At 62.7% G+C, this 55,234-nt stretch carries 53 protein-coding genes (2 of these 53 running past the window's edge); 28 read left to right on the top strand and 25 right to left on the bottom strand.

Going from position 1 to position 55,234, the window contains the following annotated elements:
• Positions 1-951, bottom strand: partial view of a threonine--tRNA ligase gene (gene thrS / locus ACFIQF_RS13865; protein WP_393943708.1) — the beginning only. The gene continues 981 nt to the left of window position 1, outside the view; 951 of the gene's 1,932 nt are visible here — the first part of the coding sequence; it begins with the start codon at positions 949-951; the stop codon falls past the left edge of the window.
• A gap of 339 nt (positions 952-1,290) precedes the next feature.
• Here thrS and ACFIQF_RS13860 point away from each other — a divergent pair, with 339 nt between their 5' ends.
• The 4 genes from ACFIQF_RS13860 to ACFIQF_RS13845 all read left to right on the top strand — a co-directional run bounded on the left by ACFIQF_RS13860 (position 1,291) and on the right by ACFIQF_RS13845 (position 4,691).
• Positions 1,291-2,040, top strand: a complete 750-nt coding sequence (locus ACFIQF_RS13860; RefSeq protein ID WP_393943706.1) for a hypothetical protein — start codon at positions 1,291-1,293, stop codon at positions 2,038-2,040.
• A 112-nt stretch (positions 2,041-2,152) separates the two neighbouring features.
• Positions 2,153-2,590 (top strand): hypothetical protein, encoded by a 438-nt coding sequence (locus ACFIQF_RS13855; RefSeq protein WP_393943704.1) that lies wholly within the window; start codon positions 2,153-2,155, stop codon positions 2,588-2,590.
• Positions 2,591-2,666: 76 nt separating this feature from the next.
• Positions 2,667-3,818: an acetylornithine deacetylase gene (argE, locus tag ACFIQF_RS13850; RefSeq protein ID WP_393943702.1), complete on the top strand. Its 1,152-nt coding sequence runs from the start codon at positions 2,667-2,669 to the stop codon at positions 3,816-3,818.
• Between the two features lie 87 nt (positions 3,819-3,905).
• Complete coding sequence (locus ACFIQF_RS13845; protein ID WP_393943701.1) at positions 3,906-4,691, top strand: SOS response-associated peptidase; 786 nt, start codon at positions 3,906-3,908, stop codon at positions 4,689-4,691.
• Positions 4,692-4,957: 266 nt separating this feature from the next.
• Here the strand turns inward: ACFIQF_RS13845 and xerD are convergent, their stop codons facing one another.
• The 3 genes from xerD to ACFIQF_RS13830 all read right to left on the bottom strand — a co-directional run bounded on the left by xerD (position 4,958) and on the right by ACFIQF_RS13830 (position 8,885).
• Positions 4,958-5,890 carry a site-specific tyrosine recombinase XerD gene (gene xerD, locus ACFIQF_RS13840; protein WP_393943699.1) on the bottom strand — a complete coding sequence of 311 codons (933 nt, stop codon included), beginning with the start codon at positions 5,888-5,890 and terminating at the stop codon, positions 4,958-4,960.
• A gap of 799 nt (positions 5,891-6,689) precedes the next feature.
• Positions 6,690-7,670, bottom strand: a complete 981-nt coding sequence (locus tag ACFIQF_RS13835) for a tripartite tricarboxylate transporter substrate binding protein BugE (protein ID WP_393943697.1) — start codon at positions 7,668-7,670, stop codon at positions 6,690-6,692.
• Between the two features lie 246 nt (positions 7,671-7,916).
• Positions 7,917-8,885 carry a tripartite tricarboxylate transporter substrate binding protein BugE gene (locus ACFIQF_RS13830; protein WP_393943695.1) on the bottom strand — a complete coding sequence of 323 codons (969 nt, stop codon included), beginning with the start codon at positions 8,883-8,885 and terminating at the stop codon, positions 7,917-7,919.
• A gap of 290 nt (positions 8,886-9,175) precedes the next feature.
• On the opposite strand from ACFIQF_RS13830, the gene ACFIQF_RS13825 reads away from it, so the two are divergent.
• From ACFIQF_RS13825 to ACFIQF_RS13815, 3 genes are all read left to right on the top strand, one after another.
• Complete coding sequence (locus ACFIQF_RS13825; protein ID WP_393943693.1) at positions 9,176-10,105, top strand: AEC family transporter; 930 nt, start codon at positions 9,176-9,178, stop codon at positions 10,103-10,105.
• A gap of 292 nt (positions 10,106-10,397) precedes the next feature.
• Positions 10,398-11,741 carry a ferredoxin reductase family protein gene (locus ACFIQF_RS13820; protein ID WP_393943692.1) on the top strand — a complete coding sequence of 448 codons (1,344 nt, stop codon included), beginning with the start codon at positions 10,398-10,400 and terminating at the stop codon, positions 11,739-11,741.
• The gene (locus ACFIQF_RS13815) at positions 11,741-12,430 is read left to right on the top strand and encodes a GDSL-type esterase/lipase family protein (RefSeq protein WP_393943690.1); all 690 of its coding nucleotides are present in this window, start codon (positions 11,741-11,743) and stop codon (positions 12,428-12,430) included. Before ACFIQF_RS13820 ends, ACFIQF_RS13815 begins: the two co-directional genes overlap by 1 nt.
• Here ACFIQF_RS13815 and queG read toward each other — a convergent pair.
• Positions 12,427-13,524, bottom strand: coding sequence for a tRNA epoxyqueuosine(34) reductase QueG (gene queG / locus ACFIQF_RS13810; RefSeq protein WP_393943688.1), 1,098 nt, complete (start codon positions 13,522-13,524; stop codon positions 12,427-12,429). The genes ACFIQF_RS13815 and queG overlap by 4 nt on opposite strands.
• 32 nt (positions 13,525-13,556) lie before the next feature.
• Here queG and tsaE point away from each other — a divergent pair, with 32 nt between their 5' ends.
• The 5 genes from tsaE (at position 13,557) to ACFIQF_RS13785 (ending at position 20,089) form a co-directional block, all read left to right on the top strand.
• Positions 13,557-14,054 (top strand): tRNA (adenosine(37)-N6)-threonylcarbamoyltransferase complex ATPase subunit type 1 TsaE, encoded by a 498-nt coding sequence (tsaE, locus tag ACFIQF_RS13805; protein WP_393943686.1) that lies wholly within the window; start codon positions 13,557-13,559, stop codon positions 14,052-14,054.
• 59 nt (positions 14,055-14,113) lie between these two features.
• Entirely contained in the window at positions 14,114-15,694 is a 1,581-nt protein-coding gene (locus ACFIQF_RS13800; protein WP_393943836.1) for an N-acetylmuramoyl-L-alanine amidase, read from the top strand.
• A gap of 527 nt (positions 15,695-16,221) precedes the next feature.
• Entirely contained in the window at positions 16,222-17,229 is a 1,008-nt protein-coding gene (locus ACFIQF_RS13795) for a cytochrome-c peroxidase (protein WP_393943684.1), read from the top strand.
• Between the two features lie 24 nt (positions 17,230-17,253).
• Entirely contained in the window at positions 17,254-19,101 is a 1,848-nt protein-coding gene (locus ACFIQF_RS13790) for a DAHL domain-containing protein (protein WP_393943682.1), read from the top strand.
• Positions 19,102-19,141: 40 nt separating this feature from the next.
• On the top strand, positions 19,142-20,089 hold the full coding sequence (locus tag ACFIQF_RS13785; RefSeq protein WP_393943680.1) for a response regulator: 948 nt from the start codon (positions 19,142-19,144) through the stop codon (positions 20,087-20,089).
• Positions 20,090-20,164: 75 nt separating this feature from the next.
• Here ACFIQF_RS13785 and ACFIQF_RS13780 read toward each other — a convergent pair whose 3' ends face one another.
• Entirely contained in the window at positions 20,165-20,809 is a 645-nt protein-coding gene (locus ACFIQF_RS13780) for a VTT domain-containing protein (RefSeq protein ID WP_393943834.1), read from the bottom strand.
• A gap of 174 nt (positions 20,810-20,983) precedes the next feature.
• Between ACFIQF_RS13780 and mutL the strand changes: the two genes are divergently transcribed.
• Positions 20,984-23,044 (top strand): DNA mismatch repair endonuclease MutL, encoded by a 2,061-nt coding sequence (mutL, locus tag ACFIQF_RS13775; RefSeq protein WP_393943678.1) that lies wholly within the window; start codon positions 20,984-20,986, stop codon positions 23,042-23,044.
• Positions 23,045-23,124: 80 nt separating this feature from the next.
• On the opposite strand, the gene ACFIQF_RS13770 is transcribed toward mutL, so the two are convergent.
• The 4 genes from ACFIQF_RS13770 to ACFIQF_RS13755 all read right to left on the bottom strand — a co-directional run bounded on the left by ACFIQF_RS13770 (position 23,125) and on the right by ACFIQF_RS13755 (position 28,233).
• On the bottom strand, positions 23,125-24,687 hold the full coding sequence (locus ACFIQF_RS13770; protein ID WP_393943676.1) for a DHA2 family efflux MFS transporter permease subunit: 1,563 nt from the start codon (positions 24,685-24,687) through the stop codon (positions 23,125-23,127).
• Positions 24,688-24,718: 31 nt separating this feature from the next.
• On the bottom strand, positions 24,719-25,963 hold the full coding sequence (locus ACFIQF_RS13765; protein WP_393943674.1) for an HlyD family secretion protein: 1,245 nt from the start codon (positions 25,961-25,963) through the stop codon (positions 24,719-24,721).
• A gap of 94 nt (positions 25,964-26,057) precedes the next feature.
• Complete coding sequence (locus ACFIQF_RS13760; protein ID WP_393943672.1) at positions 26,058-27,587, bottom strand: efflux transporter outer membrane subunit; 1,530 nt, start codon at positions 27,585-27,587, stop codon at positions 26,058-26,060.
• Between the two features lie 67 nt (positions 27,588-27,654).
• On the bottom strand, positions 27,655-28,233 hold the full coding sequence (locus ACFIQF_RS13755) for a MarR family winged helix-turn-helix transcriptional regulator (protein WP_393943670.1): 579 nt from the start codon (positions 28,231-28,233) through the stop codon (positions 27,655-27,657).
• Positions 28,234-28,706: 473 nt separating this feature from the next.
• Here ACFIQF_RS13755 and gdhA point away from each other — a divergent pair, with 473 nt between their 5' ends.
• From gdhA to ACFIQF_RS13735, 4 genes are all read left to right on the top strand, one after another.
• On the top strand, positions 28,707-30,053 hold the full coding sequence (gene gdhA / locus ACFIQF_RS13750) for an NADP-specific glutamate dehydrogenase (RefSeq protein WP_393943668.1): 1,347 nt from the start codon (positions 28,707-28,709) through the stop codon (positions 30,051-30,053).
• A gap of 88 nt (positions 30,054-30,141) precedes the next feature.
• Positions 30,142-32,046, top strand: a complete 1,905-nt coding sequence (locus ACFIQF_RS13745; RefSeq protein WP_393943666.1) for a M48 family metallopeptidase — start codon at positions 30,142-30,144, stop codon at positions 32,044-32,046.
• Between the two features lie 142 nt (positions 32,047-32,188).
• Positions 32,189-33,214, top strand: coding sequence for a tRNA (adenosine(37)-N6)-dimethylallyltransferase MiaA (gene miaA, locus ACFIQF_RS13740; RefSeq protein ID WP_393943664.1), 1,026 nt, complete (start codon positions 32,189-32,191; stop codon positions 33,212-33,214).
• Between the two features lie 59 nt (positions 33,215-33,273).
• A complete protein-coding gene (locus tag ACFIQF_RS13735) occupies positions 33,274-33,585 on the top strand; it encodes a hypothetical protein (protein ID WP_393943662.1) in 312 nt (103 codons plus the stop codon).
• 141 nt (positions 33,586-33,726) lie between these two features.
• On the opposite strand, the gene ACFIQF_RS13730 is transcribed toward ACFIQF_RS13735, so the two are convergent.
• On the bottom strand, positions 33,727-34,014 hold the full coding sequence (locus ACFIQF_RS13730; protein WP_393943660.1) for a hypothetical protein: 288 nt from the start codon (positions 34,012-34,014) through the stop codon (positions 33,727-33,729).
• Positions 34,015-34,075: 61 nt separating this feature from the next.
• Here ACFIQF_RS13730 and ACFIQF_RS13725 point away from each other — a divergent pair, with 61 nt between their 5' ends.
• The 3 genes from ACFIQF_RS13725 to ACFIQF_RS13715 all read left to right on the top strand — a co-directional run bounded on the left by ACFIQF_RS13725 (position 34,076) and on the right by ACFIQF_RS13715 (position 36,180).
• On the top strand, positions 34,076-34,288 hold the full coding sequence (locus ACFIQF_RS13725) for a hypothetical protein (protein WP_393943658.1): 213 nt from the start codon (positions 34,076-34,078) through the stop codon (positions 34,286-34,288).
• A 72-nt stretch (positions 34,289-34,360) separates the two neighbouring features.
• Positions 34,361-35,008: a DsbA family oxidoreductase gene (locus ACFIQF_RS13720; protein ID WP_393943656.1), complete on the top strand. Its 648-nt coding sequence runs from the start codon at positions 34,361-34,363 to the stop codon at positions 35,006-35,008.
• An 89-nt stretch (positions 35,009-35,097) separates the two neighbouring features.
• Complete coding sequence (locus ACFIQF_RS13715; protein WP_393943654.1) at positions 35,098-36,180, top strand: PLP-dependent cysteine synthase family protein; 1,083 nt, start codon at positions 35,098-35,100, stop codon at positions 36,178-36,180.
• Between the two features lie 17 nt (positions 36,181-36,197).
• Here the strand turns inward: ACFIQF_RS13715 and ACFIQF_RS13710 are convergent, their stop codons facing one another.
• From ACFIQF_RS13710 to ACFIQF_RS13700, 3 genes are all read right to left on the bottom strand, one after another.
• Positions 36,198-36,998 (bottom strand): ornithine carbamoyltransferase, encoded by an 801-nt coding sequence (locus ACFIQF_RS13710; RefSeq protein WP_393943652.1) that lies wholly within the window; start codon positions 36,996-36,998, stop codon positions 36,198-36,200.
• Positions 36,999-37,265: 267 nt separating this feature from the next.
• On the bottom strand, positions 37,266-38,045 hold the full coding sequence (gene cysE / locus ACFIQF_RS13705; protein WP_393943651.1) for a serine O-acetyltransferase: 780 nt from the start codon (positions 38,043-38,045) through the stop codon (positions 37,266-37,268).
• A 40-nt stretch (positions 38,046-38,085) separates the two neighbouring features.
• Positions 38,086-38,889, bottom strand: coding sequence for an RNA methyltransferase (locus tag ACFIQF_RS13700; protein ID WP_393943649.1), 804 nt, complete (start codon positions 38,887-38,889; stop codon positions 38,086-38,088).
• Between the two features lie 160 nt (positions 38,890-39,049).
• On the opposite strand from ACFIQF_RS13700, the gene ACFIQF_RS13695 reads away from it, so the two are divergent.
• Positions 39,050-39,964 (top strand): inositol monophosphatase family protein, encoded by a 915-nt coding sequence (locus ACFIQF_RS13695; RefSeq protein WP_393943647.1) that lies wholly within the window; start codon positions 39,050-39,052, stop codon positions 39,962-39,964.
• Positions 39,965-40,072: 108 nt separating this feature from the next.
• Here the strand turns inward: ACFIQF_RS13695 and ACFIQF_RS13690 are convergent, their stop codons facing one another.
• The gene (locus ACFIQF_RS13690; RefSeq protein ID WP_393943645.1) at positions 40,073-40,471 is read right to left on the bottom strand and encodes an RcnB family protein; all 399 of its coding nucleotides are present in this window, start codon (positions 40,469-40,471) and stop codon (positions 40,073-40,075) included.
• A gap of 379 nt (positions 40,472-40,850) precedes the next feature.
• On the opposite strand from ACFIQF_RS13690, the gene mutS reads away from it, so the two are divergent.
• On the top strand, positions 40,851-43,508 hold the full coding sequence (mutS, locus tag ACFIQF_RS13685) for a DNA mismatch repair protein MutS (RefSeq protein WP_393943643.1): 2,658 nt from the start codon (positions 40,851-40,853) through the stop codon (positions 43,506-43,508).
• On the top strand, positions 43,505-44,329 hold the full coding sequence (locus ACFIQF_RS13680) for a proteasome-type protease (RefSeq protein WP_393943641.1): 825 nt from the start codon (positions 43,505-43,507) through the stop codon (positions 44,327-44,329). Before mutS ends, ACFIQF_RS13680 begins: the two co-directional genes overlap by 4 nt.
• A gap of 64 nt (positions 44,330-44,393) precedes the next feature.
• Here the strand turns inward: ACFIQF_RS13680 and ACFIQF_RS13675 are convergent, their stop codons facing one another.
• The 4 genes from ACFIQF_RS13675 to ACFIQF_RS13660 form a co-directional block, all read right to left on the bottom strand.
• On the bottom strand, positions 44,394-45,200 hold the full coding sequence (locus ACFIQF_RS13675; RefSeq protein WP_393943639.1) for an IclR family transcriptional regulator: 807 nt from the start codon (positions 45,198-45,200) through the stop codon (positions 44,394-44,396).
• A gap of 105 nt (positions 45,201-45,305) precedes the next feature.
• Positions 45,306-46,286 (bottom strand): tripartite tricarboxylate transporter substrate binding protein, encoded by a 981-nt coding sequence (locus tag ACFIQF_RS13670; RefSeq protein WP_393943637.1) that lies wholly within the window; start codon positions 46,284-46,286, stop codon positions 45,306-45,308.
• 257 nt (positions 46,287-46,543) lie between these two features.
• Positions 46,544-47,371, bottom strand: coding sequence for an undecaprenyl-diphosphate phosphatase (locus tag ACFIQF_RS13665; protein ID WP_393943635.1), 828 nt, complete (start codon positions 47,369-47,371; stop codon positions 46,544-46,546).
• A 162-nt stretch (positions 47,372-47,533) separates the two neighbouring features.
• Positions 47,534-48,151: an ABC transporter ATP-binding protein gene (locus ACFIQF_RS13660; RefSeq protein ID WP_393943633.1), complete on the bottom strand. Its 618-nt coding sequence runs from the start codon at positions 48,149-48,151 to the stop codon at positions 47,534-47,536.
• A gap of 95 nt (positions 48,152-48,246) precedes the next feature.
• On the opposite strand from ACFIQF_RS13660, the gene ACFIQF_RS13655 reads away from it, so the two are divergent.
• From ACFIQF_RS13655 to ACFIQF_RS13640, 4 genes are all read left to right on the top strand, one after another.
• Entirely contained in the window at positions 48,247-48,612 is a 366-nt protein-coding gene (locus ACFIQF_RS13655) for a hypothetical protein (protein ID WP_393943631.1), read from the top strand.
• A gap of 123 nt (positions 48,613-48,735) precedes the next feature.
• Entirely contained in the window at positions 48,736-49,056 is a 321-nt protein-coding gene (locus tag ACFIQF_RS13650; RefSeq protein ID WP_393943629.1) for a transcriptional regulator, read from the top strand.
• The gene (locus ACFIQF_RS13645) at positions 49,040-49,336 is read left to right on the top strand and encodes a BrnA antitoxin family protein (protein WP_393943627.1); all 297 of its coding nucleotides are present in this window, start codon (positions 49,040-49,042) and stop codon (positions 49,334-49,336) included. Before ACFIQF_RS13650 ends, ACFIQF_RS13645 begins: the two co-directional genes overlap by 17 nt.
• Positions 49,337-49,345: 9 nt before the next feature.
• Positions 49,346-49,831 (top strand): low molecular weight protein-tyrosine-phosphatase, encoded by a 486-nt coding sequence (locus ACFIQF_RS13640; protein ID WP_393943625.1) that lies wholly within the window; start codon positions 49,346-49,348, stop codon positions 49,829-49,831.
• Positions 49,832-49,892: 61 nt separating this feature from the next.
• Here the strand turns inward: ACFIQF_RS13640 and ACFIQF_RS13635 are convergent, their stop codons facing one another.
• From ACFIQF_RS13635 to ACFIQF_RS13620, 4 genes are all read right to left on the bottom strand, one after another.
• A complete protein-coding gene (locus tag ACFIQF_RS13635) occupies positions 49,893-50,378 on the bottom strand; it encodes a GlcG/HbpS family heme-binding protein (RefSeq protein WP_393943623.1) in 486 nt (161 codons plus the stop codon).
• 88 nt (positions 50,379-50,466) lie between these two features.
• Positions 50,467-51,093 carry a response regulator transcription factor gene (locus ACFIQF_RS13630; protein ID WP_393943621.1) on the bottom strand — a complete coding sequence of 209 codons (627 nt, stop codon included), beginning with the start codon at positions 51,091-51,093 and terminating at the stop codon, positions 50,467-50,469.
• Between the two features lie 21 nt (positions 51,094-51,114).
• Positions 51,115-52,638 (bottom strand): sensor histidine kinase, encoded by a 1,524-nt coding sequence (locus tag ACFIQF_RS13625; RefSeq protein ID WP_393943619.1) that lies wholly within the window; start codon positions 52,636-52,638, stop codon positions 51,115-51,117.
• Between the two features lie 82 nt (positions 52,639-52,720).
• Positions 52,721-53,833 carry a BMP family ABC transporter substrate-binding protein gene (locus tag ACFIQF_RS13620; RefSeq protein WP_393943617.1) on the bottom strand — a complete coding sequence of 371 codons (1,113 nt, stop codon included), beginning with the start codon at positions 53,831-53,833 and terminating at the stop codon, positions 52,721-52,723.
• A gap of 231 nt (positions 53,834-54,064) precedes the next feature.
• Between ACFIQF_RS13620 and ACFIQF_RS13615 the strand changes: the two genes are divergently transcribed.
• Positions 54,065-54,532, top strand: a complete 468-nt coding sequence (locus ACFIQF_RS13615) for an HIT family protein (protein ID WP_393943615.1) — start codon at positions 54,065-54,067, stop codon at positions 54,530-54,532.
• Between the two features lie 51 nt (positions 54,533-54,583).
• On the opposite strand, the gene ACFIQF_RS13610 is transcribed toward ACFIQF_RS13615, so the two are convergent.
• Together ACFIQF_RS13610 and ACFIQF_RS13605 are read right to left on the bottom strand one after the other, a co-directional pair.
• Positions 54,584-55,120: a P-loop NTPase family protein gene (locus ACFIQF_RS13610; RefSeq protein WP_393943613.1), complete on the bottom strand. Its 537-nt coding sequence runs from the start codon at positions 55,118-55,120 to the stop codon at positions 54,584-54,586.
• A protein-coding gene (locus tag ACFIQF_RS13605) for an adenosine deaminase (RefSeq protein WP_393943611.1) crosses the window boundary here: on the bottom strand, positions 55,120-55,234 show its 3' portion. Its footprint extends 932 nt past the window's final position; only the last 115 of its 1,047 coding nucleotides appear in the window; its start codon lies off the right edge, out of view — the gene reads right to left on this strand; the stop codon is at positions 55,120-55,122. Before ACFIQF_RS13605 ends, ACFIQF_RS13610 begins: the two co-directional genes overlap by 1 nt.

Below are 55,234 nucleotides of genomic sequence, written 5' to 3'. Positions count from 1 at the left end.
GCGGTACTTGTCCCAGTGACCGGTTTTCTCCCACAGGCTCTTGTCCAGAATCTGCGGCGCCTTCACTTCCTGGTAGCCGTTGTCGCGGTACACCTGGCGCATGTACTGCTCCACCTCTTGCCAGATGGACCAGCCCTTGGGGTGCCAGAACACGGTGCCGGGCGAGCACTCGTCAATGTGGAACAGATCGAGCTCACGGCCGAGCTTGCGGTGGTCGCGCTTCTCGGCTTCTTCCAGCATGTGCAGGTATTGCTGCAGCTCATCCTTGCTGGCCCAGGCCGTGCCGTAAATGCGTTGCAGCATCTCGTTGTGGTGGTCGCCGCGCCAGTAAGCGCCCGCCACCTTCATCAGCTTGAAGTGCTTGAGCTTGCCGGTGCTGGGCACGTGCGGGCCGCGGCACAGGTCTTCAAACTTGCCTTCGCGGTACAGGCTGACTTCTTCGTTGCTGGGGATCGAGGCAATGATCTCGGCCTTGTAGTCTTCGCCAATGCCCTTGAAGTAGCTCACCGCTTCGTCACGCGGCAGCACACGGCGCACCACAGGCTCGTCCTTGCCGGCCAGCTCGGTCATCTTTTTCTCGATGGCGGCCAGGTCTTCGGGCGTGAAGGGACGCTTGTAGCTGAAGTCGTAGTAGAAGCCGTTTTCAATGACGGGGCCGATGGTCACTTGCGCATCGGGGAACAGCTCTTTGACAGCGTAAGCCAGCAAGTGGGCGGTAGAGTGGCGAATCACTTCCAGGCCGTCTTTGTCCTTGGCGGTCACGATGGCCAGCGGCGCATCTTGCTCGATCACATAGCTGGTGTCGACGACCTTGGCGTTATCGCCAATACCGACCTTGCCGGCCAGCGCAGCCTTGGCGAGGCCGGCGCCAATCGAAGCGGCCACCTCGGCCACCGACACCGGGCCGGGATAGTCGCGCTTGGAACCATCGGGGAGCGTAATTTGAACCATAAATATTCCTGTGATCCTGTGAAATCTGTGGGCTGTCAGCAACCGCGCCGGCCAGAATGCAAAAAGCGCGGAACCGGTCCGCGCTTTGGGTGTGTGTGAGGAGGAAGACGATCAACAATCGTGCAGGCGCGAACCACCGGCCTTAATGGCCAGCCAAACCTCCAGCGGTCGTCGTTCGCGGTGTCATAACCGAATCTGCCTTTCTCGCTCTTGTGCAGGGTTGAAGAGTAAAACGTGTGCATTTTCCCACAAACTGGGCGCTTGCGCAGTGCACCGTTGCAACGCGCATGCACAATGCTTTGTAATAATCAAAAAGATAGCAGACCCTGACGATTTGATATGCCTTGTCGCACCGCCCGCTCCCTTGGAATTTCCGCATGCCTGACTGCGTTATTGCTGACCGGTTGCGCCGATACGCCTGCCGTGCGCGGCAAAGTGCCCGAGCGCGATATGGAGACCAAGGAGTGGGGCCAGTCCGACGTCAACCGCATGGCCACACTCAGCATCCACGCCAATCTGCAAAGCCTGTACCTGCTGATGGACAAGCTCTACCGCCGCAATCCGCAAGAGTGGCGCAAGGGCGGCTTTGACAGCCGCGAGCAGGCGATCCAGGCCGTCAAGGACGCGATAGAGAACGAGCAGCCCTGGCCCGATCTGATGGACCAGCGCGACATTGAAGGCATGAGCATGGCCTTAGCGCCCGAGTTCTCGGGCGACCGCGTGGCCGCCTTCACCTGGGCCACGGCCGACATGCTGATCACCGCCTATGGCGGCCGCACCACGCTCTACCTGATCCACGGGCTCGATGCGCAAATGGTCTACAACGCCTCGCGCAACCTCGAAATCGCCAACTGGATGCTCACCCACCGCAAACTGGCCAACGGCCAGCCCATGCTGCTGACCAACGAAATCAACGCCAGCCAGCGCAACCTGAGCTTTGAACGCGAGTTCGGCAAGATGATTGCGCGCAACGATCTGATGGCCGATGTGGTGTCCGAGAAGTACCGCCGCGCCGTCATCGGCTATGTGCAAGGCCTGGCCGGCGGCAGTCTGCTGCAGTTTCTGCCCGTGCAGGCAGTGGCGCGTTAATCCTGAACCGGCGCTACCGCTCCACGCATTTCCGCTTCACCCTCGCTTCACACACTTCCTGCTCGCTTCACCCTGCGCGGTCACAGTTCGTGCACAAACAGGAGAGAAGCCCATGCACCCTACCACCGCAACAACCGCTACCGACCCACTGGCCAACACCGCAGCCGGCAACGTCCACCCCGCCTGCTACGAGCAGCCCAGCCGCTGCCGGCCTTGGTTGGCAGCGTTGTCGGGAGCGTTCACGACGGTCTTCTACGCCTTTTTCGCCCTTGGTGTCGGCGGCGCCCTCTCAGGCATCATGGGTGGGTTCATCGGCAGCGCTGTGTTCCTTCTGGCAATGGCCGCCTGCGCTCCCGGCTTACTGCTCTTCGCTCTGTGGAACGCCATGTCCGCACCTATCGAAGGCCCACTCGAAACTGCGCTGCACTTCGAACGCCAGATGCAAGGCATGCTGATCGCCGGCGTTGGCAGCCTGCTGTTTTGGGCCTGTCTTGGTGGCGCATTGGGCTACTGGCGCTGCGTGCGCAAGCAGCGCCGCTCAACTTCTTAATACACAGCGCCTCACGCAGTTTTCCCAAGCCTTCTACACTCGGCCTCTTGCGATTTAACTCCCGAGTGACTGCGTTATGAACACCCGCTCCTGGCTGGAAAAATTGGTGGCTTTTGACACCACCAGCCGCAACTCCAACCTGGCCCTGATCGAAACCGTGCGCGACGACCTCGCGCGCCAGGGCCTCAAGGTCGAGCTAATCCATTCGCCCGAAGGCGACAAGGCCAATCTGTTTGCCACCCTGCCCGCCGACGACGGCAGCACCCAAGGCGGCATCGTGCTCTCGGGCCACACCGATGTGGTGCCGGTGGACGGCCAGAACTGGGACACCAACCCCTTTGCGCTGACCGAAAAAGACGGCAAGCTGTTTGGCCGTGGCAGTGCCGACATGAAGGGCTACATCGCCGCCTCGCTGGCACTGGTGCCCGAGTTCATTGCCATGCCGCGCAAAAAACCGCTGCACATTGCCCTGTCGTACGACGAAGAAGTGGGCTGCGCTGGCGCCCCCGTGATGCTGCGCGCCTTGCAAGCCCGTGGCCAGGTGGCAGACGGTTGCGTGGTGGGCGAGCCCACCAGCATGCAAGTGGTGGTGGCGCACAAAGGCATCAACCTGTACCGCTGCAAAGTGCATGGCAAGGCCGCGCATTCGTCGCTCACGCCCAAGGGCTGCAACGCCATTGAGTACGCTGCGCGCCTGATCTGCCATATCCGCGATGTGGCCGACCAGTTCAAGGCCCAAGGTCCGTACGACGAGTTCTACGACGTGCCTTTCACCACCATGACCACCAACCAGATCTCGGGCGGCATCGCGGTCAACACCATCCCCGAGCTGTGCGAGTTCAACTACGAGTTCCGCAACCTGCCGGGCATGACGGCGGAGAGCATCCAGGCCAAGGTCGAGAGCTATGTGCACGACGAGCTGCTTCCCCGCATGCAGCGCGAGTTTGCCGATGCCCGCATCGACATCGAAACCGGCCCCTATGCCCCGGCGCTGGAAGCCAGCGAGCAAGCCGCCATCACCGCCCTGGTGCGCGCGCTGACCGCCGACACCACCAAGCGCAAGGTGGCTTATGGCACCGAAGCCGGCCTGTTCCAGAACATCGGCATTCCAACCGTGGTCTGCGGCCCCGGCAACATCGAGCAGGCGCACAAGCCCAACGAGTTTGTCGAAATCAGCCAGCTCGAAGCCTGCGAGCGCTTTCTGCGCAAGCTCGGCCAGTCGCTCTAAGCAGCACTGCGCTTACCACCAGCCCGCCCCCACAAAGGCGGGCTTTTTTCCGCCTGCCCCACAGCAAAGCCCGTACCATCTCGCCCTATGAGCACCCAATACGAAGCCATCAAAGCCGCCGACCTTTTCCCGACCGCTTTTCGCGTAGCGCCGCCCGCCGAACTGGGCGAGCGCAAGATGACGCCACGCAAGCCGGGGCTGATGATTGTGCGCAGCCTTGAATCAGCCACCGACGCTGAACGCGCTGCACTCAAGGCTGCGCAGCCCACCGAGACAGCAACCGCGCCTGCCGATGCCGCAGCGAGCGCCGAATCTGCAGAAGCCAAAGCCAATGCGCCCCAGCGCATTTTGCTGCCTGCGCAATGGGGCTTGGTGCCGCAATGGGTGAAATCGGCATCAGATGGCAAGCTGCGTGCCACCAAGCTGGTCACGGCCAAATACGACACCGTATCTACCGCCACGGCTTTCCGCGAAGCCTGGCTCAACAACCAGCGCTGCATCGTGCCCATGCAAGCCTTCATCACCGACGATTACCGTGGCGGAGGCCGCCCCAAGCCCACACGCATTGCCCGCGTCGACGGCCTGCCCATGGGCGTGGCCGGCGTGTGGGCGCGCTGGACAGACCCGGAAGACGGCAGCGAGCTGCTGAGCTACGCCATCATCACCGTCAACGCCAATGCCCACGGTTTGATGAACCGCTACCAGGCCCAGGGCAGCGAAAAAAGCATGCCCGCCATACTGAACGAAGGCTCATACGACGCCTGGCTCAACGCCACCGCCGCCAAAGCCAAGGAGTTTTTGCGCGCCTACCCCGCACAAAAGCTGCTCGCCAACCCGGTAGAAAAAGGCCGCAAGAATCCGCTGGGGATTTGAGAGGCTTGGATTCGAATACACCGGGTTGCGCGAGTGACCCGACGAACGCTGCCAATGGCTCTGGCGTTGAGAGTTTTCGTTTCCAGGTGGCAGCAGAGACGCTCATGCTTTGTTGCAAGGCTTTACCATACCGAAGTATTGTCTGCAGCCTTGCGTCGCGCCTGAGCGCCTCTGCTGCCATTGAGGGGAAAATCCACAATGGCGCGTACGCTGCAAAAGTCGCTATTTGAATATCGGCTTACCCGTCACCCACCAGGCTTCTCAAGCTAACCGCGCGGATGGTGCTGAGAATGCAAGTGTTTGAGCCGCTCGCGCGCCACGTGCGTGTAGATCGTGGTGGTCGAGATGTCGGCATGGCCCAGCAGCAATTGCACCACTCTCAAGTCGGCGCCATGGTTGAGCAAGTGCGTGGCAAAGGCGTGGCGCAAGGTATGCGGTGACAGCGGCGCGGTGATGCCGGCCAGCTGCGCGTATTTTTTCACGATCATCCAGAAGGCCACGCGTGTCATGCCGCCGCCCCTGCTGGTGACAAAAAGATCAGCGCTCTGGCGGCCGTTCAAGATGGCGGGCCGCGCATCGCTCAGATAACGTTCCAGCCATTGCTGCGCCACCTGGCCGAACGGCACCAACCTCTCCTTGCTGCCCTTGCCCATGACGCGCAACACGCCTTCGGCCAGGCCCACTTGCACGCTTTTGAGCTCCACCAACTCTGACACGCGCAGGCCGCTGGCGTACATCAGCTCCAACATGGCCCGGTCGCGCAGGCCGAGCGGATGGCCCACATCGGGCGCTTCCAGCAAGGCCTCGACCATTTGCGTCGTCATCGTCTTGGGCACGCGCAACGGCTGCTTGGCAGCCAACAGGCGAATCGTAGGATCGGCACTGATCAATTGCTCGCGCAGCGCCCAATGGAAAAAGCGCTTCAACACCGTCAGACGCCGGTTGGCCGTGGTGGCCTTATCGCCAATTTTGGCGGCGAAGAATGCTTGCAGCTGCGCCTCCTGGCTTTGCTCCAGCGCCGTGTCAGGGTGCTCAGCGCTCAGCCAGTGGCCGTACAGAGTCAGATCGCGCCGATACGCTGCAAGGGTATTGCGCGCCAAGCCGTCTTCCAGCCACACCGCGTCAATAAACCGGTCGATAGCCGGATGCGCTGCCGGTGCAGGCTGGGAGACAGAAGTAGATTTTTTGGGGCGAGCCATGCGCCGATGATGGCACGAAAACGCCGCGTGCTCGGCCTGCGCGCTGGCCCGTTTTTGCCGATACAGCAGCCAGCGCATACATCACATGGCGTTTGCCTCGCAAGGCCGTCCAACACGCCTGCCAACACAGCGCCAGCCTTGCGCAACTGCGCTATTTCGCCACTTTGACTCTGCCGCATAGCGCTTTTGCAAATACCCAAATTGACAGTGAAACTCCACTCTATGTGCAGCTGGTCTTGCTTGCTCTGCAGCGGCCATCGTGAACGCCAGCAAACCAGCGCAACTCTCGCAGGCTGTTGGCTGTTGGCTGTTGGCTGTTGGCTGTTGGCTGTTGGCTGTTGGCTGTTGGCTGTTGGCTGTTGGCTGTTCAGGATGTCCTACCCCCTTTCAGCCAGCGCCTGCGGACGCAGCAAACGCCGGCGGTTTGGCTGCCGCAGGACAGCCAAACTTCGTGCACTGACTTGCAGACGCTGTTTGAACGGAGCGCTTTGGCGCGGAGTGAGTTCGTCTGCACGCCGGCGTTTGTTGTGGCCGCAGGTTGCCCCGATTGCCCCGCTTTGCGGGGCGGTCGGGGACGCTGGATGTAGGGCACGCTTCTTTGCCTTCTTTCTTGCCGTGCAGCAAGAAAGAAGGTCGCCCGCCGGGGCGAATTCCCGGCATCTGCGCGAAGCGCAGACCTCTCCGCTGAGGACGCAGATGCTTACCACTCGGCGCCCTCGAAGCCCAGCTGTGGCGCCTGATACAGCAAGAAAAAAGCCGCCAGCTTACGCGGGCGGCTTTAGTACGAAGCTTAGAGCAATCAGTCCAGCTTCAGGTCCTGCTTCTTCACCACATCCTTGTACACGGCAAACTCGGCCTTGATCTGGTCGGCAAACTGCTCTGGCGAGTTGCCCACCACCAGCGAGCCGGTGTCTTCGATGCGCTTGCGCACGGCGGGGTCAGCCAGCACTTTCTTGGTGGCGGCGTTGATCTTGTCGACCACTTCCTTGGGCAGGCCCTTGGGGCCGAGGATGCCGTAGAAAGCCATACGGTTCACCGGCTCCAGACCCACTTCCTTGAAGGTAGGCACATCGGGCAGCACGGCCAGGCGCTCAGGCGCAGCCACCACGATGGGCACCAGGCGGTTGTCCTTGACGAAAGGCAGGGTCGAAGGCAGGTTGTCCAGAATCATGTTGACCTGGCCAGCCACCGTGTCGTTGAGCGCCGGGCCCGCACCACGGTAGGCGATGTGGGTCATCTGGATGCCGCTCAGGCTCTTGTACAGCTCCATCAGCATGTGCTGGATGCCGCCGGTGCCCGAGGACGAGTAGCTGTACTTGTTGGGGTTCTTCTTGAGTTCGGCCTCAAACTCCTTGTAGTTCTTGGCCGGGAACTTGGGGTTCACCGCAATGATGTTGGGCGTGGCCGCCACGTTGATGATGGGCGTGAAGTCCTTGATCGGGTCGTAAGCGATCTTGGGATTGATGGCCGGGTTGGTGGCCGTGGTCGACACGGTGGCAATGCCCAGCGTGTAGCCGTCGGGCTGCGCACGCACCGTTTCCACAGCGCCAATAGTGCCGCCAGCGCCACCCTTGTTGTCCACCACCACGGGCTGGCCCAGTTCCTTGCCCAGCGGATCGGCGATCACGCGGGCGATGATGTCAGTCGTGCCGCCGGCGGCGAATGGAACGATCAGACGGATGGCCTTGTTAGGGTATTTGGAATCGGCCAGCGCGCCCGTGCTCACGGTAGCGGCTGCAGCTGCCATCAGAGTCAGGCCCAGGATAGAGCGACGTTGCATAGTATGGAATCTCCTCTTTGAAGTGGTGCAGGCGCTGACCATGCCCAAGGTATGCTCGGCGGTCGGGGCGGCTGCGCAATGCATTTTCAGCACAGCGCTTTTATAACGGATAAATACAGGCTCCCTCGTCAGAAATAGCCCGTGTTTTTTGCCGGAGAATGCCGATGCTTGATGCAAACAGGGCAACCCGTCACCGAGCTGCCCTGTTTGTTTACCGGCGTTGCGGGCCCACAGGCCCCGAGCGCATCAGTCGAGCTTGATGCCCTGCTTGTCGACCACGGCCTTGTAGGCGGCGTACTCGTCCTTCATTTGCTGGGCAAACTGCTCGGGCGTGTTGCCCAGAATGACCGAGCCGGTGTCTTCGATGCGTTTGCGCACCGCCGGGTCTTCCAGCGCCTTGCGTGTGGCGGCGTTGACCTTGTCGACAATGTCCTTGGGCAGGTTCTTGGGGCCGACGATGCCGTAGTAGGCCGAGCGGTTGACCACCGGCGCACCCACTTCCTTGAAGGTAGGAATGTCTTCCATGCCCACCACGCGGCCGGGCGCCGCTACCACGATGGCGCGCAGGCGCTTGTCCTTGATGAAGGGGTAGGCCGAGGGCAGGTTGTCAAAAATCATGTTCACCTGGCCGGCCACCGTGTCGTTCAAAGCCGGGCCGCCGCCGCGGTAAGGCACGTGCAGCACGTTCACACCCGCCTCGGCCTTGAGCATTTCCATCAGCAGGTGGGCGATGGAGCCAGGGCCAGGCGTGGCGTAGGAATACTTGCCCGGGTTCTTCTTGAGCTCGGCAATGAACTCCTGGTAGTTTTTGGCCGGAAAGCTCGGGTGCACGGCAATCACGTTGGGCGTGGCCGCCACGTTGATGATGGGCGTGAAGTCCTTTTGCACGTCGTACGGCATCTTGGGGTTGATGGCCGGGTTGGTGGCCGTGGTCGAGACCGTGGCGATACTCAGGATATAGCCGTCCGAAGGCGCACGTGCAGCTTCGGCCGCGCCTACCGTGCCACCGCCGCCGCTCTTGTTGTCTACCACCACGGGCTGGCCCAGTGCTTTGGACAGCGGCTCGGAGATCACGCGCGCGATGATGTCGGTGGTGCCGCCAGCGGCAAAGGGCACGATCAGGCGGATCGGCTTGCTGGGGTAGTTGTCGGCAGCCAGCGCACCAGCGCTGCCCAGCGCCAGTGCCATGGCCAGGCACAGTCGGCGATTGATCATTTTTGGTCTCCTTCAAAGGCTTGCTGCCAAGGCAGGCAAGCCAGGTTGCAACAGCGCGCAAAGCCAACGCCGGCCAACAGCCAGCACTTTGCAATAGCGCAATGCTAGCGGTAATGAAACGGCTCTTGGCCCGCCAGCGCGTGTGTGATTGCCGGTGTTTTCCCGCATCCACCGGAGCCGCTGGCCGGTTTTGCACCCGCCATGGCCGGGAATGCGCGCAACCCCAGGGCAGACCGCGCCAGCGCGCGCCTGCGCGACCTTTTTGCCCTCGCGCCCATGGCCAATCCGCTATGCTTGCGCCGGTGAACTACGCCCAACTGCTTTTCCCCGATTTTTCGCTGATTCTGATTGGTTATCTGGTGTGCCGCTACACGGCGCTGAACCGTTCCATCTGGCAGCCAGTGGAAAGCCTGGTGTACTACTTTCTGTTCCCGACGCTGCTGTTCTATTCGATCATTCGCAGCCCCATCGACTGGCACAGCACCTCCAGCCTGATGCTCGCCGGCATTGGCACCGGGCTGATCGCCATCGCCCTCACCTTCACGCTGCCCCGTTGGCCCTGGGTCGGCAAGCGCGTGGATGCGCGCGACGCCGCCGCCAGCGCACAGATCGCTTTTCGCTTCAACTCCTTCATCGGCCTCGCACTGGCCGAGCGCCTGGCCGGCGCCCAGGGTTTGCAGCTGATCTCGGTGCTGATTGGCGTGTGCGTGCCCATGTTCAACATTGCCGCCGTCTACCCCATGGCCAAGGGCTCGCAGACCGGCTTCATGCGCGAGCTGCTGCGCAACCCGCTGATCTTGGCCACGCTCAGCGCGCTGGCCTGCAACCTGCTGGGCCTGCGCCTGCCTGCGGTGGTGGAGCCCACGGTGGCGCGCATCGGCCAGGCCTCGATCGCCTTGGGCCTGATGTCGGCCGGCGCGGGCATGCAGCTGGGTTTGCTGACGCAGGGCAAGCTGCTGAGCACTTCGGTGCTCGCCATTCGCCACCTCGTCACGCCATTGATCGCGCTGTGCGTGGCGCACTGGTTGCGCCTGTCGCCCCAGCAGGCATCCATCTTGCTCATCTTCTCGGCCCTGCCTACGGCATCGACCTGCTACGTGCTCGCCGCCCGTATGGGCTACAACGGCGCGTATGTGGCGGGGTTGGTGACGCTGTCCACCATCTGCGGCGTGGCCAGTCTGCCGTTTGCGCTGAGCCTGCTGAGCTGGTGGCCGATGTAAGCGCGCTTGGCAAGCGCTTGCTCACTGTCAAGTAACTCCGTCAAACAAATCCCAATTGGCAACCTCGCAGCCAAGCTGAGCTGCGCATGCGCAAAAAACCGCCTGTTTTCTGCGCACCAGGTGCATCTTTACCTTCGCTTAGCCACTCAGAAGCTAGCTTGAAGTTACTGCCTGCTGCAATCGCGGGCAGCGCTGGCCCACGCACGGTCCAGCACTTGGCGCGTAGAGATAGTCAACACGCACTTAGCAATGCCGCGGCCGCTCTGGCCCCGGCCAATCCGAGGATGGCTGAATGAAAAGAATCGCCTGGGCCTTCGCGCTCATTTTTGCGGGCCTCAGTGCCCTGTGGGGACTCGCCGATACCTGGTGGCCCACGCCACATGGTTATTTTGATTTGCGCACCGTCTGGGTGCAGTACAGCGGCGTGCTGGTGCTGGGCGCCATGTCGTTGGCCATGGTGCTGGCCACGCGCCCGGCCTGGCTGGAGCCGCACTTGCGCGGGCTCGACAAGATGTACCGCTTGCACAAGTGGCTGGGTATTGCTGCACTGGTGTTTGGTCTGGTGCATTGGACCTGGGCCAAGGGCACCAAATGGGCGGTGGGCTGGGGCTGGCTCGAACGCCCGGCGCGCAAGCCGCGCCCACCGCTCGATGCATTCACCGGCCTCGAAGGCTTGCTGCGCCCTCTGCGCGGCTTGGCCGAGGGCCTGGGCGAATGGGCTTTTTACGCCGCGCTGGTGCTGATGGTGTTGGCGCTCGTCCAGCGCTTTCCGTACCGCTGGTTCGCCAAAACGCATTTGCTCCTGGCCGCTGCCTACCTGGTGCTGGTGTTCCACAGCGTGGTGCTCGTGCAGTACAACTACTGGTCGCAGCCCATCGGCTGGGTACTGGCGGTGATGCTGGTGGCAGGCACGGTGTCGGCCATCTTGGTACTGCTGGGCCGGGTGGGCGCACAGCGCAAAGCGCAAGGGCAAATTTGCGCACTGCGGCCTTTCCCGTCGCTGCACATGCTGGAGATTCTGGTGAAGATGGGCAGCCAATGGCGCGGCCACCAGCCGGGGCAGTTTGCATTTGTCACCACCGACCGGGGCGAAGGCGCGCACCCGTACACCATCGCCTCGGCCTGGAACGCACAACATCCGCAGCTGCGCTTTGTGACCAAAGCCTTGGGCGACCACACCCGCTGCCTGCCCGATTTGTTGAAGGTGGGCGACACCGTCACCGTAGAAGGTCCATACGGCTGCTTCAGCTTCGCCGATACGCAAGCGCGCCAGATCTGGATAGGTGCGGGCATCGGCATCACGCCTTTTATCGGCCGTTTGCAGTATTTGGCGCAACAAGAGTCTGCGCCCCGGCAGCAGATTGATCTGTTCAACGTCACCGCCGTCTACGAGCCCGAAGCATGGGAGCTGTTGTGCGAGCTGGCCCGTGCGGCCCAAGTCACGCTCCACATCTGGCGCAGCGAAGAGCAAGGCAAGCTGAGCGGCGAGCAACTGCGGCAAATCGTGCCCGACTGGCAGCAGGCCAGCGTCTGGTTTTGCGGGCCTGCGGCGTTTGGCCAACACCTGGCCTGCGATCTGCGCGCCCATGGGCTGGCCGCAAAGCACTTCCACCAAGAGCTGTTTAACATGCGCTGATGCAAGCGATACCCCTCCAATCAGTCCTCCCCGATCAGCACCGCCGCCAACTGCTGCGCCTTGGCGCTGCGCTGGGCATTACCAGCAGCGCCGTTTTGTTGGGCGCATGCGGCAAAAAAGCGGCTTCAGCCAGTGCCATACCAGCCGGAGCCACGGTGCTGGCGCTGGGCGATTCGCTCACCCAAGGCGTGGGTGCCAGTGCCGAAACCTCTTTCCCCGCGCTGCTGGCCGAGCGCAGCGGCTGGAAGGTGGTGAACGCGGGGGTGTCGGGCGAGACGTCCAGCCAGATTGCCGCACGCCTGCCCGCTTTGCTGGAAGAGCACCACCCCGCCTTGGTCGTACTCTGCGCCGGTGGCAATGATTGGCTTCGCCGAAACAGCGCCCAGGCCGCTCAGACCGAGATCGCCCGCATGCTGCAGCTGTGCAAAAGCCAAGGCGTGCCGGTGCTGCTGGTCGCCGTACCTGAAATGAGCTTGGGCGCAGCGCTGACTGGCCGCCTGAAAGACCACCCGATCTACGCCGACCTGGCCAAAGCCGAGAAAGTGCCGCTGCTGGCTGATGCCTGGAGCGAAGTGCTCGGCAACAGCGCCATGCGCGCCGACCAGGTCCATGCCAACGCCGCCGGCTATGCCCGTTTTACCGAGCTGCTGGTGGGCGAGCTCAAAAGCACGGGCTTCTTGCGCAGCTAAGCACGGGGCATATCGGCGCCCAACTCGCGCTGCGCCAAGGCCCAGGCCACATGCTCGCGCACCACGGCGCTGGCGTCGTCAGCCCGCGTTGCCAGAGCCTGCGCAAACTGCACATCACCTGTCTCACGCCAGGCATTGCCCAAAGCCACCGCTACGTTGCGCAGCCAGCGCTCGTGGCCAATGCGGCGGATCGGGCTGCCTTCGGTGATGCGCAAAAAAGTGGCCTCATCCCAGGCAAACAGGTGCGGCAACTGCTGGTCGAGCAACGCGCCGCGCGCATCAAAATCGGGCAGGCTGGCGCGCTGGGCAAATTTGTTCCAGGGGCAGACCAGCTGGCAATCATCGCAGCCATAAATGCGGTTGCCGATGGCGGCGCGGAACTCCTCGGGGATGGCGCCGGGCAACTCAATCGTCAAATAAGAGATGCAACGCCGTGCATCCACCGCATGGGGCGACACGATCGCCGCCGTCGGACAGGCATCGATACAAGCCGTGCACTGGCCGCAATGCGCACTCACCGGCTCGGAATGCGGTAAAGCCATGTCAACAAAAATCTCGCCCAGAAAGAACATCGAGCCCGCATCGCGGCTCAGCACCAGCGTGTGCTTGCCGCGCCAGCCCTGGCCGCTGCGGCTGGCCAGCTCGGCCTCCAGCACCGGCGCGGAATCGGTGAAAGCCCGGTGCTGCAAGGCACCCACAGCCGCATCAATGCGCTCGGCCAACTTTTGCAGCCGGTTGCGCAAGACCTTGTGGTAATCGCGCCCCCGGGCATAGACGCTGACCACGCCTTCGCCCACGCGCGCATGGCGCTGCCATTCGAGCTGCTGCCAGCCGTCCGGGGTGGACTGCGGCAGATAATCCATGCGCGCCGTGATCACGCTCAGCGTGCCGGGCACCAGCTCAGCGGGCCGGGCACGCTTCAAGCCATGCGCGGCCATGTATTGCATCTCGCCGTGGAAACCTTTTTGCAACCACTGCATCAATCCGGGTTCTGCAGCCGACAAATCCACGCCTGCGACGCCGATTTGGGAGAATCCCAGCTCGCGCGCCCAGTCGTTGATCTGCTGTAATAGTTGTTGATTGGCCACTTCCATGCGCCGCTATTGTAAAAAATCTTATCGCCAGCATGAGCCAGAACGCCACCGTGAGCCCCCACTTTCCTTCCTTTGACTGCGTCTGGCACGACGAAGCCGACACCGCCGCCTTCGCCCAGACCCTGGCCGCACAGGCGGCCTTGGCCAATGCCTACCTCACCTTGCATGGCGACCTGGGGGCTGGCAAAACCACGCTGGTGCGCCATTTGCTGCGCGCGCTGGGCGTGCAAGGCCGCATCAAAAGCCCGACCTACGCCGTGGTCGAGCCGCACGAGGGCGCGCAGTTCGCCATCTCGCATTTCGATTTCTACCGTTTCGATGATCCACGTGAATGGGAAGACGCGGGCTTTCGGGATATTTTCGCGAGCCCCGGTCTGAAAGTGGCAGAATGGCCGGAGAAGGCTGCAGCCGTAACCCCTGTTGCAGATGTAGCTATCAGTATTGAAGCGATTGATGAATCGCAACGGCGTGTCCACCTGCAGGCCCACACGGCCACGGGCGCGTCCATTGTCCAAGGGTTTTCAGCGTGAGCGACACCCCAAAATTTGCCCCGGCCCCTTCTCTCCTCACCGCCGCCCGCCACCATGAGCTGGCAGGTACTGCCAGCCAGGCCGCCTATGGCCAGGCCGGTCTGTCGCGCCGCCAACTGCTGCGCGGCGGTGGCAGCCTGGTCTTGCTGCTCGGCAGCAGCCAGTTGGCCTTTGGCGCCAGCATTGTGGCGGTGCGCCTGTGGCCGGCCAAAGACTATACGCGGGTCACCCTGGAATCGGACGTACCGCTGAAAACCGAACAGCGTTTTGTGCCCGAGCCACCGCGCCTGGCCGTCGATATTGAAGGTATCGACCTGAACCCGGCCCTGCGCGAACTCGTCGCCAAAGTGCGCCCGGACGACCCGAACATTGCCGGCATCCGCGTTGGCCAGAACTCGCCCAAGGTCGTGCGTCTGGTGATCGACCTCAAGCAAGAGGCTTCACCCCAGGTGTTCACGCTCAAACCGGTAGCTCCTTACCAGCACCGCTTGGTGCTCGATCTGTACCCGGCCAAAGCAGTCGATCCGCTCGAGAGCCTGATTGCCGAGCGCATGAGCGAAGGCAAAGGCCCGGCCCTGGCGGCCGCGCCAGCGCCCAAGCCAGCGGCACCGGCCATCGCACCATCGGTGGCAGCAGCCATTGCGGGCGACCCACCTTTGCCCGGCAGTGCAGGCGCGGTGGTCACCACGCCGCCGCCTGCCACGGTAGCCGCCACGCATGATGCCGATCCGCTGGGCGATTTGATTGCCAAGAGCGGCAGCCGCCCCGCAGCGCCCCCACCCACCGTGGTGGCCATGGCTCCGCCACCTGCGCCAGTGGCACCGCCGCCGCCCCGGCCAGCGCCGCCACCGCCTCCAGAACCGGCTCCCGCGCCTGCGCCAGCCCGCAGCCGCCCGGCGTCCCGCACCGACCGGCTGATCATCGTCGCCCTCGACCCCGGTCACGGCGGCGAAGACCCTGGCGCCACCGGCCCCAGTGGCACGCGCGAGAAAGACATCGTGCTCAAAATCGGCCATTTGCTGCGCGAGCGCATCAACAACTCGTCGGTCGGCGGCAACCCCATGCGCGCCTTCATGACGCGCGATGCCGATTTCTTCGTGCCGCTCGGCACCCGCGTCGAAAAAGCCCGCCGCGTGCAGGCCGATCTGTTCATCAGCATCCACGCCGACGCTTTCACCAAACCCTCGGCCAACGGCGCCAGCGTGTTTGCCCTCAGCGAACGCGGCGCCACCAGCTCGGCCGCGCGCTGGCTGGCCAACAAAGAGAATGAATCCGATCTGGTGGGCGGCCTGAACGTCGCCGGCGTGGGCGAGAAAGACCAGCATGTGCAACGCGCCCTGCTCGACATGAGCACCACTGCGCAGATCAACGACAGCCTCAAGCTCGGCTCGCATGTGCTGCAAAAGCTCGGGCGCTTTGCACGCCTGCACAAACCGCGCGTGGAGCAAGCCGGTTTTGCCGTGCTCAAGGCGCCCGATATTCCCAGCGTGCTGGTTGAGACCGCCTTCATCTCCAACCCCGAAGAAGAGGCCAAGCTGCGCAGCAGCGCCTACCAAGTCCAGCTCGCCGACGCCATGATGCAAGGCATCTTGGAATACTTCGCCAAAAACCCACCGCTGGCGCGTAACCGCACGGTCTAAACGCCCAGCGCTCGTAGCGCCCTGCCGCCTGTTGTGCCCACGCACAACAGGCTTTTTTTCGTCACCACCACGCTGCAACGGGCTGGCAAAACAACGCCTAGGCACTTACCGCCTTTAGCGCCTCTCCATATGTCAATCAATAACAAAAAACAAACATAAATCTTCAATCAATTGTCAACTTCAATTGTTTTGATATATCTCAAGTTGATTTTGAAGTACTTGCTTACACTCTCTGCAACAAGTAAATACAAGCAAACGCCACCAGCTGCTGCCTGTACATAAAAGCCAAGCACTACCAAACAATCCGTAGTGCAATAAAAAAACAATCAAAGAGAAAAAAGCCCAAGTGCCTGTAGCGCAGCCCACCAGGTGCCTGCTGCCATAGGAAAACGCACGCTTGCCCACGTACAGCTTTCCCGCCGTACAACCCCGCTTTGCATTGTTCCGCCCGCAAGCGCTGCCGTTGCTGCTGCGCTTGCGTTTGTCATGCAGGGGTGCCGACAAGGCACACCGGAAAGTCAGGAAAAATGGATAGACAACCAGCCCGTATCTATAAGCACTACCGAGCCCTCAGCCTGCTGGCTGTCAGCGCCGTCTGGGGCCTGGCTTCCGCCCAAACACCGGCCAGTGAGCCGATCACGCCCATCCCCACCACCAGCCAAGAGCCGCCGCGTAAAGTGGAGCTGGGCCGCAAGCTGTTCAATGACACCCGCTTGTCGGGCGACAACACCATTTCTTGCGCCAGCTGCCACCAGGTCAAAAAAGGCGGTGGCGACAACCTGCCGCTGTCCAAAGGCATCCAGGGCCGGCTGGGCAAGGTCAACGCGCCCAGCGTGCTCAACAGCCGCTACAACTTCCGCCAGTTCTGGGACGGGCGCGCCGCCTCGCTCGAAGAGCAGGTGAGCGGCCCCATCCACGACCCCAACGAAATGAGCACCACCTGGGCACAGGTGCTGGGCAAGCTGTCCAAAGACACGGCGCTCACTGGCGAGTTCAAGGCGGTTTATCCGGCAGCCGGGCTCAATGCGGCCAACGTGACCGATGCACTGGCCAGCTACCAGCGCGCCCTGATCACGCCCAATGCACGCTTTGACCGCTATTTGCGCGGCGACAAAACCGCCCTCAAGCAAGACGAGTTGCGCGGCTACCAGTTGTTCAAATCTTATGGCTGCGTGGCCTGCCACCAGGGGGTGAACGTGGGCGGCAACATGTTCCAGACCTTTGGCGTCATGGGCGATTACTTTGGCAAGCGCGGCAATCCCACCGACGCCGACCTGGGCCGCTACAACGTCACCAAGAACCCGGACGACAAGCACGCCTTCAAGGTGCCGAGCCTGCGCAACGTGGTGCTGACAGCGCCCTACTTCCACGATGGTTCGGCCAAGACACTGGAAGACGCGGTCGACGTGATGTTCCGCTACCAGCTCGGCCGCCCGGCGCCCGAGCAGGACAAGAAATACATCATCGAGTTTTTGCACACCCTGACCGGCGAGCTCGATGGCAAGCCCCTGGACCGTTTGGCCAAAGAGCCCTGACCTGCCCCAACAGAGAGCAAGCCTATGACAACCCAATCAACACCCCAGCGCCGCTCGCTGCGCTGGGTTTATGCACTGGCCGCACTGGCGCTGATCGCGGTGCTGGTCTTTCTGGTGCTGCAGACGCGGGCCATCAACCTCAATGCCAGCAACGAAATCATCGGCACGCTGCGTAACCTCAAGCAGGTGGACGCGGAGTGGAACGTGGACGTGCTGCGTGCCAAGACCGGCCTGAGCTCCAACTACGACCAGGTGGCCAGCCCGCTGCCCTTGATCGCGCAGCTGGAAAAGCAATTGAACGAAACCACCTCCGAGTACTGGCTTGGCAAACAGGCCAGCGTCTCGCGTATGCAGCCGCTGATTGAGCGCTTTGGCAAGCTGATGGAGCAGAAGATTGCCGCCATCGAGCACTTCAAATCGCAAAACGCCATCTTGCAGAACTCGTCGCGCTTTCTGCCTGTAGCGGCTACCGATCTAGCGCAAGCGCTGCGCCAGAGCTCGCTGTCTGCCAACAACAAGCAGCATGCCGAAGAGCTGCTCAACCACCTGCTCGCTAACTCCATGAGCTACGGCCAAACACCCGATTCCGCGCTGCGCGATCGGGTGAGCGAAAACGCCAACGCTTTGCAGAATCTGGCCCAAACCGATGATCTGCGTGAGCTGGCCGAGACCTTTGTGGCCCACGTCAACACCATGCTGCGCCAGCAAGACCGCGGTGCGCAACTGCTCGAAGCCCTGGGCAACATGCCCACAGCCAAAGCCATTGACGACCTCTCGGACGCCCACGCGCAAGAGAACGACAAGCTGCTGGAAGGGCTGCAGTGGTACCAGCGCGCGCTGGCCATCTACTCCACGCTGCTCTTGCTGCTGCTGGCCTTTGTGGGCTGGAAGCTGTTCCGCAACTACCAGTTGCTCAACAACACCAACGACACGCTGGCCCAGGCCAACACCGCGCTGGAGCGCAGCCACCAGGAGCTCAAGGAATCGCAGGTACAGCTGGTGCAGTCCGAAAAAATGTCCGCACTCGGCCAGATGGTGGCCGGCATTGCCCACGAGATCAACACGCCGCTGGCCTATGTAAAAAGCACCTTCAGCATCGTGCGCGACCAGCTGGTGCCGCTGGACCAGCTGAGCCAGCACAGCAAAGCCTTTGCGCTGGCCATGCGTGCCCCCGAGCGCGACCAGAAACTGCTCAACCAGCATTTCCAGCGGCTGGAGCAGCTGTCCGGCGACATCACTGACAAGCATGTGCTGAGCGAGATGAACAGCCTGCTCGACGATGGCGTGCACGGCATCGAGCAGATCTCGGAGATTGTGCTCAACCTGAAGAACTTCAGCCGTCTGGACCGCGAGCGCGTCACCGACTTCTCGGTCGAGGCGGGCCTCGACAGCACGCTGCTGCTGGCGCGCAACCTGCTCAAGGACCACATCCAAATTCGCAAGGACTACGGCCAGGTGCCAGACATCTCGGGCTCGCCCTCGCAGGTCAACCAGGTTTTCCTGAACCTGATCACCAACGCCGCGCAGGCCATGCCCGAGCGCGACACGCCCAACATCATCACCTTGCGCACCAGCATTGCGCCCGAGGGAGACATGGTGCAGATCGAAATCCAGGACAACGGCAACGGCATCCCTGACGATGTGCTGCCCCGCATCTTTGACCCGTTCTACACCACCAAACCCATCGGCCAAGGCTCGGGCATGGGGCTGTCGATCTCGTTCAAGATCATTGAGGAGCACGGCGGCCGCATTCTGGTTGACACCGTCAAGGACACCGGCACGGTCTTCACCATTTTGCTGCCCTTGAACGCAACCACCACCGACACCGACAACGCCGCAGCGGGCAATGCAGACGCATTGTTTGCCGACTGAGCGTCGCAGCCCATAAAACCGACAAGAAAGGGAATTCACCATGGATACGCGTCCGAGCATTCTTTTTGTGGACGACGAGGAGCGCGTAGTCAACCAACTACGCATGATCTTCCGCCAGCACTACGAGGTGCACACCGCCACCTCGGGCGCAGAGGGACTGGCGATCCTGAAACGCACGCCCGTGGACGTGGTCGTCAGCGACCAGCGCATGCCCGGCATGACGGGCATCGAATTTCTCACCCAGGTGTGCAGGCTGCGGCCCGCCGCCATGCGCCTGTTGTTGACGGGCTACTCCGACCTGGCCGCGATTGTCGGCTCGGTCAACGAAGGCGAGGTCTACCGCTTCATCAACAAACCCTGGGACCACACCGAAATCCAGGAGATCATCGCTTCGGCCGTCGCAGCGGGCAAGGCCGCGCAGGTCGCTGCCTTGCCAAGCGACGCCGCAGTACAAGACTTCATGGCCCAGGCCGCAGAGCGCCCGCATGTGCTGATCATCGACGACCAGCGCAGCGATCTCCACGCCATGGCGCAAGTGCTTGGCGAAGACCAGCCCTGCCTGCTGGCCGAATCGGTGAACGAGGCCATCCAGCTGCTGTCCAAGCACGACGTGGGCGTGATCGTCACCGAGGCCCGCGTCGGCAGTGCGGACATGGGCAGCTTCCTGCACCTGCTCAAGCGCCACTACCCGCTGATCAACACCGTCATGCTCACCCGCTCGGGCGACGCCGATCTGGTGATCCGCCTCATCAACAAGGCGCAGATCTTCCGCTTTGCCACCAAGCCGCTGCGCAAGAGCGTGCTGCAATTGGCCGTCTCGGCTGCCATGAAGCAACACGGGCGCTTTCGCATATCGCCCGAGTTGGCCCACCGCCACCAGGTGGCCGAAGACCAGGAAGCCAGCAACGACAGCCAGCTCCTGGGCAGCATGAAGCAAAGCCTCAAAAACCTGCGCAGCCGTATCACGGGTTTTTGGAAACGCGCTTAAAACCACCTGATCACCCATTCCAGGTGCAAAAAAAGGGGCGCTACATGCGCCCCTTGTGCTTTAAGTCACCGAGACTCAAGCAGCCTTGCCAGCCTCTTCGTTCTTGCCGGCGCGCCAGGCGCCATAGATCGCCAACAGGCCAGGGATCAGAATCAGGCCCCAAATGATCTTCTCCAGGTTCGCCTTGACCCAGGGCATGTTGCCAAAGAAGTAGCCGGCCGTGCAAATACCGAACACCCAGATGGCGGCACCCACCAAGTTGAAGGCCACAAACTTGGCGCGGTTCATGTGCGCCACACCGGCCACAAAAGGCGCAAAGGTGCGGATGAATGGCATGAAGCGCGCCAGAATCACGGTGATGCCGCCGTAGCGCTCGTAAAACGCATGGGCCTTGTCAAACGCCTTGCGGTTGAACCAGCGCGAGTTCTCCCACTGGAACACCTTGGGCCCCAAGTGGTGGCCGATCTGGTAATTGCACTGGTCGCCCAAAAAGGCTGCGGCGAACAAAATGGCGGTGGCCAGCGGGTAGCTCATCAGGCCGGCGCCGCACATGGCTCCCACAATGAACAGCAGCGAATCGCCGGGCAGGAAAGGCATCACCACCACGCCGGTCTCGACAAACACAATCAAAAACAGCAGCGCATACACCCACATGCCGTAGGTGGTTACAAAAGCTTCCAGGTATTTGTCGACATGCAAAATGAAGTCGATCAGATGCATGCCTGCATCGACGAACCAGCTGAAAAATTCCAAAACACAACCCTTTACGCAACGCCAGCAGCTGCGTGCAACGCAGGGCTGGTGGTTTGATAGCCATCGGCAGCCCGCTGCGGGCGGCCCGACACAGCGCGCACTTTACTCTGAATGCTGCGCTGCACTGCCTAAAATCCCTTCATGACCGTAGAAACCAACGACCAGGCTTTTGACAGCTCCGACGCGACCACCCTCAGCGGCGCCAGCGTGCAGCCGCGCCGCCAGATCCGGGACCTGCCCGACGAGCTGGTCAGCCAGATTGCAGCGGGCGAAGTGGTGGAGCGCCCGGCTTCGGTGGTGCGCGAGCTGGTCGACAACGCGCTCGACGCAGGCGCCAGCACCATCACCGTGCGCCTGCTGGCTGGCGGCGTGCGCCTGATCGCGGTGGAAGACGACGGCTGCGGCATTCCGCGCGAAGAGCTGCCAATTGCGCTGCGCCGCCACGCCACCAGCAAAATCCGCAACCTGCACGATCTGGAATCCGTCGCCACCATGGGCTTCCGCGGTGAGGCGCTGGCCGCCATCGCCTCGGTGTCCGAGATGGCCGTGCTCTCGCGCCCGCCCGAACAAGACAGCGCCTACATGCTCGACGCCCGCAGCGGCGAGCTGCGCCCCGCCGCCCGCAACCCTGGCACGACGATGGAAGTCAAGGAGCTGTTCTTCAGCACCCCGGCGCGGCGCAAGTTTCTCAAAACCGACGCCACCGAGCTGGCGCACTGCATCGAAGCCGTGCGTCGCCATGCGCTCACCCGCCCCAGCGTCGGCTTCGCCATCTGGCACGAAGGCAAGCTGATGGAGCAATGGCGCGCCACCTTGAGCGCCGCCGATATCGACGCCGCGCCCGACACCGAAGCCCGCGAGCAACTGCTGCAAACCGCGCTCGACAAGCGCCTGGCCGATGTGCTGGGGCACGATTTCATCGAACAATCCGTGCTGGTGCACTACCGTGCCGGCCATGTGCTGGTGCGCGGCCGCGCCGGTGTGCCCAATGCGGCCCGCTCGCGTGCCGACCAGCAGTTCTGCTACGTGAACGGCCGCTTTGTGCGCGACAAAGTGCTCACCCACGCAGCCCGGGCCGCTTATGAAGATGTGCTGCACGGCAACCGCCAACCCGTCTATGCGCTGTATGTGAGCATCGACCCGATGCGGGTAGACGTGAACGTGCACCCGACCAAGATCGAAGTGCGCTTCCGCGACAGCCGCGAGGTACACCAAGCCGTATTGCATGGCGTGGAAAACGCTTTGGCCGCGCCGCGCGCCCAACAACTGGCAGATGCGCCCACGGCAGAAAACACGGCTGATGGCACAACGGCTTTCAGCAACAACAGCCCCGCACCGGCCCGCCCTTTCCAGGCGCAATCGGCCATGCATTTTGAAGCGGCGCCCCGCGTCGATAGTGCACAGGCTTTGGCGCAAACCGCCGTGCTCTGGGGGCAGCCAAGCCGCCCGGGCGTACCGCTGGGCAGCATCAACACCACGCCAGCCCAGCCTTGGTCACCCGCGCCAGCGTCGGCCAGCGCCAGTGTGCAAGTACAAGAAGACACCCGCGCCTGGTCGGTTCAACCCGCCGGCCCGCAACTGGTGCCCACGCTGCCGCCTGAATCGCCTGAAAACCCCTGGCCGCTGGGCCGCGCCGTGGCACAAATCCACGGCGTCTACATCCTGGCCGAAAACGCGCAAGGCATGGTGGTGGTCGACATGCACGCCGCACACGAGCGCATCGTCTACGAGCGCCTCAAAAGCCAGATCAACGACGGCGCAGCCATTGCGAGCCAGCCACTGCTGATTCCGGCCACCTTCTCGGCCACGCCGCAAGAAGTGGCCACCGCCGAAGAAAACGCCGAAACCCTGGCCCAGCTGGGCCTGGAGATCGTGCCCTTCTCGCCCAAAACCTTGGCCGTGCGCGCCACGCCTACCACCTTGGCCCAAGGCAACCCGGTAGAGCTGGCACGCAGCGTGCTGGCCGAGTTGGCGCAGCACGACGCCAGCACCGTGGTGCAGCGCGCCCGCAACGAAATCCTGGGCACCATGGCCTGCCACGGCGCCGTGCGCGCCAACCGCCAGCTAACCATCGACGAGATGAACGCCCTGCTGCGCGACATGGAACACACCGAGCGCTCCGACCAATGCAACCACGGCCGCCCCACCTGGCGCCAACTGACCATGAAAGAGCTGGACGCGCTGTTTTTGCGCGGGCGTTAAAGCGCCTTCAGCAACGGCTGGCAGAAATAAAAACGGAAGCCTCATCAGCTTCCGTTTTTTGCTTTTCCGGGAACCTGTCCTCAATGCGCAGCCGAGGCCGCTTCCGAGCCGCCGCCGTGGCCTTTGGGACCTTTGGCCAGCCAGACCAGGGGGATCAGCAGCAAAAACAGCACCGACGAGGCCCAGAAGATGTCGTTGGCGGCCAGCATGAAGGCTTGCTGGTTGACCATCTGATCGACCTTGGCCAGTGCCTGCTGCAGGCTCAGGCCGCTGGCTTGCAGGCCTTGCACCACTTGCGCGGTGGGGCCGTCGCCCAGCGAGATGTGCTCCACCAATTGAGCATGGTGCAAGGTGGCGCGCCGCTCCCACAGCGTGGTCGAGATCGATGTGCCCACCGCACCAGCCGTGATACGCACAAAGTTCGACAGGCCCGATGCACTGGGCATTTTCTCGGGCGGAATATCGCTCAGCGTGATCGTCATCAGCGGAATGAAGAAGCCCGCCATGGCGATGCCCTGGACGATGGTCGGGATCATGATGGTCGTCAGATCGACCTGGGTGTTGAAGTGCGAGCGCATCCACATCACGATGCCGAACACCAGGAAGGACACGGTGGCATAGCGGCGCGGGTCCACCTTGTGGATGGTCTTGCCCACCACCGGCGAAAACACCATGGCCAGCAGGCCCACGGGCGCCATCACCAAGCCGGCGTCGGTGGCGGTGTAGCCCATGAACTGCTGCAGCCACAGCGGCAGCAGCACCACGTTGCCAAAGAACAAGCCGTAGCCCACCGAGATGGCCAAGGTGCCGGCCCAGAAGTTGCGGTTTTTGAACAGGCGCAAATCCACCACCGGGTGCTTGTCGCCCAGCTCCCAGATCAGGAAGTAGGCCAGGCCCACCACAGCGATCACCGCGCAAGCCACCACCATGGGCGATTGGAACCAGTCATGCTCTTTGCCGATGTCCAGCATGATCTGCATGGCCGAAACCCAGACCACCAGCAGGCCCAAACCGATGGCATCAATCGGCAGCGCCTTGCGTGGCGAATCGCGGTGGCGAAAAATCGCCCAGGTGGCAAACACCGCCAGCACGCCGACCGGCACGTTGATGTAGAAGATCCACGGCCAGCTCATGTTGTCGGTGATCCAGCCGCCCAGGAGCGGCCCCATGACCGGCGCGATCAGCGTGGTCATCGACCAGAAAGCCATGGCCGTACCCGCCATGGCACGCGGGTAGCTTGCCAGCAGCAGCGATTGCGACAGCGGAATCATCGGCCCGGCCACAAAGCCTTGCAGCACGCGGAAGGCGATGAGCGAGCTCATATTGGGTGCCAGGCCGCACAGCCACGACGAGATCACAAACAGCAGCACGCTGAGGATGAACAGGCGCACCTGGCCAAAGCGCATCGACAGCCAGCCGGTCAGCGGCACGGAGATGGCGTTGGCCACGGCAAAGCTGGTGATCACCCAGGTGCCCTGGTTGGCGCTGACGCCCAGGTCACCCGCAATCGCAGGCAGCGAGACGTTGGCGATCGAGGTGTCGAGCACGTTCATGAACACAGCCGCCGACAGCGCGATCGTGCCAATGGTGCGGGCCGAACCTTCGAGCGGCGGGTGCGGCAGTTGAGGAGCAGCAGTTGCCATCACAGCCTCCTTGCGTATGCGCGGACCGCGCTCACAGGTGCTTGCCTGCGTTGTCGGCAATCACCTGCGCCACCACGGCGTCGGCACCCTGCTCTTGCAGCTCGTACACCTGGGTTTGCACCACGGGTTCTTTGCGCGTGGCATCAGCCAGCAGCTTGCCGTCTTGCTGCTGGATATCTACATCCACCACCATCGACAAACCTACGCGCAGCGGGTGCTCGTCCAGCTGCGCGGCATCGAGCGCAATGCGCACAGGCACGCGCTGCACCACCTTGATCCAGTTGCCAGTGGCGTTTTGCGCTGGCAGCAGCGAGAAGGCTGCGCCGGTGCCCACGCCCAGACCTTCGATGCGGCCTTTGAATTCGACCTTTTTGCCATACAGATCAGCCGTCATTTTGGCGGGCTGGCCAATGCGCAGATTGCGCAACTGGTTTTCCTTGAAATTGGCCTCCACCCACAGCTGCTTCATTGGCACCACGGTCATCAAGGCATTGCCTGGCGCCACGCGCTGGCCCACTTGCGCCGAGCGCTTGCCCACCACGCCGGAGACGGGCGACACCAGCTCGGTACGCTGCATGGCCAGGTAAGCCTCGCGCACCTTGGCGGCGGCGGCTTGCACGTTCGGGTGCTCCTGGATGTTGAGGCCATCGGTCAGCGACTGGTTGCTGGCCAGTTGCTCACGCGCCGTGTTGACGGCGGCTTGAGCTGCGTTCAGCGCCGCTTGCGCCGCATCAACCTGGCTTTGCGCGTGGCTCAGCTCTTCTTTCGACACTGCGCCATTGCCGCTGAGCGCCTGGCGGCGCTTCAAATCGTTTTGCGCACGCAGCACATCGTTTTTGGCCTTGGCCACTTCGGCCTGGCGCTGCGCGATTTGCGCGGTGTACGAACCGTTGTTCACATACAGCGTGCGCACCTGACGCACGGCTTGCGCCAAGGTGGCTTTGGCCTGGTCAAACGCCAGCTTGGCGTCGGCCGGGTCCAGGCGCAGCAGGATCTGGCCTTCCTGCACGTAGTCGGTGTCGTCGGCCATGATGGCCTGCACCGTGCCCGCCGTCTGCGGTGCGATCTGCACGATGTTGCCCTGCACGTAGGCATTGTCGGTTTCTTCGTAGTGGCTGTTGACCATCCAGTCATACACGCCGTAAGCGGCGCCCAGCACCACGACGAGGCCGGTCAGGCGCAGCAGCCATTGTTTGCGCGGGTTGTGAGGCACGGACACAGCGACGGGCGCTGCAGCAGCGGGTTGTTGGGGAGCGGGTGCGTTGGTGTTGGACATGGTGTTGCGTTGCTTGTTTTTTAGCGGCTGCGACTTTGAGCTTGCGCTATTGGGCCCAGCCTATGCTTATGTGTTGTGAGGGTGCACGCGGGGTTCAGCCGGCTTGCTTGGCTTGTTTGGCTGGCGACTTGGGAGCGGATGAGCCAGTGCTTGCGGGCTGCTCTGCGCCTGCCGCTGGCTCGCTGTAACCACCGCCCAAGGCCTGGGCCAAGGCGGCGTTGGTGGAGAGAATGCGGGCCTCGATATCCACCGTCTGGCGGCGCTGCGCCAGCACACTGGTTTCGGCCGACAACACGCTCAGGAAAGTGCCCAGGCCGGCGGCGTAGCGCTGGTTGGCAATGTCGAGCGCGCTTTGCGCGGCCGCCTCGGCCTTGCGCTGCTCGGGCAGTTGCGCATGGGCCGAGCGGGTGCTGGCAATCTGGTCGGCTACATCGTGCACGGCGTTGATCACCGCCTGGTTGTAGCCTTCCACTGCGGCGTCGTAATCGGCCGATATGCCACGCAGGTTGGCACGCAAGCGGCCCGAATCAAAAATAGGCAAGCTCAGCGCCGGGCCTACGCCCCATTCGCGTGCGCTGGTTTTGGCGAAGTTGTTCAAGCCCACGCTGGACAGGCCGACAAAGGCCGTCAGGTTGATGTCGGGGTAGAACTCGGCTTTGGCCTCGGCAATGCTGCTTTGCGCGGCTTCCACACGCCAGCGTGCAGCCACCACATCGGCCCGCCGACCCAGCAGGTGGGCCGAGATTTGTTGCGGGTACTGCGGCAGCTTGAGCTGGGCAATGGGCGCGGCTTGCAAGCCTTGCGCTTGCGCGGGCTGGCCCACCAGCGCGGCCAGTGCGTTTTGCGCCAGCTGCTTTTGCTCGCGTACCTGCTCCAATTGCACACGCGCCTCGGGCACGCCACTTTCGCTTTGGCGCACTTCCAAGGTGGTGTCCAAACCGGCGTTGTAGCGGTCGAGCACCAGTTTCAAAGTGTGCTCGCGCTGGGCAATGGCGCGCTCGGCCACCGTCTCTTGCGCTTGCCAGCGGGCCAGTTGTACATAGGCTTGCACCACATTGCTGGCCAGCAGCACGCGGGCAGCATCGCTGTCGGCCTGTGCGGCGCGAGCGGCGCCAACCGCGGCTTCCAGCGCAGCGCGGTGTTTGCCAAACAGGTCGAGCGACCAACTGCCGTTGAGCCGTGCCTCGGCGGTGCTGTAGTTGTGGCCGGCAATCGGTGGCGGGATCATGCCGTGGGCTGGCGCGTGGTTGCGGCTGGCCGTGGCTTGCGCGTTGAGCTGCGGGCCATCGGCCGCCTGGCTGATCTGCGCCTGCGCCCAGGCTTTGCGGATGCGCGCTTGCGCCACTTTCAAGTTCGGGCTGTCGGCCAGTGCGGTAGCCACGAGCTGGTTCAGGCGCTCGTCGCCCAGCGCTGTCCACCACTGCGCATCCACGGGCGCTACCGTGGCGGCCTGGTCGGCAGCCGAATCGGCGGCCAGGCCCAGCGATTGCGGCGTGCGCTGCTGCGCCTCGGTCTGGATGCCGCTCATATCGGCACAGCCCGCCATCAGCGTAGCGGCGGCCAGCGCCAGCGCAGACAGCGCCAGTCGGCGGTTCTTGCCGGGTTCGGGGAAAAGGCAGTTCATCAAAATAGCTTTCTGTTGGCCTGTGGCCTTGTTATGGATGGGTGCTTTTTGGGCTGGGAACTTGGTTTCAGTGCTCGGGCTCGTCCGCTGCCATGGCGCAGCCGCCCACGCCGTCGGGCAGGTTCAGCGCCTGGCCCATGGTTTGCGGCAAAGCTTGGTAGATGCGGCGCAGATAGCCCTGGAACTGCACCAGCTCCTCGGGCGAGAGCGGGCTGAGCGCAGCTTGGTTCACGCTTTTGACGATGTCGGGCACCTGCGCTGCCGCCTGCATGCCTTCGGCCGTGAGGCGCAAATGCACCACGCGCCGGTCGTCGCTGGAGCGTTCGCGCTCGATGATGCCTTTGTCGACCAGGCGGTCGATCAGCCGCGTCATGGCGCCCGGCGTCTGCATGGTGCTGCGCGCCAGATCGGCGGCGGTCTGCGCCTCGCCACTGCCCAGGCGCAGCACGGGAATCCACTGCGCCTGCGTCAGGCCCAGCGGCTCCATGCGGCGGTCTACCTCGGCACGGACTACGGTCGAGATGATGCGCATGAGCCAGCAAGGAAAGTTGGCAGCCTTGATCGGCTCGATCACGGGCAAAGCGTCCAAACGGCTGTCCAGTGCATCGCTGCCTGGCTCGGCCAAAGGGCGGCTGGGGTCTTGCATAAGGGTTCTCTTTCTGCAGTGCTAGCTGACGGTTGCGGCAGGCGCTGATGGCCGGCAGGAGCGCGATTATCAGTGCATTCATTGCCTAGGCAATGGTTGATTACGCAATAACCACATTCACCAGCCTTGGTACTGGCCACCACGCGCAACAACCGGGCTGGCAGCCGGGTTTTAAGGGCATGCAGTGCCTTCAACGCAGCTTGCTCGCCCGGCAGCAGCTCGTATTGCCCAAGCACCTTTTTGGTGCCATATACCTGCCAACTGCAGTGATCTGGCAGGTAAATAAGCGCGCAAGGCGTAGAGCCGACGCGAGAATTGCGCACATTTGTCATACGCATTGCGTAGGACAAGCTCAACTTTATGCATCAGTGCATGCCGATTCGGCATAATGTTGGTTTTTGGTGCACGAGCGCACCATTGATGTGCAGCACCGAATACGTGCATTCCGGCCTTCCGTATCAGAAAGTTCTTTCATGCAACACCAATCTCTGGAGCAATTTCTCGCCTACGTCGAGCAACGCAACCCCGGCCAGCCGGAATTTCTGCAAGCCGTGACCGAAGTGATGGAGAGCCTGTGGCCCTTCATCCAAAAAAACCCCAAGTACGCCGAACACAGCCTGCTCGAGCGCCTGGTCGAGCCCGAGCGCGTGATCTCCTTCCGCGTGAGCTGGGTGGACGACAAGGGCCATGTCCAGGTCAACCGCGGCTACCGCATCCAGCACAGCATGGCCATCGGTCCTTACAAGGGCGGTCTGCGCTTCCACCCCTCGGTCAACCTGTCGGTGCTCAAGTTCCTGGCGTTTGAACAAACCTTCAAGAACGCACTGACCACGCTGCCCATGGGCGGCGGCAAGGGCGGCTCCGATTTCGACCCCAAGGGCAAGAGCGAAGCCGAAGTCATGCGCTTTTGCCAAGCCTTTGTCTCCGAACTGTTCCGCCACGTGGGCTCGGACACCGATGTGCCCGCAGGCGACATCGGCGTGGGTGGCCGCGAAGTGGGCTTCATGGCCGGCATGTACAAAAAGCTGGCCAACCGCGCTGACTGCGTGTTCACCGGCAAGGGCCTGTCGTTCGGCGGCTCGCTGATCCGCCCCGAAGCCACCGGCTTTGGCACCGTGTACTTTGCGCAAGAAATGCTCAAGACCCGCGGCAAGAGCTTCGAAGGCCTGACCGTGACCGTCTCGGGCTCGGGCAATGTGGCGCAGTTCGCCATCGACAAGGCCATGGCGCTGGGCGCCAAGGTGGTGTCGGCCTCCGACTCCTCGGGCACCGTCTACGACCCCGCCGGTTTTGACGGCGACAAGCTGCTCAAGCTGATGGAAGTGAAGAACAAGCACTACGGCCGCGTCTCCGACTACGCCAAGCTAGTGCCCGGCGTGCAGTACTTTGAAGGCAAGACGCCCTGGTTCATCAAGGCCGACGTGGCCCTGCCCTGCGCAACGCAGAACGAGCTGCACTTGGCCGACGCGCAAGAGCTGATCAAGAACGGCGTGCTGTGCGTGGCCGAAGGCGCCAACATGCCTTGCACCATCGAAGCGGCCAAGGCTTTCGAGAAGGCTGGCGTGTTGTACGCACCAGGCAAGGCATCGAACGCCGGTGGCGTGGCCACCTCGGGCCTGGAAATGAGCCAGAACGCGCTGCGTCTGGGCTGGCCTGCCACCGAAGTGGACGAGCGCCTGTTCCAGATCATGGAAGGCATCCATGCTGCCTGCGTCAAGTACGGCAAGCGCGATGACGGCTCGATCAGCTACATCGACGGCGCCAACATCGCCGGTTTCGTGAAGGTGGCCGACGCCATGCTGGCCCAAGGCGTGCTGTAAATCAAACACCCTTGAAGCGGCGACAGCGCTTGCGCGCTGCTGCCCGCACAATAGCCCCCAGTGCCCTCCGGCGTTGGGGGCTTTTTGCATGGGCAGACACAACAACGAGGGGGCCATGGAGCAGGCAGACTTCATCCATCTGGTGCGCGAGAGCGAAATAGAAAGCGCCAGCAACAGCGCCGCTTACCGGCGCAGCGTCATCCGCTTTGCGATCCTGGGCTACCTGTGGGTGGTGGGCTGCTTGGTGCTGGGCCTGGGCACAACCGCCTTTGTGGTGCTGCTGGCGGTGCAAGGCAAGTTTCGCCCCGTCTATGTCTGGATGCTGCTGTTTGGGCTGGGGCTGCTATGGGCCAGCCTCAAGGCGCTGTGGAGCGGCCCGGAGCCAGAGCCCGATGGTATTCCGATCACCGAGGCCGAGGCGCCCGAGCTGTTCAAGGCCTTGGAGCGCATTCGCCGCAAGGTCAAGGGCCCGCCCATCCACGCCGTCTACCTGCAAGACGAGTTCAACGCCGCTATTCGGCAGCGCCCGCGCTTTGGCATGCTGGGCGGCGCCACCAACCACCTGATGATCGGCCTGCCGCTGCTGATGGCGCTGGACAAAGTGCGCATCATGGCCGTGCTGGCCCACGAATACGGCCACCTGCGCGAGAACCACAACCGCCTCAGCGCCTGGGTCTACCGCTCGCGCCGCGCCTGGATCAAACTCTACGAACACACGCGCGAAGACACAGGCGCCATGGGCATGGCCACGCGCTCGTTTCTGAACTGGTATTTTCCGCGCTTTGCCGCCAAGTCCTTCGCCATGGCGCGCCAGGACGAATACGAGGCCGACCGCATCGCCGCGCAGCTGCTGGGCGCCGAGGTAGCCGCCGCCACGCTGACCGAGGTGGAGATCAAAGCGATCTGGCTGGCCGAAGATTTTTGGGGCCTGCACTGGCGCAGCGCCGCCGCGCACCCTTTGCCGCAAGGCCCGTTCCGCAGCATGCAAGCGCTGCTGCGCCTGCAGCCCGAGCCCGGGTTTGCGCAAGATGCGCTGCGCCGCTCGCTGGCCGTGATCAGCGATGTGAGCGACACCCACCCCGCCTTGCGCGACCGCGTGGAAGCCATCACCGGCGAGCGCCCGGGCCTGCCCAGCTGGTCGACCAAGGGCGCAGTCAGCCTGCTGGGCCCCAAGGCCGAGCAGTGGATGCAGCATTTCGATGCGCTCTGGTGCAAGGCCAACGCCAGCACCTGGAAGCAACACCACGCCCGCATGTCGCGCTGGCAAGCGCATGCCCAGCGCCTGCGCGCCAACGCCGCGTACAACAAGGCGGCAGACACCTGTGAACTGGCTCTGATCGAGCGCCGAATCGCGCCCCAAGCGCCCGTGCGCCACCTCTACGAACAAGTGCTGGCAGCCAACCCGCAGTACCCGCGCGCACTGGCTGGCCTGGTAAGCCTGCTCTCGCTCAACGAAGCAGCGCTGACGCAAAAATGCCTGGAAACCCTGTGGCAAACTGCTCCCAGCTACCGCCCGTTTGCCAGCGCGCAAATGATTCAGCTGCTGGAGGCACAGGCCAAGCAAAGCAGCTATGACGCTGCGGCCATGCGCCTGTGGCGCGAGCGCGCCAAACAAGCCGAGCAAGAACAGCAAAGTTTTTTGCAAGCCCTGCAAGAGGCGCCGGTGTTCCAGCATGTGCGCATGCACGACCTCAGCGAGTTCGAGCTGGAAGAACTGCGTGGCGAGCTGGCGCTGTACAAAGTGATCAGCCAGGCCTGGCTGCTGAGCAAGTACGAATCGTCGATGCCTGAGCTACGCATCCACCTGCTGCTGGTGCAAGCGCCCACGCTCAACGAAGACGGGCGCACGCAATTGCGCCGCGCGCTGTATGACGACCTGAACCTGCCCGGCATGCTGCTGGTGGTATGCGTAAGCCCGAACGAGCCCGCCAGCGAAGAAGACGCACGCCGCCACGCGCGCCAGCCCATCTATCTGGCGGCCTACCGGCCTTGAGTTGCTGCGGGCTGGCAGGCAAACTCCAGCCCGCCGCCTTGCCATCGCTTTGGCTCTACACTGGCGGCCTTTCCCCATCACTCACTGACTCCAGCAGCCGCTGCGCGCTTGCGCCCTGCTCGCTGGCGACCGTTTTTTCACCGTGCCATCCGCTGCAACCACCCCTTTGTGCCTGGGCCTGGCCGGCCCCACCGCTTCCGGCAAAACCGGCGCCGCCATTGCGCTGGCCCAGCAATTGGCGGGTGTGCGGCCGGTTGAGATCATCAGCGTCGACTCTGCCCTCATCTACCGCGGCATGGACATCGGCTCGGCCAAACCCAGCGTGCAAGAACAAGCCGGCATTGCGCACCACCTGCTCGATATTCGCGACCCGCTGGACTCGTACAGCGCCGCCGAGTTTGTGCGCGACGCGCTGGCGCTGATCGAGCAAATCCACGCGCGTGGCGCCATCAGCCTTCTGGTGGGCGGCACCATGCTCTACTTCAAAGCCTTGATGGACGGCATTGACGACATGCCCGCCGCCGATGCCGCCGTGCGCGCCCAGCTCGACGCCGAGGCCGCCGAACACGGCTGGCCGCACATGCACGCACTGCTGGCACAGATAGACCCAGTGACCGCTGCGCGCCTGGCGCCCGGCGACAGCCAACGTGTGCAGCGCGCACTGGAAGTGTGGCGCGTCACTGGCCAGCCGCTTTCGCACTTCCACGCCCAAGAAAAACGCCCTTCGCCGCTGCTGCAACTGGCGCCGGCCTTTCAGCTTTTCAGCCTGGAGCCGGACGACCGCGCCTGGCTGCACCAGCGCATTGCCTTGCGCTACGACCAGATGCTGGCGCAAAACTTTCTGGCCGAGGTGCTGCAATTGCGCGTTCGCGGCGATTTGCACCTGAACCTGCCCTCGATGCGCTGCGTGGGCTACCGCCAGATGTGGGAAATGCTGGACAGCTGCGCCGCCCAAGGCATTGCCGTGCACAGCCAGGCCGATGTGCCCGCCGCACTTTGGGCCGACATGCGCGAACGCGGTATCGCCGCCACGCGCCAACTGGCCAAACGCCAGATCACCTGGCTGCGCAGCATGCCGCAACGCCGCGCCATCGCTTGCGATGCGCCAGATGCCTTGCAGCAGTGGCTCCACATGGCCACGCAGGAGTTGATAACACAGCGCGCCTGAGCAAAACGCTTACGCTATATTGGGCTTTCGGTCCTACCGCAACCCTTACTCGTACGCCCTTGTATTTCATCCAATACGAAATCCGACCCGCGCCCACAAGCGCACTCTTTTACCTGGCAGGTGGCGCCATCGCCAATTGCTTTATCCAGGCCAGCTCGCCGGAAAAAGCGCAGAAGTTAGCTCTGGAAAACTTCAAAGAGCAGGGATGGGAAGTCGTTTCTCTGGAAGACGGACCTTTCATTGCGCCGCGAGACAACTACTTGGACGATGACGAATGGCTGCAATGGTTTGATGAGGCATTGCAAAGTGGCGCATGCTACATCTTTCACCAATGGCCGCCTGAAGCCCAAGACGGCGACCAGAGTCATTAAGCATCTACAGAAAAGGGCTCTCTGCTGCAACACATACAGAACTATTGGTGGCTGTACTGGGGAATTGGCGCAGGCCTTGGCTGGACCATATTTCACTATCGCCGAACAAACTCCGAATTGCCGCGACATCGACGATGGAAGTCACTGATCAGAGGCAATGACGAACATGGCGGAGGAATTCCCTTTCGGCAGCTGCTCTTGTTTGCCATCGGGTTGGCCATTCTTGCCATCGCAATGTTGACAGGCCTGCTTCGTTAACCAGTTCTGGAAAAACGACAGCAGCACCCACTGGCGGCTGGCAATAGCACTGGCCTGACCATGATGCCAATTTGGCTTGCGCAAGCTGCTGACTGAGCACGCGGTATTGCCACAGTAGCCACACCAGCCCGGCAACCATTGCTGCGGTAACCACGCAACACGGGCTGGCATTGCGGCCCGGGTTTCGCTACGCTGGGCGCAAACCAACCCGTTTGTTTGTCTGGAGCACCGCATGCGCGACCCCGAAAGAATCGAGCCCATGCTCGACACCCTTCGCCAAATCTGGCAACGTTACCCCGACTGGCGTCTGGGCCAGTTGCTGGTGAACGCCATCAACCCCAACACGCCCTGCCCGGAAATCTTCTACGCCGAAGACGAGGCTCTGCTGGCCAAGCTGCAAATGCTGCTGCAACGGGCGCAAAGCAGAGATTCGGGCACTCGCTAAGCCGAGCACAAACAATAGCCACAGGCCGCTGCGAGACAGTGGCTCGCACCCCTTGCTGCAACAATGCGGGCGATGAGCCTTTCTCCCCCACACGCCGTCGCAGAGTTGCATGTTGATTTCGCGCTCGATCTGATCTGCCCCTGGTGCTGGATCGGGCTGCGCAACCTGCTGGCCGCACGCGAAGCATTGCAAGCCCAATCACCGCAGCTTTCCACCGCCATCGCCTGGCACGCCAGCCCTTTGTTGCCCCATATTCCTGAAGAAGGGGTTCCCTACCAGGCTTTTTACGAAGCGAGACTGGGCGGGGCGGCAGCTGTAGAGGCACGCCGTGCGCAGGTACGCGCCGCTGCACAAGCTGCCGGCCTGAGCTTGAACCATGCGGCCATACAAGTCTTTCCCAACACCCGCCTGGTTTGTGCCTTGGTGAACCACGCCCAAACCCAGCTCGGCACCGAAGCCATAATTGGCTTTGTCGAATCTGTTTTCAGCGCCTACTTCCAGCAAGGGCGCAACATTGGCTCTGTGACTGAACTGCAGGCGCTGGCCCAGGCCGCTGGCCTTAGCGACGACCCGGCGCAATGGGAAACAACGCCCCAACGCAGCAGCTTGCAACCCGCAGGCGGCGTACCGCACATGGTTTTCAATCAGCGCGTACCGGTCACCGGCGCAGTGCCAGTGGCTGATTTACTGCGTGCCATGACGATTGCAACTGGCGCCTGAGCCTTGGCAAACCCCAATGTGGGCAATTCGTCTGCGAGTCCAATCTCGGCTACGCTAGCGTGCATTGTTTGCTGACTGATTGCTTATCCATGCGTCCACTGTCCCCGCCCACCAACCGCCCGCATTGCTGGCGCGACCAGGCCATCGCCAAAATCGAGGCCGATTACCAGCGCAGCGCCGACACGCACCTGATCCCGCTGAACCTGCCCTGCTACACCGACGCAGGCATTGATCTGTACCTGAAGGACGAATCCACCCACCCCACAGGCAGCCTCAAACACCGCCTGGCACGCTCGCTGTTTTTGTACGCGCTGTGCAATGGCTGGGTCAACCAGGGCACGACGATTGTTGAGGCATCAAGCGGATCGACGGCGGTGAGCGAAGCCTATTTCGCCCGCTTGTTGGGCCTGCCGTTTGTGGCGGTGATGCCGCATTCCACATCGCCCGAGAAAATTGCGCAGATCGAATTTCTGGGTGGCCGCTGCCACTTTGTGAACAGCGCTGGCGAGGTCTACGACGCCGCGCGTGAGCTGGCCGCAGCCTGCAACGGCCACTACATGGACCAGTTCACCTACGCCGAGCGAGCCACCGACTGGCGCGGCAACAATAACATCGCGCAAAGCATGTTCCAGCAAATGGGCATGGAACGGCACCCTGTCCCGCGCTGGATCGTGGTGGGCGCCGGCACCGGCGGCACCAGTGCCACCATTGGCCGCTTTGTGCGCTACATGCGCTACGACAGCCAGGTCTGCGTGGCCGACCCCGAAGGCAGCGTGTTCTACGACTATTGGAAAAGCGGCAACCCGAACCTGAGCGCCCCCGGCTCGCGCATCGAAGGCATTGGCCGCCCGCGCGTGGAGCCCAGCTTTGTGCGCGGCGTAGTCGACCACATGGAAGTTGTCAGCAACCGCGAATCCGTTGCCGCCATGCAGTTGCTCAACCATGTGCTCGGCCGCAAGGTGGGCCCATCCACCGGCACCAACATGGTCGCCATGCTGCGCCTGGCCGACGCCATGCGCCAGCGCGGTGAAACCGGCTCACTGCTGACCTTGCTGTGCGACTCCGGTGAGCGCTATCTGCCCACCTATTACCAGGCCGAATGGCTGAGCGAAAACTTTGGCGATTGTGCGGGTGAGCATGGGGTGTTGCAGCCGTTGATGCACGGCCAATAAGGCATTCCTGCCGCGCGTCAACGCACAACAGTCAGCATGTAAGTCAACAAAGCACGCTGCACGTCCAGCAGCCCATGTTTTTGCGCGTAGCCCACAAAGCCTTCATAGTTGACCGGATCAAAACCAACCTCTCTCCCGATATGAAACGGCGGTGTCGGCATAAGCTCGGGCTGCCCCAACTGCGCAAGGTGCTCGGCTGTCAGCGACCAGGCCTCGTCGCTGAAACCTACCGGCCAGCTATCCGTCACGACGATATCTACGGCCTCGGATACCGAGCTGAGAAAGCGCACACCGGGTTTGCGGACGTGAAATTCCGGCCCGCAAAAATGCAACAGCTCAATGCCCATCACACCGGCCAGTTGGTGCCAGGACTGCAGCACATTGGTGGGCGGCCCCCACAGCGCGATCTTGACCTGCTCGATCGGGCCGATCTCAGAGTCGATGAAATACGCATCGGCAAGCACTTCGCAGGGGTGCGCCTGGCTCGACATGGCATTGATCACAGGGCGACTGGAGGCTTCTGCAAACTCACGCAGGCGTTCGTGGTTGGACTCCCGCACCACATACGCCGAGTAAAAAGAATCCAGATAGCCCGCCAGATCGCGCGCACGCTCTGCTGTTTTCAATAAATTGGGCAGCTCAACACCGGCCAGTCCCAGCTGCTCAACGGCCTGGAGAAAACCGGTTCGCGTGCGAACACCGTCACCTTCAAAAGACCAGGCTACACGCCCTGCTACCTTGGCACGCGGTTTTTGTACCAAGGCCCAGATGGCCCGAATTTGCGCAGCAGAAAGATCATGGATGTCGAGCAAGTACATGGGCTGGGATAGATGAAAAGTGATCCAAGGCCAAACGCAATAAAAACATACTAACCTTGAATCATCTCTACCACCCGGTGCTGCAACACCGCCATCGTCACTTCGTCTGTGTACACCTGTAGACAGCGAAAGTTAAAAAGTTCGCAGCCCAAAGCAATGTCGCCCACACGCAACAAAGCGGCAGGCAATCATTTATACAGAATCGGGATTGCGCTTAACACAGGCAAGCGCCAAATGCAGCACTGCAGACCGCAAGCAATCCGGCGCTTACTTGCCCACCAGATCGCTCAGCTTCTTGGCCTCGAACTCGGCCTCGCGTTGGGCGTCGCAGGGCACGCAATCGCCCACCTGGCTTTGCACGGACAGCTTCTCGATCGCTGCCCAGAGCATGGTGATTTGCTGCTCGTGCCCGGCGGCGTTATCGATGATGCCGCGCATGGCTTTGGAGAGCGGATCGTCCTCTTGCGTGACGCCGTAAGCGGTGAACTTTTTCTCTGCGGGCTCTTCAGTCACATCGGCGCTGGCACCTTCTTTGGAAGGGATGATGCGCGCCGGAATGCCCACTGCCGTGGCACCCGCAGGCACGGGCTTGATGACCACAGCGTTGCTGCCGATCTTGGCGCCGTCGCCCACTTCAAACCCGCCCAGCACCTTGGCACCAGCGGCCACCACCACGTTTTTGCCCAAAGTGGGGTGGCGCTTGCTGCCCTTGTAGAGCGTGGTGCCACCCAGGGTGACGCCGTGGTAGATGGTGCAGCCATCGCCCACCACCGCCGTCTCGCCGATCACCACGCCCATGCCGTGGTCGATGAAGACGCGCTTGCCGATGACCGCGCCGGGGTGGATCTCGATGCCGGTGAGCCAGCGGCCCATGTGCGAGATAAAGCGGCCCAGCCACTTGAGCCCATGGTTCCAGCACCAGTGCGCAGGGCGTTGCAGCCAGATGGCGTGCAGGCCCGGATAACAGGTGATGACCTCCCAGCGGCTGCGGGCCGCAGGGTCGCGGTCCAGGATGCACTGAATATCGGAGCGCAGGCGGTCAAGCATGGAAACGTGGAATCTGTCGATATAAGAGAAAGTAAGAAGTCTAGCGGCTTGCGGCCTCGGCCGTCCGCAGCATGGCCTTGGCAACACCACGAAGTATGTGGATTTCTTCCTGGGTCAATTGTGCGCGGTTGAAGAGCTGGTTCAGGCGCGGCATCAACTTTTTGGGCGCATCCGGGTCCAGAAAACCCACTTCGGTCAACGCCTGCTGCCAGTGCTGCAGCATGCCGGCCACCTGCTGGGCATCGGCCCGCTCGCCGTGCACGGCCGCATCGTGCACGGCATAACCGCCCAGCGCCTGGCGCCAGTCATAAGCCACCACCTGCACGGCCGAAGCCAGGTTGAGCGAGCCAAAGTTGGGATTCGTCGGGATCGACAGCGCCACGTTGCAGCGGTAAACATCTTCATTGGCCATGCCATAGCGCTCGCAGCCAAACAAAAACGCCACGCCGGTTTCACCACTGCGGTCCAGCACCGGCGATGCGTCTGTAGCAGCAGGCACCGCATCACCAGCTGCATTTCCCGGCCGCAAAGCGCCACTCAACAACAAGGCGAAGTGCTCACGCGGCGGGCGGGCGGGCGGGCCAAAATCGCGTGGCGTCATGGCGGTGGCGCACAGGTGGCTCATGCCATCGAGGGCTTCGTCCACCGTCTCGACGATGCGGCAATTGGCCAGCACATCGAGGGCGCCGCTGGCACGTTGGATGGTTTCTTCCTTGCGCAGCACATTCGGCCAGCGCGGGCGCACCAGCACCAGCTCGTCAAAACCCATGGTTTTGATGGCGCGGGCAGCAGCACCCACATTGCCAGCATGGCTGGTTTCGATCAGGACAAAACGGGTTTTCATAGGGAAAGCATTCAAATTCAGGACTGCCCTGCGCGATTTTTGGCGCGCAGGTACAATTTGGCCCCTATTGTCGCTGGCGCATCGCCGCTGGCGCACCCCTATTGCTCTTGACCCAGCGTCCCGCAGCGCTATTGCTGCCCACCCAACGCCTTCACAATTTATGTCGTCCTCCTCCCTGCACCCCATGCTCAACATGGCCATCAAGGCCGCTCGCGCCGCAGGCGCCATCATCAACCGTGCCGCGCTTGACGTGGAAGCGGTGCGGGTGTCGACCAAACAGGTGAACGACTTTGTGACCGAAGTGGACCAGCAGGCCGAGCAAGCCATCATCGAAACCCTGCTCACCGCCTACCCCGGCCACGGCATCCTGGCCGAAGAATCGGGCAACGAGTACGGCAACCGCAACTCCGACCACATCTGGATCATCGATCCGCTGGACGGCACCACCAACTTCATCCACGGCTTCCCCGTCTACTGCGTCAGCATTGCGCTGGCCGTGAACGGCCGTGTGGAACAAGCCGTGGTGTACGACCCCACGCGCAACGACCTGTTCACCGCCACCCGTGGCCGTGGCGCCTTCCTCAATGAGCGCCGCATCCGCGTCTCCAAGCGCACCATGCTGCGCGACACGCTGATCACCACCGGCTTCCCCTTCCGCCCGGGCGACAACTTCAAGCAATACATGGCCATGCTCGGCGATGTGATGCAGCGCACGAGCGGCGTGCGCCGCCCTGGCGCTGCGGCGCTGGATCTGGCCTATGTGGCCGCAGGCTTCAGCGACGGCTTCTTCGAAACCGGCCTGAGCATCTGGGATGTGGCAGCCGGCTCGCTGCTGGTGACCGAGGCCGGTGGCCTGGTGGGCAACTTCACCGGCGAAGCCGATTTCCTGGAGCAGCGCGAAATTCTGGCCGCCACGCCCCGCATCTACGGCCAACTGGTGCCCGTGCTGGCCAAGTACAGCAAGTTCGCCGGCGCTGGCGACAAGGCCGCCGTGCGCCAGGCGCTGGACAGCGATACCGCTGAATCTGACGCCGCGCCTGCCGAAGACCAAGTCGAAGGGGACAAGGCCGAATAAGCCTGCTCCCCTTCCAAGGAAAATGCCCGCAGGCTTGGCCGGCGGGCATTTTTGTCTTGTGGGCGGCAGTCTGTTCAAAGCAGGCCGCCAACCACCAAATGTCAATTATCAATTGCTCAAAATGATCTGCGTGATCACACCCGTGGCAATGGCGACCAGCAAATAATCGCCGCCGTTCTGAATCCAGTGGTAGCCGCGAGGCGGTGCGGACAAGCGGTGGCCGCGCCAGTCATTGACCACATAGTTGTGGCCCCGGTATTGCGGCGGCACGCGCGAGCCCTTGTACCACCGGTGGTCAGGGCCAGCACCTCGGTGCGCGGCCACCGCAGGGGCACGGTGTGGGGCCGGACGGGCATTGTGTAACTGGCCGGGGTGCTGGTTGCGGTTGTCATGGCGCGCTTCGGGCGCGTGGCCGTGCGGTTGTGGCTGGGCCTGAGCGGTAACGGCGCCTGCGCCCAAAGTAGCGGCGATGGCGGCAACGGCGATTCGGTTTATCCATGTTGTCATTGGAAGCTCCTTTTTTTGGCTGTTTGACAAGACTGCAACGCCTTGCATGTTGTCCATGATGACCCCATTTCGCTGTGCCAGCACTGGCTTTACCGAGCTTTTCCCCAGCACTGTCTGCGCTTTACAAATGCAAGAAAATCGCATTTGCAGTACTGATTCGCGCTATTTTTGAGAAGATTGGCGCCAGCCTCCAACGCAGCATTGGCGAGTGCACGCTTACCACAAGCCCCCTGCCCGGCTGGGCCGCAGCAGCAGCCTGTTACGGTAAGATGCGCGTTTGGCCCGCAGGCTGGCGGCCGCCGCGCGTTTGTAACAAACACGCTGCAGCGGCGCCGGTGGCGGGCATTTTGCAGACCCTCTAGCCGCTACGCTCCAGACAATGGATTCAGACACCGAGAAAAATCCAACGCCCTCCAAGAAGGGAGATTTTTCAGCGCACACGCCGATGATGCAGCAATACCTGGCTGCCAAGGCTGACTACCCCCACACCCTGCTGTTCTACCGCATGGGTGACTTTTATGAGCTGTTCTTTGGCGATGCCGAAAAGGCCGCGCAGCTGCTCGACATCACGCTCACCCAGCGTGGCCAATCGGCCGGCCAGCCGATTCCGATGGCGGGCGTGCCCTTCCACGCACTGGAGAACTACCTGGGCCGCCTGATCAAGCTTGGCGAATCGGTGGCGATTTGCGAGCAAGTGGGCGAGGTGGGCGCCAGCAAAGGCCCGGTCGAGCGCAAAGTGGTGCGGGTGGTGACGCCCGGCACGGTGACCGACAGCGAGCTGATGAGCGACAAGGCCGAGGCCATGCTGCTGGTGGTGCACCAGGCACCGCGCGCGCGCTGCGGTCTGGCCTGGCTGAGCGTTACCCAAGGCAAGATTTTTCTGGCCGAATGCACGAACGAAGACCTGGGCAGCTGGATAGCCCGCATCGCCCCCAGCGAAGTGGCCTACAGCGCAGGCGCTACGCAGCGCTTTGAGCAAGAGCTTTACCAAATGCGCAGAGGCGGCGTTATCACCTGCCCGCTCACGCTGCGCCCCGACTGGCAGTTTGACGAGAAGCTGGGCGAGCGCAAGCTGCTCGAGCAATTGGGTGCCGCCAGCCTCAAGGCCTGGAACGCCGAAGAGCTGTACGCCGCACACGCTGCCGCTGGCGCGCTGCTGACCTACGCCGAGCACACGCAAGGCCGCGCGCTGCCGCACGTGCACAGCATCCATGTGGTGCGTGATGATGCGCTCATCAACCTGCCTGCTACCACGCGCCGCAACCTGGAGCTGGTCAAAACCTTGCGCGGCGAAGACAGCCCCACGCTGTTCTCGCTCATCGATACCTGCCAAACCGGCATGGGCAGCCGCCTGCTCAAGGCCTGGTTGCTGGAGCCCAGCCGCGACCGCAGCGATGCCGGCGCCCGCCTGCAAGCCATTAGCGTGCTGCGCGGCGAGAGCTCGTCTGCCGCCGCTGCGCCGTGGCAGATTCTGCGCACCGAACTCAAAGGCGTCTCCGATGTGGAACGCATCACCGCCCGCATTGCCTTGCGCCAGGTACGCCCGCGTGAGCTGGTGGCACTGGGTTTGACGCTGCAAAAAGCCGAACAGCTGGCGCTCAACGGCGCTTCGCCAGCGCCGCTGCTGAACCAGATTTTCGAGGCCTTGCAACCGCCGCGTGAGGCAATGGAACTGCTGCTCAAAGCCATTGCACCCGAGCCTGCCGCGCTGGTGCGCGACGGCGGCGTCATCGCCAACGGCTTTGATGCTGAGCTCGACGAGCTGCGCGGCATCCAGACCAATTGCGACGCTTTCCTGCTCGATCTGGAAACCCGCGAAAAGGCGCGCACCGGCATCAGCAACCTGCGCGTGCAGTTCAACAAGGTGCACGGCTTCTATATTGAAGTGACGAGCAGCCACGCCAACAAGGTGCCCGACGACTACCGCCGCCGCCAGACCTTGAAGAACGCCGAGCGCTTTATCACGCCCGAGCTCAAGACCTTTGAAGACAAGGCTTTGTCGGCGCAAGAGCGCGCCCTGCAGCGCGAAAAGCTGTTGTACGAGCAAGTGCTGGACCAGTTGCAGCCCCATGTGCCGCAGCTCACCCGCGTGGCGCAGGCCATCGCTTCGCTGGACGCGCTGTGCGCGCTGGCCGAGCGCTCGCTCACGCTCAACTGGTGCGCGCCGCAGTTCGTGCCCGAGCCTTGCATCGACATCGACGCAGGCCGCCACCCGGTGGTGGAAGCGCGCCTGGCCGAGACATCCAACGCCTCGTTCATCGCCAACAACACACGCCTGTCCAGCAACCAGCGCCTGCAGATCATCACCGGCCCGAACATGGGCGGTAAATCGACCTATATGCGCCAGGTGGCGCTGATCGCGCTGCTGGCCAGCATGGGCAGCTATGTGCCGGCCACACGCTGCCTGCTCGGCCCGATCGACGCCATCCACACCCGCATCGGCGCGGCCGACGACCTGGCCAACGCGCAATCGACCTTCATGCTGGAGATGACCGAGGCCGCGCAAATTCTGCACAGCGCCACGCCCAACAGCCTGGTGCTGATGGACGAGATCGGCCGTGGCACCAGCACCTTCGACGGCCTGGCGCTGGCTAGCGGCATTGCTACGCACCTGCACGACAAAACCAAGGCGCTGACGCTGTTTGCCACCCATTACTTCGAACTGACCGAGCTGCCGGCCAAGGCCAAGCACGCCATCAACATGCACGTGGCCGCCACCGAAGCGGGCGCCGACATTGTGTTTCTGCACGAGATCCAGCCCGGGCCGGCCAGCCGCAGCTACGGCGTGCAAGTGGCCAAGCTGGCCGGCATGCCAGCGCCCGTGCTCACGCATGCGCGCCACGCACTGGCGGCGCTGGAATCGCGCCAACAAGCCAACGAAGCACAGGTAGACCTGTTCGCCGAACCGGTCGCAGCCGATCTTCCTACCCCGAGCGCTGTCGAAGCCAAGCTGCGCGAGCTGCAGCCTGACAGCCTGACGCCGCGCGACGCGCTCGATCTTCTCTACTCCCTCAAACGACTCGCAGACAAGTCATGACCTACTGTGTAGCCATCAAGCTGAACGCCGGCCTGGTGTTCCTCTCGGACTCGCGCACCAACGCCGGCCTGGACCATATCAGCACCTTCCGCAAAATGATGGTGTATGAAAAGCGCGGCGAGCGCTTCATGGTGCTGCTGTCGGCGGGCAATCTGTCGATCTCGCAATCGGTGCGCGAAATCTTGCAGACCCAGCACCTGGAAGACGAAAACGGCGGCCCGCCGATCACCATCTGGAACGCCAAAAGCATGTTCGACGCCACGCGCGTACTCGGCGCTGCCGTGCGCCACATCTACGAGCGCGACGGCAAGGCGCTGGAACGCTCGGGCGTGGATTTCAACTGCAGCATGGTGTTTGGCGGCCAGATCGCGGGCGAGGCGCCGCGCCTGTTCCAGATGTATTCAGCCGGCAACTTTATCGAAGCCACCACCGAAACGCCTTACTTCCAGATCGGTGAAGCCAAGTACGGCAAGCCGGTGCTCGACAGGGTGCTGACCCAGCACACGCCGCTGAACGAAGCGGCCAAATGCGCTCTGGTCTCCATGGACAGCACGCTCAAATCGAACCTGTCGGTCGGCCTGCCGCTGGACCTGGCAGTGTACGAAACCGACGCGCTGCAATGCAACAGCATTGCCTGCATTGACGAGCACAACGCTTACTTCCGCATGGTGCGCAACACCTGGGGCGACAAGCTGCGCCAGGCCTTTGACAGCATCGACGACCCGCGCTGGGACAATGGCAACGTGGCAGACTCGATCCAACCCAGCAACAGCCAGGCCAAGCCTGTAAAGAAAATCACCGACTCGAATGTGATGCTGTAAACGCAGCTATTCGCTCCACAAAAAAGCCGCGGTCGACGCGGCTTTTTCTTGGGTGCTATCGGCTTCAGCTGTGCACCAGGTTCGGGTTCTGCGCCAATTGCTGGCCGATGGCTTTGCAGGCTTGCAGCAAGGGCTGGATGTAGGCCGCTTGCACGTCTTCTTTCTGGCGGAACAACAAGGTGCTGACGCTGATGGCGGCAACGGGCGCGCCGTCCGGCCCCAGCACGGCGCCGCCAAAGCAGTAAATGCCTTCTTCGTTTTCTTGTGCGTCGGTAGACCAGCCTTGGGCACGCACAGCGTCTACCTGCTGCAGCAAAACGGCTGCACTGGTAACGGTGTGCGCAGTGAGCGGTTCGTAGTTGAGTTGCGCCATGGCATCGCTGGCGGCTTCGCGCGGCAAAGCGGCCAAATAGGCTTTGCCCACCGCGGTGGAATACAGGTTGACGCTGGTGCCAATGCGCGAGGACATCTGCACCGCGCTCGGGCTCTCCAGCTTTTCGATATAGACCATGCTCAGGCCCGAAGGCACGGCAAAGTGGATGGTCTCGCCCGTGGTGTCGCGCAGCGTGCGCAGTGCATCAAGCGCCGCCATGCGCAGGCCCGAGCGGCTCCAGCTCCGGCTGGCCAACTGGATCAGGCGCGGGCCCAAAGTCCAGGCCCGGGTGCTGCCCACCTCCACCAGCATGCGCTCGGCCTGCAAGGCCGCCACAATGCGGTGCACGGTGGGGCGCGGAAAGCCGGTGGCCTTGGCCATGTCGGCAATGCCCAGCGGCTCGGCGCTGTCGGCCACCAACTGCAGCACGCGCATGAATTTGGAAAACGCTGCCGTGCCAGCAACGCTGTTTTCGGCAAGAGAAGGGATAACAGCCATGGTTCGATCCAACAGAACCGCCTAGCATACCGCAGCGCCAGCAGGCCGGGCAGCTGGCTCGCCGCCGCTGGCACGGGCAAACGCCGGGCCAGCGGGCGGGCGGCGTCAGTTCTTCATGTCCAGGCTCTTGACCAGTTCGCCAAAGAAGGTCGCGTCCTTCTTCATCTCCTCGCGGAAAGCATCGCCATCGCGGTAGACAAAGCCCAGGTTCTGCTTGTTCAGCACCTCTTGGAAGCTCGCCTCATCAATCGTCTTCTTGGCCGAGGTCTTGAGGTAGTTCACCACTTCGGGCGGCATGTTCTTGGGGCCGGCAATGCCGCGCCAGGTGCCAATGCTCAGGTCAATGCCCTTTTCTTTGAGCGTGGGCACCTTGTCGAAATTCTTCAGGCGCTGGTCGGCCATCACCGTCAGCATCTTCAGCTTGCCGGCTTGCAGTTGCTGCGCCACCTCGGCCGGGCTCACGGCCACCGCATCCACGTGGCCGCCCATCAGCGCCAGCACCGCCGGACCTGCGCCCTGGAAAGGAATGTGGTTGAACTTGATGCCGGTCTTCTCGCCCAGCGCAGTCGCGGCAAAGTGCCAGATCGAGCCATTGCCGGCATTGCCGACACCCATCTTGCCCGGCTCTTTTTTCGACGCGGCCAGGAACTCTTCAATCGTGTTCCAAGGCGCATCAGCGCGCACCGTGATCGCCGCCTGGTCGGCGTTGAACTGGATGATAGGCGTGACATCGTCATACGAGAACTTGGCCAGTCCCATGGGCTTCAAGGTGACCAGCTCCACCGTCACCACCGCCAGCTTGTAGCCGTCGGGCTTGGCGTTGATCATGTCCGTCCAACCGATGGCGCCGCTGGCACCGGGCTTGTTGATCACCACCACGCTTTGCGGAATGTGCTTGCGCGCCGCCTCACCAAACGCACGCGCCACACCATCCGTACCGCCGCCAGGCTGGAAAGGCACGATCAACTCGATCTGGCGCGCCGGGAAATCTGCCGCCACAGCCATTCCACCCAGGCCCATGGCCATGGCACCCGCGCTGGCTGCCAGCAGCTGAATTGCGCCGCGGCGCGTCTTTTGCATCTTCATACCGTCGTCTCCTTTTGCTTTTGCTTGTTCGTGCGGCTTCCTGTCGCCGCACATCCACTATGTAGACAGTGATTCACAATATGGCGAAATCATAAAAGCAAGAGGTACGACAACAGCTCCAGACTTACCCGAAGAAACCGGTATCAGACACCGGGTCACCGCCCTTCTCAACAGACAACCAGCCGCAACCCTGCACCACCAGGGCACAAAAAAGCCCGGCTCAAGGCCGGGCTGCATGGAGAGGCTGGGCTAGCGCATCAGTTATCTGCCCAGGTCACCACGCCAGTGAACGCCGTCACTAACACAATGATGCCGAACACGATGCGGTACCAGGCAAACGGCACAAAGCTGTTGCTGGCGATATAGCGCAGCAGCCAGCGCACGCACAGCCAAGCGCTGATGAACGAGAAGATCAGGCCCACCGAGAAAAGCGGAATATCGGCCATGGACAGCAGCGCGCGCTCTTTGTAGAGACTGTAGACGCCCGCGCCGATCAGCGTCGGAATGGCCAGAAAGAAAGAGAAATCCGTCGCCGCCTGGCGCGACAGGCCCATCAGCATGCCACCGATGATGGTGGAGCCGCTGCGGCTGGTGCCCGGCACCATGGCCAGGCACTGCACCAGGCCCACTTTGAGCGCGTCGAGCGGCGTCATATCGTCTACCGAATGCACACGCACATGGCCGGTCTGGCGCTTTTCGGCCCACAAAATGATGAAGCCGCCCAAGATGAAGGTGGTGGCCACCACCACCGGCGTGAACAAATGCGCCTTGATGAACTTGCCAAACAGCAGGCCCAGCACCACGGCGGGCAAAAAGCCGATGAACACGTTCAAGGCAAATTTTTGCGCCTGGCGGCTGCTGGGCAAGGCGACCAGGGTGGAACGAATCTTTTGCCAGTACACCAGAATCACGGCAAAGATGGCGCCAGTCTGGATGGCGATATCGAACACCTTGGCCTTGGCGTCGTCAAAACCGAGCAAGGCGCCAGCCAGAATCAGGTGGCCGGTGGAGGAGATCGGCAAAAACTCGGTCAGCCCTTCCACCACGCCCATGATGGCGGCTTTGATCAACAACAAGGTGTCCACAACAGTCTTTCAAAAAATGCGTGCCCGGATTATCTCTGTGCTCGCCGGGCTGGGCGGCCATGCCCCGAGGGCTGCCACGAAATTTTACAAAATTGATAGCAACAGGCTCTTAGCTGGCATATGCCAGCCCACTAAAAAGCCTGAAGTTTTCCGAAATAGCGCTTAACTCGGCAGTTCCAGTGCTTGCACGCCGGCTCCTGCTGGCAGCAAAGCCTCGTAATGCGCCAGCACCAGATAACGCCCTTCTCGCGCAAAGCGCTGCGCCGCCGCCTGCAAGGCCACGGGCACATAAGCGAGCGCCGGTTTGTCCAGGCCGGATAGCGGCTCGTCCAACAACACCAGTTTTGCGCCGCTCGCCAAACCCAAGGCCAGCACCGCTTTGCGCAAGCTGCCGGTGGACAACGCCAACAACGGTTTGTGCCAATGCTCGGCCAAACCCAGGCCTTGCTGCAGCTCGGCCAACAGCGCTGCATCCCAACTAGCAAAGTGGGCGCGCAAACTATCGGCCCATTGCGCCAGGGTGATGGTATCCGGCGGCATGGTTTCGGGCTTGCGTGGCTCGTGCCAGAACAGCTCGTGCGCGGCCTGCAACTGAGCCGGGCTTTGTCCATCTACCAGCAAGCTGCCGCCCGCTGCCGCCAAACGCCCGGCCAGCAACTGCAAAGCCGTGGTTTTGCCCACGCTGTAAGCATCGACCAACTGCAGCAAACCAGGCTGCGCCTGCCACTGCCAAGCGGGCAAAACCGTGCCGCCGCCGGGGTAGGAAAATCTCACTGCCATCCACTGCAATGCCATGCTCTGCCGCGCTTTCCTGCTATCAATAACTCCTGAAAACATAGCATAAAATCCTTGGACTCTCAGCGATCACCCGCGACATGCTCGACTATCTAGACTTTGACACCAGCGACGACGACGAAGGCAACACCAGCTTCGACGCCATGGCCTACGCCCAGGCAGAGCGCTGGCCCGCATTGCAGGCCGAGGTGGAGCAAGTGCTGGGTTGGTGCACGGCAGAATTTGGTCGCCCCGGCCCGCTGGACAGCGGCCGCCATTGGGACTTGGATTTGCAACTGCAAAGCGACGCCGGCCACGAACTGGCCGCCCGCTGGGATGCCGCATCAGCCAGCTTGCAAGCCCCCGATGCCGCACACTGCGCCGCCCTGCAACTGAGCCTGACGATCAGCGGCAACGAGGCGTTTGCGCAGGCTTTGAGCGCGCAGTTTTTGGACGAAGAAGCCTGACGCGCAGACGTATCCGTATAGCTGCGCAGCGGCTGCTCCGCCGTTGGTCAGTGCATGTCCACGCAAGCTGTTTCTATTGAGAGAGGTCACGGTCACAGATTTTTTTGTTAATACATTAAAATCATGTTTACCGTCATAGAAACCCCTGAATTCATCGCCTGGTCAGCCGATGTCTGGTCCGACGATGAGTGCTCTGAATTCATCAACTGGATCTCGGTGCACATCGATGCTGGCGACCTGATTCCGGGTTCAGGCGGGCTGCGCAAAGTGCGTTGGAGTCGCGCTGGCATGGGCAAGCGCGGAGGTGCCCGTGTCATCTTCTACTCACGCAATCTGCGTGGCGAGGTAGTGCTGCTGATTGTTTACGCCAAAGCCAAGTTCGACAACATCAGCCCCGAAGTACTCAAGGCCATCAAGGAGAAATTCGATGCCCAACAACACTAAAGATCCGGAGATTTTGGCTTTTGAAGCCGCTCTGCTCCGCAGCGTTGACCAAGCCATTAACGGCGAATACGCCGCCATCCACACCCCCGAGCAAATTGCCGCCCGCAAACGCGGCCGCCCCGCCGGCAGCACCAAGGAAGAGCACAAAATCAGCACCACCATCCGCCTGGATGCCGATGTGCTCGAAGCCCTCAAGGCCACAGGCAAAGGCTGGCAGACGCGGCTCAACGACTTGATCCGGGCCGATATCCAGGCCGGCCGCCTCAAGGCTTTGGCTTAGGCCGGCGGCATGGAAAAGCGTTTCCAGATTCTGATGGTCTGCATGGGCAATATTTGCCGCAGCCCTACGGCCCACGGCGTGATGCGTGAGCTGGTGCAAAGCCGGGGTTTGCAGGCACGCATCAGCGTCGACTCTTGCGGCACGCACGCCTACCACGTGGGCGATGCACCCGATCCCCGCTCGCAGCAACACGCGCTGCGGCGCGGCTATGACTTGTCGGATCTGCGGGCCCGCCAAGTCTGCGCCGCCGATTTTGGCCAGGCCGATCTCATCTTGGCGATGGACGCGCAAAACATGGCCTTGCTGCGCGAGCGCTGCCCGGCCAAGCACCAACACAAACTGCAGATGCTCACCGACTATTGCCAAAGCCTGCAAGCCAACGCCGTGCCCGACCCGTACTACGGCGGTGCTAGCGGTTTTGACCAGGTATTGGATTTGGTGGAAGACGCCTGCGCTGGCGTACTGGCGCAGTTGCAGCACAAGCGCTTGGTTTGACTGATTTGACTGGTGTGGCGGCAGAGCTGCTCAGCTTCGCCGCCACACTAGCAACACCCAATTACTTCAACAAATCCGCCACTTTCGCCAAAGCGGCCTGGGCGCACTGGTCGTCCAAGTGGCCACCGGGCGCGCCGGCAACGCCTACGGCGCCGATCACTTCGCTCTCCACCTTCACCGGGAAGCCGCCGCCGAGCAGCAAATAGCCCGGAATGTCCTTGAGGTTGGCGGCGCCAGGGTTCTTTTGCGAGTTTTCCATCAAAGCCAGCGAAGGCGCTTTGGCCGATGCCGAGGTGAAAGCCTTGGCCCGGCTGGCTTCCACCGTGTGCGGGCCGGCGTTGTCGGCACGTTGCACGGCGCGCACGGTGCCAGCGCGGTCTACCACGGTGGCGGTCACGGCATAGCCATTGGCGGCGCACGCGGCCACCGACTGGCTGGCGATCTGGTTGGCCAGCTCCAGCGACATGTTCTTTTCGGTGCGCACGGCCTGGGCGTTGGCGGCGCAGACGCTCAAGGTCAATAGGGCAAGGCTCAGGGCTTTTTTCATGGATTTCTCTCCGGTTGGAATGGCTTCCACTGTAGGAAAACCCGGCGCCGCCGACCATCCGCCCGGCTACGCGGCCAGCTCCGTAGAACTACGGAGTGCCCTCGTCCACCAAGGCCGCGTAATGGCGGATCAGGTGGGCCAGCGAATCTACCTCCAGCTTGGCAAACAAGTTGGCTCGGTGCGTCTCTACCGTGCGCGGCGAGAGGCTGAGCGCGCGGCCAATCTCCTTGTTCGTCAGACCTTCCACAATCAGGCCCAGCACTTCGCACTCGCGGGGCGACAGCTGGGCATAACGCTCGCGTGCCTGCCGGTCTGCCTGGTGGCGCTCGCGCGAGCGCACATGCTGGCGCACAGCGGCTTGCAGCGCCTCGATCAGCAACTCGTCATCGACCGGCTTTTCCAAAAACTCGGCCGCGCCCACCTTGAAAGCGCGGCGGCACATCTCCACCGTGCCGTGGCCGGTCAGCATGATCACCGGCTGGTCCACGTTTTGTGCCACCAGCGTGTCGAGCACCGCCAAGCCGCTGGTGCCAGGCATGCGCACATCGAGCACAATCGCGCCCACATCGCTGCGCGAGAACTGCGCCAGAAACACCTGCGGATCGCTCCAGGTCTGCACGCGCAAGCCCACCGTGCCGATGAGCAGCGCCAAGCTCTCGCGCACAGCGGCGTCGTCGTCAACCAGGTGGATCAGGGGCGAGAGCGAAGCAGTCATGGTGCAATCAAAAACAGAAATTCAAGGTTGAGCCGCCAGCGGCAGCTGCAGCAAAAACTCAGCCCCCGCGCCGTGGGAAGCAGCATTGGCTGCGGGCGCCAGCGTCAGCTCGCCACCCATTGCGTGCGCCAGGCTTTCCGACAAAGAAAGCCCCAGCCCCAAGCCACCTGCGCGCGTTGTGAAGAACGGCGTGAACAAGCGTGAGCGCGCATCCTCCGGCACGCCGGGGCCGGTGTCGCGCACGCTCAAAAGCGCTTGGCCGCCCTGCGTGAACAGGCGCAGATAAAGACGGCGCTGAGCAGCATCGACCTGCTCCATCGCCTGCATGGCATTCATCAGCAAGTTGTGAATGATCTGCTGCAAAGCCACGGGCTCGGCGCGCACTGCGGGGAAATCGGCGGGCGCGTCCACTTGCACGCTGATGTTGCGGCGCTGCAGCTCAGGCTCCAGCAGGTTCAGAGCATCGTTCAGCGCAGCGGGCAAAGCCAGCGGCTGCATCTGGCCCGACAGATCGGGCCGCTCCACCACGCGGCGCAAGCGCCCTACAACCGCGCTGGCGCGGCGCGCCTGGTCTACGGCCTGGCCCATGGCGATGCGTGCCGTGTCCAAATCGGGCTCGTCATCACCCAGCAAGCGTTGCGCTGCCTGGGTGCTGGCGAGCAGCGCGGTCAGCGGCTGGTTCAGCTCGTGCGCCATGCCGGCGGCCAACTCGCCCAGTTGGTTGAGCCGCGCCACCTGCCCTACGCGCAGCAGCTCTTCGCTGCGACGTGCGGCGGCCCGTTGGCGCAACCACGAGCGCAGGGCCAGCAACAGCACGCCGCTGGCCAACACCCAGGCCAGCATGCGCAGCCAAGGCAGCTCTTGCCATGCCACATCGCGGTTCAACACCACATCGAAAGGCTGGCTCGGCGCGGCCAAGATTTTGTGAAACTCGTAATGCCAGCCCGACGCTTGCGGCCGGCCAGCCTGCACCACAAATGCCTGGCCCTGGTATTCCAGCCGCACGCTGACCGGACTGGTCTGCGCATCCATCGGCCATTCTTCCCAAGGAATCGTGGCGCGCAAATCCAGCAACAAAGCGAAGTCGGCCGGGTGGCTGACACGCGGGCTGGCATAGGCCAACCACACCCGGCCGCTCGCCAAGTCAGCCTGCGCCAATTCCGCATGGCGGCTTTCGCCGGAGCGAGCCGCAGCAGTTTGCATTTGCGTGCGCAGCGCAGCAGGCCAAGCCACGGGCCAGACATCGCCGGGCAAGCGGCGCAGCACTTCCAACATTTGCGGATAAGCAGAAGGCAGGCGCAGCAAAGGCAGAGCCTCGCCGCCGGGCTGCTCTGGTGGTGGCTGCAACAGCGGCAGCGTTGCCATCACGGCGTCATGCTGCACCGCGCGCTGGCTGAGCAAGCGGTGCACGATGCGGGCATCGGTGACGAAAGCGTCTTCCAGCGCCAGCAAGCGCGCATGCGCCAACCAGCTGGCACCCGCCGCCGCAAGGGCAAGCCAGGCCAGCAACCAGATCAGCAGACTGCGCGCAGGAGAAAAAGCCATGGCCGCGATTCTGGCACGGCCGGCCGGCGCTTGGCTGCGCATGGATTTCCCGCTGATTGCGCCTGCCGCAGCCTACTCCGGCTTATTTCGGCAGTTGGCCCTGCACGCCTTCCACCAGCCAGTTCATTGGCAGAATCTGTTCGTCGCTCAAAGCTTGACCCGCTGCAATGCGCACAGCGCCCTGGTTGTCGCGCACCGGCTGCTTGCCAGCGGCGAAGGGCTGGATCTTGCCTGCTGCCATGTCTTTTTGCCGCGCCAGCACTTCTTGCTGCACAGCGGCTGGCACCTTGGTGCCAAAGCCTTCCATGCGGATCATGCCTTCGCGCACGCCGCCCCAGACATTGCCCGTCTTCCAGCTGCCGTTGAGCACCGCTTTGGCGCGCTGCGTGTAGTAAGCGCCCCATTGGTGGGTAGCGGCCACAATCTGTGCGTCAGGGCCTACGCTGCGCATATCGCTGTGGTAGGCAACCGCCAGTTTGCCGCGCTCTTGCGCTGCCGCCATGATGGCGGTGCTGGCGGTGTGGAAAGCCATCACATCCACGCCTTGGTCGAACAGTGTCATCGCCGCTTCGCGCTCGCGTGGCGGGTCAAACCAGGTGTTGATCCACACCACTTTCACCTGCGCCTGCGGGTTGACCGAGCGCATGCCCAACGCAAAAGCGTTGATGCCCTGAATCACCTCGGGGATGGGCATGCCAGCCACATAACCGGCCACGCCGGTTTTGCTCATGCGAGCTGCAGCAATGCCTGACAGATAGCGCCCTTCGTAATAGCGCGCATTGGCGTTGGCCACGTTGGGCGCCGTTTTGTAGCCGGTGATGCTTTCAAAGCGCGTGGATGGAAAATCTTGCGCCACTCGCAGCGTGGGCTCCATATAGCCAAAGCTGGTGGTAAAGATGAGCTGGTTGCCTTGCGCCGCCAGATCGCGGATCACACGCTCGGCATCTGCGCCTTCCGGCACATCGGCCACGACCGTGCTTTTGACCTGGCCGGGCAGCGCTTTTTCCATGGCGATGCGGCCTTCATCGTGCTGGTGCGTCCAGCCTGCGGGCAAGACCGGCGTCACATAGACAAAGCCGACTTTGAGGGGTTCTTTAGGGGCGGGTTGCGCAGGCTGCTGGCCAGCGCTGTGAGATGGGATGGCGACAGAAAACGCACAAGCGGCCACGAGCGTGGCTGCGAGGTTTTTGTACATGGTGTTCCTCTACATGGTCTCGGGTTGGGAGAACGCGCAGGAGCTGGAGACACAGCCGCTGCGGGGCGCTATTGTAGGCAGCACGCAGTAACCGCGTGGCCGGGTTGGTTGCGGCGAATCAGCGCCTTCCAGGGAAAACCCCGTGCTTTGAAGCCATTTGGCGGCGTGTTAGCCGTCTATAGTGGGTCTTTTACCCATTGGTGAAACCACTACAAGGAGGAGGCGCAGGCCATGCCGCACTTTGTTGACACGTCGCCCGCAGGCAGCTGCATTTTTTGCAAACTCGTGCAAGGCGAGATCCCATCGGCCAAGGTGTACGAGGACGAGCTGACGCTCGCCTTCATGGATCTGGGCCAGGTCAACCCCGGCCATGTGCTGGTGGCCACCAAGCGCCACGCGGCCAATATCTTCGAGATCACCGATGCCGAGGCCGCCGCCGTCATGCAAACGGCCCGCAAGGTGGCGCAGGCCGCCAAGCTGGCTTTTGAGCCTGCAGGCCTCACCTTGCTGCAAGCCAATGGCGCCGAAGGCGGCCAGACCGTAGCGCATTTCCACCTGCATGTGGTGCCGCGCCATGCCGATGACGGTATTACGTTTACCTGGCCCCGCAAAGAACCCGGCGGCGCGGTGCTGGAAGGCTATGCACTGCAATTGCGCAATGCCATGCATGCGCAGGAGCAAGAGCCAACAGCGGCTTGAATCCGCCAGCCAGCTCAGCCAGAAGCTGCCCGAGTGGCAGCTTTTTTCGTCTCAACGCCTCAAGCCTTCGCGCTCGTAGAACTGCTGCAGCTCACGCGGCGTAGCCAACAACAGCTTGGGCATGGTTGCGTTGTCATAAAACGCCAAGCGCTTGGGCCGATTCTTGGGAGTGACCACGGCGATGTGGCGCAGCATGTCCCATTTGACGCTGTCGCGCCCGCCTGCCAGGGCGCCGGCTCTTTCGCGCTCGAACCAGCAGCGGCGCAGGTAGCGCAGCAAGCTGGTCAGCGTGGGCAGCTCCAGCAAGATCAAGCCCGTGGCGCGTGCCAGGCGCTGCGGCGTGCAGTTGGAGTAGTTGCCGTCCATCACCCAGCGCTCTTGTGCGATCGCCTCGTCGTGCAAGCGCCAGAAATCGCGCGTTGGTCGCGCCACCCAGTCGGAGTTGGGCAGGTGGTAGAGCTGGTCCAGATGCACCACCGGCAACTGGCGTTGGCGCCCTATGGCTTGCGCCAGCGTCGATTTACCGGCGTTGGACGGGCCCAGAATGCAGATGCGCTCGCCGAGCTCATCGAGGCTGGGCTCTGTCATCAGGCTTGCGCAAAGCTTTGTTGGAGCTGCGCCAGCCAGCGCGCCTTTTGCTCGGCGGGCACAAAGCTCGCCTCAAAGCTGTTGGCGGCCAGTTGGTAAGCCTCTTGCGCGCCC

This window comes from Comamonas trifloxystrobinivorans (genome assembly GCF_043359985.1).
Taxonomy (GTDB): domain Bacteria; phylum Pseudomonadota; class Gammaproteobacteria; order Burkholderiales; family Burkholderiaceae_C; genus Comamonas; species Comamonas trifloxystrobinivorans.
This window is presented reverse-complemented; position numbering and strand designations above follow the sequence as displayed.

Excerpts from the sequence above, each read along its gene's own strand:
- ACFIQF_RS13860 (WP_393943706.1), top strand. The coding sequence starts at position 1,291 with ATGCCTTGTCGCACCGCCCGCTCCCTTGGAATTTCCGCATGCCTGACT.
- ACFIQF_RS13855 (WP_393943704.1), top strand. The coding sequence starts at position 2,153 with ATGCACCCTACCACCGCAACAACCGCTACCGACCCACTGGCCAACACC.
- argE (WP_393943702.1), top strand. The coding sequence starts at position 2,667 with ATGAACACCCGCTCCTGGCTGGAAAAATTGGTGGCTTTTGACACCACC.
- ACFIQF_RS13845 (WP_393943701.1), top strand. The coding sequence starts at position 3,906 with ATGAGCACCCAATACGAAGCCATCAAAGCCGCCGACCTTTTCCCGACC.
- xerD (WP_393943699.1), bottom strand. The coding sequence starts at position 5,890 with ATGGCTCGCCCCAAAAAATCTACTTCTGTCTCCCAGCCTGCACCGGCA.
- ACFIQF_RS13835 (WP_393943697.1), bottom strand. The coding sequence starts at position 7,670 with ATGCAACGTCGCTCTATCCTGGGCCTGACTCTGATGGCAGCTGCAGCC.
- ACFIQF_RS13830 (WP_393943695.1), bottom strand. The coding sequence starts at position 8,885 with ATGATCAATCGCCGACTGTGCCTGGCCATGGCACTGGCGCTGGGCAGC.
- ACFIQF_RS13825 (WP_393943693.1), top strand. The coding sequence starts at position 9,176 with ATGCTTGCGCCGGTGAACTACGCCCAACTGCTTTTCCCCGATTTTTCG.
- ACFIQF_RS13820 (WP_393943692.1), top strand. The coding sequence starts at position 10,398 with ATGAAAAGAATCGCCTGGGCCTTCGCGCTCATTTTTGCGGGCCTCAGT.
- ACFIQF_RS13815 (WP_393943690.1), top strand. The coding sequence starts at position 11,741 with ATGCAAGCGATACCCCTCCAATCAGTCCTCCCCGATCAGCACCGCCGC.
- queG (WP_393943688.1), bottom strand. The coding sequence starts at position 13,524 with ATGGAAGTGGCCAATCAACAACTATTACAGCAGATCAACGACTGGGCG.
- tsaE (WP_393943686.1), top strand. The coding sequence starts at position 13,557 with ATGAGCCAGAACGCCACCGTGAGCCCCCACTTTCCTTCCTTTGACTGC.
- ACFIQF_RS13795 (WP_393943684.1), top strand. The coding sequence starts at position 16,222 with ATGGATAGACAACCAGCCCGTATCTATAAGCACTACCGAGCCCTCAGC.
- ACFIQF_RS13790 (WP_393943682.1), top strand. The coding sequence starts at position 17,254 with ATGACAACCCAATCAACACCCCAGCGCCGCTCGCTGCGCTGGGTTTAT.
- ACFIQF_RS13785 (WP_393943680.1), top strand. The coding sequence starts at position 19,142 with ATGGATACGCGTCCGAGCATTCTTTTTGTGGACGACGAGGAGCGCGTA.
- ACFIQF_RS13780 (WP_393943834.1), bottom strand. The coding sequence starts at position 20,809 with ATGCATCTGATCGACTTCATTTTGCATGTCGACAAATACCTGGAAGCT.
- mutL (WP_393943678.1), top strand. The coding sequence starts at position 20,984 with ATGACCGTAGAAACCAACGACCAGGCTTTTGACAGCTCCGACGCGACC.
- ACFIQF_RS13770 (WP_393943676.1), bottom strand. The coding sequence starts at position 24,687 with ATGGCAACTGCTGCTCCTCAACTGCCGCACCCGCCGCTCGAAGGTTCG.
- ACFIQF_RS13765 (WP_393943674.1), bottom strand. The coding sequence starts at position 25,963 with ATGTCCAACACCAACGCACCCGCTCCCCAACAACCCGCTGCTGCAGCG.
- ACFIQF_RS13760 (WP_393943672.1), bottom strand. The coding sequence starts at position 27,587 with ATGAACTGCCTTTTCCCCGAACCCGGCAAGAACCGCCGACTGGCGCTG.
- ACFIQF_RS13755 (WP_393943670.1), bottom strand. The coding sequence starts at position 28,233 with ATGCAAGACCCCAGCCGCCCTTTGGCCGAGCCAGGCAGCGATGCACTG.
- gdhA (WP_393943668.1), top strand. The coding sequence starts at position 28,707 with ATGCAACACCAATCTCTGGAGCAATTTCTCGCCTACGTCGAGCAACGC.
- ACFIQF_RS13745 (WP_393943666.1), top strand. The coding sequence starts at position 30,142 with ATGGGCAGACACAACAACGAGGGGGCCATGGAGCAGGCAGACTTCATC.
- ACFIQF_RS13730 (WP_393943660.1), bottom strand. The coding sequence starts at position 34,014 with ATGCCAGCCCGTGTTGCGTGGTTACCGCAGCAATGGTTGCCGGGCTGG.
- ACFIQF_RS13725 (WP_393943658.1), top strand. The coding sequence starts at position 34,076 with ATGCGCGACCCCGAAAGAATCGAGCCCATGCTCGACACCCTTCGCCAA.
- ACFIQF_RS13720 (WP_393943656.1), top strand. The coding sequence starts at position 34,361 with ATGAGCCTTTCTCCCCCACACGCCGTCGCAGAGTTGCATGTTGATTTC.
- ACFIQF_RS13715 (WP_393943654.1), top strand. The coding sequence starts at position 35,098 with ATGCGTCCACTGTCCCCGCCCACCAACCGCCCGCATTGCTGGCGCGAC.
- ACFIQF_RS13710 (WP_393943652.1), bottom strand. The coding sequence starts at position 36,998 with ATGTACTTGCTCGACATCCATGATCTTTCTGCTGCGCAAATTCGGGCC.
- cysE (WP_393943651.1), bottom strand. The coding sequence starts at position 38,045 with ATGCTTGACCGCCTGCGCTCCGATATTCAGTGCATCCTGGACCGCGAC.
- ACFIQF_RS13700 (WP_393943649.1), bottom strand. The coding sequence starts at position 38,889 with ATGAAAACCCGTTTTGTCCTGATCGAAACCAGCCATGCTGGCAATGTG.
- ACFIQF_RS13695 (WP_393943647.1), top strand. The coding sequence starts at position 39,050 with ATGTCGTCCTCCTCCCTGCACCCCATGCTCAACATGGCCATCAAGGCC.
- ACFIQF_RS13690 (WP_393943645.1), bottom strand. The coding sequence starts at position 40,471 with ATGACAACATGGATAAACCGAATCGCCGTTGCCGCCATCGCCGCTACT.
- mutS (WP_393943643.1), top strand. The coding sequence starts at position 40,851 with ATGGATTCAGACACCGAGAAAAATCCAACGCCCTCCAAGAAGGGAGAT.
- ACFIQF_RS13680 (WP_393943641.1), top strand. The coding sequence starts at position 43,505 with ATGACCTACTGTGTAGCCATCAAGCTGAACGCCGGCCTGGTGTTCCTC.
- ACFIQF_RS13675 (WP_393943639.1), bottom strand. The coding sequence starts at position 45,200 with ATGGCTGTTATCCCTTCTCTTGCCGAAAACAGCGTTGCTGGCACGGCA.
- ACFIQF_RS13670 (WP_393943637.1), bottom strand. The coding sequence starts at position 46,286 with ATGAAGATGCAAAAGACGCGCCGCGGCGCAATTCAGCTGCTGGCAGCC.
- ACFIQF_RS13660 (WP_393943633.1), bottom strand. The coding sequence starts at position 48,151 with ATGGCAGTGAGATTTTCCTACCCCGGCGGCGGCACGGTTTTGCCCGCT.
- ACFIQF_RS13655 (WP_393943631.1), top strand. The coding sequence starts at position 48,247 with ATGCTCGACTATCTAGACTTTGACACCAGCGACGACGACGAAGGCAAC.
- ACFIQF_RS13650 (WP_393943629.1), top strand. The coding sequence starts at position 48,736 with ATGTTTACCGTCATAGAAACCCCTGAATTCATCGCCTGGTCAGCCGAT.
- ACFIQF_RS13645 (WP_393943627.1), top strand. The coding sequence starts at position 49,040 with ATGCCCAACAACACTAAAGATCCGGAGATTTTGGCTTTTGAAGCCGCT.
- ACFIQF_RS13640 (WP_393943625.1), top strand. The coding sequence starts at position 49,346 with ATGGAAAAGCGTTTCCAGATTCTGATGGTCTGCATGGGCAATATTTGC.
- ACFIQF_RS13635 (WP_393943623.1), bottom strand. The coding sequence starts at position 50,378 with ATGAAAAAAGCCCTGAGCCTTGCCCTATTGACCTTGAGCGTCTGCGCC.
- ACFIQF_RS13630 (WP_393943621.1), bottom strand. The coding sequence starts at position 51,093 with ATGACTGCTTCGCTCTCGCCCCTGATCCACCTGGTTGACGACGACGCC.
- ACFIQF_RS13625 (WP_393943619.1), bottom strand. The coding sequence starts at position 52,638 with ATGGCTTTTTCTCCTGCGCGCAGTCTGCTGATCTGGTTGCTGGCCTGG.
- ACFIQF_RS13620 (WP_393943617.1), bottom strand. The coding sequence starts at position 53,833 with ATGTACAAAAACCTCGCAGCCACGCTCGTGGCCGCTTGTGCGTTTTCT.
- ACFIQF_RS13615 (WP_393943615.1), top strand. The coding sequence starts at position 54,065 with ATGCCGCACTTTGTTGACACGTCGCCCGCAGGCAGCTGCATTTTTTGC.
- ACFIQF_RS13610 (WP_393943613.1), bottom strand. The coding sequence starts at position 55,120 with ATGACAGAGCCCAGCCTCGATGAGCTCGGCGAGCGCATCTGCATTCTG.